The 40,545-nt window shown below is 71.0% G+C and carries 36 protein-coding genes and 1 tRNA gene; 25 read left to right on the forward strand and 12 right to left on the reverse strand.

What is annotated here, in order from left to right; translation table 11 throughout:
- Positions 1 to 160: 160 nt before the first annotated feature.
- From ACWGDE_RS08660 to ACWGDE_RS08705, 10 genes are all read left to right on the forward strand, one after another.
- Positions 161 to 1,465: an anaerobic C4-dicarboxylate transporter family protein gene (locus ACWGDE_RS08660; protein ID WP_453388260.1), complete on the forward strand. Its 1,305-nt coding sequence runs from the start codon at positions 161 to 163 to the stop codon at positions 1,463 to 1,465.
- A 228-nt stretch (positions 1,466 to 1,693) separates the two neighbouring features.
- The gene (pflB, locus tag ACWGDE_RS08665; protein ID WP_453388261.1) at positions 1,694 to 3,964 is read left to right on the forward strand and encodes a formate C-acetyltransferase; all 2,271 of its coding nucleotides are present in this window, start codon (positions 1,694 to 1,696) and stop codon (positions 3,962 to 3,964) included.
- Between the two features lie 109 nt (positions 3,965 to 4,073).
- Positions 4,074 to 4,901: a pyruvate formate-lyase-activating protein gene (pflA, locus tag ACWGDE_RS08670; protein ID WP_453388262.1), complete on the forward strand. Its 828-nt coding sequence runs from the start codon at positions 4,074 to 4,076 to the stop codon at positions 4,899 to 4,901.
- 81 nt (positions 4,902 to 4,982) lie between these two features.
- Positions 4,983 to 6,077: an MFS transporter gene (locus ACWGDE_RS08675; RefSeq protein WP_453388263.1), complete on the forward strand. Its 1,095-nt coding sequence runs from the start codon at positions 4,983 to 4,985 to the stop codon at positions 6,075 to 6,077.
- Entirely contained in the window at positions 6,074 to 8,392 is a 2,319-nt protein-coding gene (locus ACWGDE_RS08680) for a molybdopterin oxidoreductase family protein (RefSeq protein WP_453388264.1), read from the forward strand. The genes ACWGDE_RS08675 and ACWGDE_RS08680 overlap by 4 nt, the downstream gene beginning before the upstream one ends.
- A gap of 6 nt (positions 8,393 to 8,398) precedes the next feature.
- Positions 8,399 to 8,998 (forward strand): 4Fe-4S dicluster domain-containing protein, encoded by a 600-nt coding sequence (locus ACWGDE_RS08685; RefSeq protein ID WP_453388265.1) that lies wholly within the window; start codon positions 8,399 to 8,401, stop codon positions 8,996 to 8,998.
- Positions 8,995 to 9,678 (forward strand): QcrA and Rieske domain-containing protein, encoded by a 684-nt coding sequence (locus ACWGDE_RS08690; protein ID WP_453388266.1) that lies wholly within the window; start codon positions 8,995 to 8,997, stop codon positions 9,676 to 9,678. The genes ACWGDE_RS08685 and ACWGDE_RS08690 overlap by 4 nt, the downstream gene beginning before the upstream one ends.
- The gene (locus ACWGDE_RS08695; RefSeq protein WP_453388267.1) at positions 9,675 to 10,043 is read left to right on the forward strand and encodes a hypothetical protein; all 369 of its coding nucleotides are present in this window, start codon (positions 9,675 to 9,677) and stop codon (positions 10,041 to 10,043) included. Before ACWGDE_RS08690 ends, ACWGDE_RS08695 begins: the two co-directional genes overlap by 4 nt.
- A 2-nt stretch (positions 10,044 to 10,045) precedes the next feature.
- Positions 10,046 to 11,473 carry a NarK family nitrate/nitrite MFS transporter gene (locus tag ACWGDE_RS08700; protein ID WP_453388268.1) on the forward strand — a complete coding sequence of 476 codons (1,428 nt, stop codon included), beginning with the start codon at positions 10,046 to 10,048 and terminating at the stop codon, positions 11,471 to 11,473.
- A gap of 37 nt (positions 11,474 to 11,510) precedes the next feature.
- Positions 11,511 to 11,732 carry a hypothetical protein gene (locus ACWGDE_RS08705; RefSeq protein WP_453388269.1) on the forward strand — a complete coding sequence of 74 codons (222 nt, stop codon included), beginning with the start codon at positions 11,511 to 11,513 and terminating at the stop codon, positions 11,730 to 11,732.
- A gap of 13 nt (positions 11,733 to 11,745) precedes the next feature.
- On the opposite strand, the gene mscL is transcribed toward ACWGDE_RS08705, so the two are convergent.
- From mscL to ACWGDE_RS08740, 7 genes are all read right to left on the reverse strand, one after another.
- Positions 11,746 to 12,249, reverse strand: coding sequence for a large conductance mechanosensitive channel protein MscL (mscL, locus tag ACWGDE_RS08710; RefSeq protein WP_453388270.1), 504 nt, complete (start codon positions 12,247 to 12,249; stop codon positions 11,746 to 11,748).
- A gap of 120 nt (positions 12,250 to 12,369) precedes the next feature.
- Complete coding sequence (locus tag ACWGDE_RS08715) at positions 12,370 to 12,810, reverse strand: hypothetical protein (protein ID WP_453388271.1); 441 nt, start codon at positions 12,808 to 12,810, stop codon at positions 12,370 to 12,372.
- A 330-nt stretch (positions 12,811 to 13,140) separates the two neighbouring features.
- Entirely contained in the window at positions 13,141 to 13,854 is a 714-nt protein-coding gene (pyrF, locus tag ACWGDE_RS08720; RefSeq protein ID WP_453388272.1) for an orotidine-5'-phosphate decarboxylase, read from the reverse strand.
- 139 nt (positions 13,855 to 13,993) lie between these two features.
- A complete protein-coding gene (locus tag ACWGDE_RS08725) occupies positions 13,994 to 14,827 on the reverse strand; it encodes an S-methyl-5'-thioadenosine phosphorylase (protein WP_453388273.1) in 834 nt (277 codons plus the stop codon).
- A gap of 80 nt (positions 14,828 to 14,907) precedes the next feature.
- Complete coding sequence (locus ACWGDE_RS08730) at positions 14,908 to 15,213, reverse strand: FmdB family zinc ribbon protein (RefSeq protein ID WP_453388274.1); 306 nt, start codon at positions 15,211 to 15,213, stop codon at positions 14,908 to 14,910.
- A gap of 67 nt (positions 15,214 to 15,280) precedes the next feature.
- Positions 15,281 to 16,627 (reverse strand): MFS transporter, encoded by a 1,347-nt coding sequence (locus ACWGDE_RS08735; RefSeq protein WP_453388275.1) that lies wholly within the window; start codon positions 16,625 to 16,627, stop codon positions 15,281 to 15,283.
- A gap of 389 nt (positions 16,628 to 17,016) precedes the next feature.
- A complete protein-coding gene (locus tag ACWGDE_RS08740) occupies positions 17,017 to 18,564 on the reverse strand; it encodes a potassium/proton antiporter (RefSeq protein ID WP_453388276.1) in 1,548 nt (515 codons plus the stop codon).
- Between the two features lie 224 nt (positions 18,565 to 18,788).
- Between ACWGDE_RS08740 and ACWGDE_RS08745 the strand changes: the two genes are divergently transcribed.
- Positions 18,789 to 21,641 (forward strand): penicillin acylase family protein, encoded by a 2,853-nt coding sequence (locus ACWGDE_RS08745; RefSeq protein WP_453388277.1) that lies wholly within the window; start codon positions 18,789 to 18,791, stop codon positions 21,639 to 21,641.
- Between the two features lie 13 nt (positions 21,642 to 21,654).
- Here ACWGDE_RS08745 and ACWGDE_RS08750 read toward each other — a convergent pair whose 3' ends face one another.
- Complete coding sequence (locus tag ACWGDE_RS08750) at positions 21,655 to 22,260, reverse strand: 5-formyltetrahydrofolate cyclo-ligase (RefSeq protein WP_453388278.1); 606 nt, start codon at positions 22,258 to 22,260, stop codon at positions 21,655 to 21,657.
- A gap of 92 nt (positions 22,261 to 22,352) precedes the next feature.
- On the opposite strand from ACWGDE_RS08750, the gene galU reads away from it, so the two are divergent.
- The 7 genes from galU (at position 22,353) to ACWGDE_RS08785 (ending at position 27,791) form a co-directional block, all read left to right on the forward strand.
- Positions 22,353 to 23,255, forward strand: coding sequence for a UTP--glucose-1-phosphate uridylyltransferase GalU (gene galU / locus ACWGDE_RS08755; protein ID WP_453388279.1), 903 nt, complete (start codon positions 22,353 to 22,355; stop codon positions 23,253 to 23,255).
- Between the two features lie 4 nt (positions 23,256 to 23,259).
- Positions 23,260 to 24,615, forward strand: coding sequence for a molybdotransferase-like divisome protein Glp (glp, locus tag ACWGDE_RS08760; RefSeq protein WP_453388280.1), 1,356 nt, complete (start codon positions 23,260 to 23,262; stop codon positions 24,613 to 24,615).
- Between the two features lie 73 nt (positions 24,616 to 24,688).
- A complete protein-coding gene (gene moaC / locus ACWGDE_RS08765) occupies positions 24,689 to 25,225 on the forward strand; it encodes a cyclic pyranopterin monophosphate synthase MoaC (RefSeq protein ID WP_453388281.1) in 537 nt (178 codons plus the stop codon).
- Between the two features lie 86 nt (positions 25,226 to 25,311).
- The gene (locus tag ACWGDE_RS08770) at positions 25,312 to 25,836 is read left to right on the forward strand and encodes a MogA/MoaB family molybdenum cofactor biosynthesis protein (protein ID WP_453388293.1); all 525 of its coding nucleotides are present in this window, start codon (positions 25,312 to 25,314) and stop codon (positions 25,834 to 25,836) included.
- 17 nt (positions 25,837 to 25,853) lie between these two features.
- Positions 25,854 to 26,471, forward strand: coding sequence for a GNAT family N-acetyltransferase (locus ACWGDE_RS08775; protein ID WP_453388282.1), 618 nt, complete (start codon positions 25,854 to 25,856; stop codon positions 26,469 to 26,471).
- A 157-nt stretch (positions 26,472 to 26,628) separates the two neighbouring features.
- Positions 26,629 to 27,639 carry a divisome protein SepX/GlpR gene (sepX, locus tag ACWGDE_RS08780; protein WP_453388283.1) on the forward strand — a complete coding sequence of 337 codons (1,011 nt, stop codon included), beginning with the start codon at positions 26,629 to 26,631 and terminating at the stop codon, positions 27,637 to 27,639.
- Positions 27,640 to 27,717: 78 nt separating this feature from the next.
- Positions 27,718 to 27,791: transfer RNA gene (locus ACWGDE_RS08785), tRNA-Ala, on the forward strand.
- A 97-nt stretch (positions 27,792 to 27,888) separates the two neighbouring features.
- Here ACWGDE_RS08785 and ACWGDE_RS08790 read toward each other — a convergent pair.
- A complete protein-coding gene (locus ACWGDE_RS08790; RefSeq protein WP_453388284.1) occupies positions 27,889 to 28,479 on the reverse strand; it encodes a DUF4240 domain-containing protein in 591 nt (196 codons plus the stop codon).
- Positions 28,480 to 28,647: 168 nt separating this feature from the next.
- Positions 28,648 to 29,145, reverse strand: a complete 498-nt coding sequence (locus ACWGDE_RS08795; protein ID WP_453388285.1) for a GNAT family N-acetyltransferase — start codon at positions 29,143 to 29,145, stop codon at positions 28,648 to 28,650.
- Between the two features lie 38 nt (positions 29,146 to 29,183).
- On the opposite strand from ACWGDE_RS08795, the gene ACWGDE_RS08800 reads away from it, so the two are divergent.
- Positions 29,184 to 29,987, forward strand: a complete 804-nt coding sequence (locus ACWGDE_RS08800; RefSeq protein ID WP_453388286.1) for an exodeoxyribonuclease III — start codon at positions 29,184 to 29,186, stop codon at positions 29,985 to 29,987.
- On the opposite strand, the gene ACWGDE_RS08805 is transcribed toward ACWGDE_RS08800, so the two are convergent.
- The gene (locus ACWGDE_RS08805) at positions 29,969 to 30,709 is read right to left on the reverse strand and encodes a MerR family transcriptional regulator (RefSeq protein WP_453388294.1); all 741 of its coding nucleotides are present in this window, start codon (positions 30,707 to 30,709) and stop codon (positions 29,969 to 29,971) included. The genes ACWGDE_RS08800 and ACWGDE_RS08805 overlap by 19 nt on opposite strands.
- A 154-nt stretch (positions 30,710 to 30,863) precedes the next feature.
- Here ACWGDE_RS08805 and ACWGDE_RS08810 point away from each other — a divergent pair, with 154 nt between their 5' ends.
- The 4 genes from ACWGDE_RS08810 to ACWGDE_RS08825 all read left to right on the forward strand — a co-directional run bounded on the left by ACWGDE_RS08810 (position 30,864) and on the right by ACWGDE_RS08825 (position 34,524).
- Complete coding sequence (locus ACWGDE_RS08810) at positions 30,864 to 32,474, forward strand: flavin-containing monooxygenase (protein WP_453388295.1); 1,611 nt, start codon at positions 30,864 to 30,866, stop codon at positions 32,472 to 32,474.
- Positions 32,471 to 33,400: an alpha/beta fold hydrolase gene (locus ACWGDE_RS08815; RefSeq protein ID WP_453388287.1), complete on the forward strand. Its 930-nt coding sequence runs from the start codon at positions 32,471 to 32,473 to the stop codon at positions 33,398 to 33,400. Before ACWGDE_RS08810 ends, ACWGDE_RS08815 begins: the two co-directional genes overlap by 4 nt.
- Complete coding sequence (locus tag ACWGDE_RS08820; protein ID WP_453388288.1) at positions 33,397 to 34,281, forward strand: SDR family oxidoreductase; 885 nt, start codon at positions 33,397 to 33,399, stop codon at positions 34,279 to 34,281. The genes ACWGDE_RS08815 and ACWGDE_RS08820 overlap by 4 nt, the downstream gene beginning before the upstream one ends.
- Positions 34,282 to 34,359: 78 nt before the next feature.
- On the forward strand, positions 34,360 to 34,524 hold the full coding sequence (locus ACWGDE_RS08825) for a hypothetical protein (RefSeq protein ID WP_453388289.1): 165 nt from the start codon (positions 34,360 to 34,362) through the stop codon (positions 34,522 to 34,524).
- A gap of 76 nt (positions 34,525 to 34,600) precedes the next feature.
- On the opposite strand, the gene ACWGDE_RS08830 is transcribed toward ACWGDE_RS08825, so the two are convergent.
- The gene (locus ACWGDE_RS08830; protein WP_453388290.1) at positions 34,601 to 37,882 is read right to left on the reverse strand and encodes a S41 family peptidase; all 3,282 of its coding nucleotides are present in this window, start codon (positions 37,880 to 37,882) and stop codon (positions 34,601 to 34,603) included.
- Positions 37,883 to 38,091: 209 nt separating this feature from the next.
- Here ACWGDE_RS08830 and ACWGDE_RS08835 point away from each other — a divergent pair, with 209 nt between their 5' ends.
- Together ACWGDE_RS08835 and ACWGDE_RS08840 are read left to right on the forward strand one after the other, a co-directional pair.
- Complete coding sequence (locus tag ACWGDE_RS08835) at positions 38,092 to 38,682, forward strand: TetR/AcrR family transcriptional regulator (RefSeq protein ID WP_453388291.1); 591 nt, start codon at positions 38,092 to 38,094, stop codon at positions 38,680 to 38,682.
- 149 nt (positions 38,683 to 38,831) lie between these two features.
- On the forward strand, positions 38,832 to 40,545 hold a 1,714-nt coding region (locus tag ACWGDE_RS08840; RefSeq protein WP_453388292.1), incomplete at its 3' end, for an MMPL family transporter.

Genomic DNA, 40,545 nt, shown 5'->3' on the forward strand with positions numbered 1-40,545 from the left:
GCCCGGGTGGGGTGGGGGGCCGCTGCGCGCGCGGCACCCGGCTGCGCCCGGGCGTCCCGGGGCTCCGCCCCGGACCCCGCGCCTCGAACGCCGGCGGGGCTGGATTTTGCCCCGGTGCGGGGTCGCTCGTTCAGACTGAAAGGCCACGCCAGTGCTCGGCATGTTCCTGCAGTTGGCCGTCATGGTGGCGGCCATCGCTCTAGGGTCCCGCAAGGGCGGGGTCGCCATGGGGCTCTGGGGGGCCGTCGGGGTGTTCGTGCTCGCGACGTTCTTCGGGGTCGTCCCCGCCGACACCTCGGGCATCGTCGACGTCATGCTGATCATCCTCGCGGTGATCATGGCCGCCTCCGCGATGGAGGCCGCGGGCGGCATCGACTACCTCGTCGGGCTCGCCGAGAAGGCGATCCGCCGCAAGCCCAGCCGCGTGGTCTACGTGGCTCCCCTCGTGTCATGGGCCTTCACCCTGGGCGCCGGCACGGCGCACGTCTTCTACCCCCTGCTCCCCGTCATCCACGACGTGGCCCGCGAAGGCGGTGTCCGCCCGGAGCGGCCCATCGCCGTCTCCTCCATCGCGGCCACCTTCGGTATCACCGCCTCGCCCGTCTCCGCCGCCATGGCCGCCATGATCGTGATGTTCGACGGAGACGGCTGGAACCTGCCGAGGATCATGGCCGTCGCCGTGCCGTCCACGCTGCTCGGCGTGATCGTCGCGGCCACCGTGCAGTCCCGGATCGGCAAGGAGCTCGGGCAGGACGCCGAGTACCTGCGCCGCCTGGCCGCCGGCGAGATCGAGGCCCCCGCCCCGGCCGGAGCCGCCCCGGCGCTGCCGCCGCGGGCGCGCTGGTCGGCGTACCTCTTCCTGGGCGGGACCGTCGCCGTCGTGCTGAGCGGGCTCTTCCCGGGTCTGCGCCCGGACACGGGCAAGGGTCCGCTGTCGATGCCCGCCACCATCGAGATCCTGATGATGGCCGTGGCCGCGCTGATCCTGCTGCTGTGCAAGGTCGACGCCAAGCGGATACCGGGCACGGACGTGGCCAGGTCCGGGCTGGTCGCCGTCATCGGCGTCTTCGGGCTGTCGTGGCTGGGGCTGTCCTTCATCGGTGCGAACGAGGCCAGGATCACCGGCGCGCTCGGCGGGGTCGCGCAGGGCCACCCCTGGTTCTTCGCGGTCATGCTGCTGCTCCTCTCCGCGTTGCTGTTCAGTCAGGCCACGACCACCAAGGCGTTGATGCCCCTCGGGCTCGCCCTCGGTATCCCGGCCCCCCTCCTCATCGCGATGTGGCCCGCCGTGAACGGCTATTTCCTCCTCCCCACCTACGGCACCTTCATCGCGGCGATCAACTTCGACAGGACCGGCACCACCCGCGTCGGCCGCTTCGTCGTCAACCACTCCTTCATGCTGCCGGGTCTGATCACGACGTGCGTCGCGGTATCCACAGGCTTCGCTCTGGTTCGGATTGTCTGACCGGCTGACCTCTTCTCCCGACTTTCCGGAGATTCTTGTGAAAGTTTTCACAAGCGCACGAAGGACCTTCGCCCCACTCGAAATGCCAGGTCAGCCGGGATGGGCCACCCTTGGGTCTGGGGATCATGGGACTTTCGGGCCCCAGCTCAGGACCAACGCGGCGCCAAATGATCGATCAAAAGGCGTGCAATGGAAGCAAGCAATGAGGCGACTCGGAAGGTGCGGGCGATGACTGCCACCCCTGCGGAAACCACGAAGAACGGCGAGGCCTGGGAGGGCTTCAAGGGCGGTCTGTGGCGCGACGCCATCGACGTCCGCGACTTCATCCAGCAGAACTACACGCCGTACGAGGGTGACGACACCTTCCTCGCCGGCCCCACCGAGCGCACCACCGCCGTGTGGAAGGCGATCACGGACAAGTTCCCGGAGGAGCGCGAGAAGGGCGTCTACGACGTCGCGTACGACATCCCCTCGTCGATCACCGCACACGCCCCCGGCTGGATCGACCGCGACAAGGACCTGATCGTCGGCCTCCAGACGGACGCCCCGCTCAAGCGCGCGATCATGCCGTACGGCGGCTGGCGCATGGTCGCCGGCGCCCTGGAGACCTACGGTTACCCGGTCTCCGACGACCTGGAGAAGGTCTTCACCGAGTACCGCAAGACCCACAACGCCGGTGTCTTCGACGCGTACACCCCCGACATCCGCGCCGCCCGCAAGGCCGGCATCGTGACCGGCCTGCCGGACGCGTACGGCCGCGGCCGCATCATCGGCGACTACCGCCGCGTGTCGCTCTACGGTGTCGACCGCCTCATCGCCTTCAAGAAGGAGGAGAAGGAGGAGATCAACTCCCTCCCCGCGGGCAACCGTTCGCTGGAGGAGACGATCCGCCTGCGCGAGGAGCTCTCCGAGCAGATCCGCGCCCTCGCCGAACTCAAGGCGATGGCCGCCTCCTACGGGTACGACATCTCCGGCCCGGCCAAGACCGGCCGCGAGGCCATCCAGTGGCTGTACTTCGCGTACCTGGCCGCCGTGAAGGAGCAGAACGGCGCGGCCATGTCGCTGGGCCGCACCTCCACCTTCATCGACGTCTACCTCCAGCGCGACATCGAGGCCGGCATCCTCACCGAGGAGCAGGCCCAGGAGCTGGTCGACGACTTCATCATCAAGCTCCGCATCGTCCGCTTCCTGCGCACCCCGGAGTACGACGAGCTGTTCTCGGGCGACCCCACCTGGGTCACCGAGTCGATCGCCGGCATGGGCGAGGACGGCCGTCCGCTGGTCACCAAGACCTCCTTCCGCTACCTGCACACCCTCTACAACCTCGGCCCGGCCCCCGAGCCGAACATGACGGTCTTCTGGTCGCCGCAGCTGCCGCAGGGCTTCAAGGAGTTCTGCGCCCGGGTCTCGATCGACACCTCCTCGGTGCAGTACGAGTCCGACGAGCTGATGCGCCCGCGCTTCGGCGACGACACCGCCATCGCCTGCTGCGTCTCGGCCATGCCGGTCGGCAAGCAGATGCAGTTCTTCGGCGCCCGCGTGAACCTCGCCAAGACCCTGCTCTACGCGATCAACGGCGGCCGCGACGAGAAGTCCGGCGCCCAGGTCGGCCCGTCCACCGGTGCGATCACCTCGGACGTCCTGGACTACGACCAGGTCATGGTCAAGTTCGACGAGCAGATGGAGTGGCTCGCCGACACCTACGTCCACGCCCTGAACGTCATCCACTACATGCACGACAAGTACGCGTACGAGCGCATCGAGATGGCGCTCCACGACCGCGACGTGCGCCGCACCATGGCCTGCGGCATCGCCGGCCTCTCGGTCGCCGCCGACTCGCTGGCCGCCATCAAGTACGCCAAGGTCACCGCGCACCGCGACGAGACCGGCCTCGCCACCGACTACACCATCGAGGGCGACTACCCGGCCTACGGCAACAACGACGACCGCGTCGACTCGATCGCCGTCTGGCTCGTCGAGGAGTTCATGAAGAAGGTGCGCAAGCACCCGACCTACCGCAACTCCGAGCACACCCAGTCGGTGCTGACGATCACCTCCAACGTCGTCTACGGCAAGAAGACCGGCAACACGCCGGACGGACGCCGCGCCGGCGAGCCGTTCTCCCCGGGCGCCAACCCGATGAACGGCCGCGACACCCACGGCTACGTCACCTCGGCGCTGTCGGTCGCGAAGCTCCCGTACGAGGACGCCGAGGACGGCATCTCGCTGACCAACACCGTCACTCCCGACGGCCTGGGCCGCACCCCCGAGGAGCGGATCAAGAACCTGGCGGGCGTCCTCGACGGTTACATGGCGGTCGACGGCTTCCATATGAACGTGAACGTGCTCAACCGCGACACGCTCATGGACGCCATGGAGCACCCGGAGAACTACCCGCAGCTGACCATCCGCGTCAGCGGCTACGCGGTGAACTTCGTCCGCCTCACGCGCGCTCAGCAGCTCGACGTGCTGAACCGCACCTTCCACGGCTCTCTCTGACCCCGTCGAGAGACCCACGGACCGCGCGGCCCGGGGCCGGCCCTCACCCGGCCCCGGGACCGCGCGTCACCAGATCAGTCCACGGAATCTGGAAGCTGGAGCACCTGCCATGACCGTCCTGTTCGGTACGAGCCTTCCCGTCGGCCACGCCAACGCCGTCAGCGTGAGCGCGGGCCAGACGCCCGCCGCCGCCGCGACGAAGCGGCCGAGCGAGGGCACGGTGCACTCCTGGGACCTGTCCACCGGGGTCGACGGCCCCGGGACCCGGTTCGTCACCTTCCTGTCCGGCTGCCCGCTGACCTGCCTGTACTGCCACAACCCCGACACGTGGAAGATGCGCAACGGCAAGCGGACCTCGGCCGACGACGTCATCGCCGAAGCCGCCAAGTACACGAAGTTCATCTCCGCGTCCGGCGGCGGCGCCACCGTCTCGGGCGGCGAGCCGCTGCTCCAGCCCGTCTTCGCGGGCGAACTGCTGCACCGGATGAAGAACGACCTCGGGCTGCACACCGCCCTGGACACCTCCGGCTTCCTCGGGGTCCGCGCCACCGACGCGCTGCTGCGCGACGTGGACCTGGTCCTGCTCGACATCAAGTCCTGGGACCGGGAGACGTACAAGAAGGTGACCGGCCGCCCCCTGCAGCCGACCCTGGACTTCGCCCGCCGCCTCGCCGACCTCGGCAAGGAGGTGCACCTGCGCTTCGTGCTGGTGCCCGGGCTGACCGACGCCAGGGAGAACGTCGAGGGCGTCGCCGCCTTCGCGGGCACCCTCGGCAACGTCTCGCGGGTCGACGTACTGCCCTTCCACAAGCTGGGCGAGGGCAAGTGGCAGGCCCTGGACATGAACTTCACGCTCCACGACACCCCGGCGCCGACCGCCGGGCAGGTCGCCGAGGTGAAGGCGGTCTTCGCCGCGCACGGGCTGAACGCGGTCTGAGTCGCGGGCTGTCACCCGTACGGCGCACCGATGAACTCGGCATAACGGGCCGAATCGGTACAGACCACCTAGCGTGGTGCTGTGTCCGAGCCCTCAGATGTCATCGACGCCGCGCCGCCTCCACCGGCGCCCGAGACCCCGCCGCCGGCCGGGCGGTCCGTCGCCGCACGGGCCACCCTGGCCGGCACCGTCGTCTCGCTCCTCCTCATCCTCGCCATCGTGCTCGGCAGCCGGCTGCTGAGGGACTTCGACTCCGCCCTGCTGCCGTACGCCGTCGCCACCGTCTTCCTGGCCTTCGGCGTCGCCTACCGGTACACGGTGTGGGTCTCGGCCCCCGGCGCGCGCCGGCTCTTCAAGAAGGGCTTCGGCAGCTTCTTCTCGGCCGAGAACTTCCGCAAGGCACCCACCGCCCTGCCGAAGATGATCGCCACCTACCTCGGCTTCCAGAAGTTCCTGGGCGCCCGCTCCCGTTCCCGCTGGATCGCCCACCAGCTGATGTTCTGGGGCTGCCTCCTCGCCGCGGCGATCACCTTCCCGCTGACCTGGGGCTGGTTCACCTTCACCGGGGACAGCGCGACCGGCCCCGGGTACGAGATGCGGATCTGGGGCATCAAGGTCCTCGGCTTCGACTCCCTGAACATCCTGGGCTGGCTGATGTTCCACGGCCTGGACATCGCCGCGGTCCTCGTCATCCCCGGAGCCTCGTACTTCCTGTGGCGGCGGATGAAGGACCGCGGGGCCATGACCGGCCAGCGCTTCGCCTACGACATGCTCCCGCTGCTCTGCCTGATCGTGATCTCGGTGACCGGTCTGCTGCTGACCTTCTCCTCGATCTTCCTGCACGGCGGCGGATACGAGTTCCTCGCGATCCTGCACATGGTGTCGGTGGTGTTCACCCTCATCTACATCCCGTTCGGGAAGTTCTTCCACATCGTCCAGCGCCCGGCCGCCGTCGGCATGCAGCTCTTCAAGTACACGGCCCGCCAGGACGACCAGGTCTTCCTCTGCAAGCGCTGCGCGGAACCCATCGACACCACGCCGTACGTGGAGAACCTGCGCGGCACCATGCAGGACCTCGAGCTCGACTTCAACGCCTTCGTCGAATACTGCCCGCGGTGCAAGCGGGTGCTGCGCGGCAACGCCTACCTCTCGCACGTCAAGAAGGGCTTCAAGTGACCGCGACGGACCCCGCCAAGGCGGCCCCGCTGCCCCTCGACCCCTCCATCGCCCCGCCCGGCACCCGCAACTTCCGCGACGCCGGCGGCATCCCCGCCGACAAGTGGCACGCCGACCAGAACGGCGAGACCCTCGTCCCCACCCACTGCTGCTTCTGCGGCGTGCAGTGCGGGATGTACCTGCGCGTCGACAAGGGCGGCAAGGTCTTCGGCGTCGAGCCCCGCAACCACGACATCAACCGGATGCGGCTGTGCCCCAAGGGCATCAACGCCTACCAGCAGGTCAACCACCCCGACCGGCTGACCGCCCCGCTGATGCGGCGCTCGCGCGACGAGGAGTTCGAGGAGGTCTCCTGGGACGAGGCCCTGGACTTCACGGTCTCCGAGATCCGCCGCATCCAGGAGGCCCACGGCAACGACGCCTTCGGGCTGCTCGGCGGAGCCAGCCTGTTCTCCGAGAAGACCTACCTGGTCGGCAAGTTCGCCCGCGTCGCTCTCAAGACCAAGCACGTCGACTACAACGGCCGCCTGTGCATGGTCAGCGCCGCCGGCGCCAACAAGCTCGCCTTCGGCATCGACCGGGCCGGCAACCCCTTCTCCGACATCCTCCTCACCGACTGCCTGCTCATCGCCGGGTCGAACGTGGGGGAGTGCTTCCCCGTGATGACCCAGTACCTGTGGGGCGCGCGGGACCGCGGGGCCTCGCTGATCGTGATCGACCCGCGCGAGACGGCCATCGCCCGCACCGCCGACATCCACGTCGCGATCAAGCCCGGTACCGACTCCGCCTTCTTCAACGCCGTGCTGAACGTGGTCATCGCCGAAGGCCTCACCGACGAGGCCTACATCGCCGCGCACACCACCGGCTGGGACGAGGTCAAGAAGACCGTCGCCGAGTACCCGCCCGCCCGTTCCGCGGAGATCTGCGGGGTCCCTGCCGCCCAGATCGTCCAGGTGGCGCGCGTCTTCGCCGGTGCGGACAAGGCCATGGCCTGGCACGCCCGGGGCATCGAACACCACTCCCAGGGCGTCGAGAACTGCCTGTCCGTCATCAACCTGTGCGTGGCCACCGGCCACATCGGCAAGCCCGGCGCCGGTTACGGCACCATCACCGGCCAGGGCAACGGTCAGGGCGGCCGCGAACACGGACAGAAGTCCGACCTGCTGCCCGGCGGGCGCTCCATCACCAACCCGGAGCACCGCAAGCAGATCTGCCGGATCTGGGGCATCGAGGAGTCCGAACTCCCCGGCGCCGGCACCTCCATGATGGAGATGGTCTGGCAGATGCAGCGCAGGGAGATCCGGGGGCTCATCGGCATCTGCAACAACCCCTTCGTCTCCCTGCCCAACTACGCGGTGGTCAAGGACGGCTACGACACCGCCGAGTTCCACGCCCAGTTCGACTTCTTCCTCTCCGAGACGGCGGCCAACGCCCACGTCGTCTTCCCCGTCACCACCTGGGCCGAGGACGAGGGCGTGATGGCCAACGCCGAGGCCCGCGTGGTCAAGCACAACAAGGCCCAGGAACCCCCCGCGGGGGTGCGCACCGACACCTGGGTCATCTGCGAGCTCGCCAGGCGCCTGGGCGCCGGGAAGCACTTCGAGTTCCCCGGCTCCCGCGAGGTGTTCGAGGAACTGCGCGTGGCCTCCGCCGGCACCGTCAACGACTACTACGGGATCACCTACGACCGGCTCGACGAGACCGGCGGGATCGCCTGGCCCTGCCCCTCCACCGAGCACCCGGGAACCCCCCGGCTGTTCGAGGACGGCCGGACCTACCACCCCGACGGCAAGATCCACATGCAGGTCGTGGAATGGCATCCGCCCATGGACGCCTACACCGAGGAGTTCCCCCTCTCCCTCACCACCGGCCGCACCGTCGCGCACTTCCTCTCCGGCAACCAGACCCGCCGCCTGGGCGCCCTCGTCGAGCAGACCCCCCGCCCCTGGGTGGAGGTCCACCCCTCGCACGGCTTCGCCAACGGAGACCCGGTACGGGTGGTCACCCGCCGCGGCAGCGAGGTGTTCCCGGCCCTGGTCACCGAGGCCATCCGCCCCGACACCGTCTTCATCCCGTACCACTGGCCCGTCCCGACGGCCGCGAACGCCCTGACCATCGACGCCCTCGACCCCCGCTCGAAGATCCCCGAGTACAAGGTCTGCGCGGCCCGCATCGAGGCCGCCGAGCGGGTCGACGAGGTCCCCGCGCCGCCCACCGCACCGGGCCACGAGGCCTACCCGGAGACCCAGGTCTCCCGCACCGACCCCCTGCCCCCCACGTCCCCGCAGGGACGCGGCACGGCGGAGAGGAGCTGACCCGCCATGATGGGCCGCACGATCTTCATCGACCCGGGTCGCTGCATCGGCTGCCAGGCCTGCGTCTCGGCCTGCCGCGAATGCGATTCGCACCGCGGCAAATCGATGATCCACCTGGACTACACCGACCCCGGCATTTCCGTCGCCTCCCTTCCGAGCGTCTGCATGCACTGCGAGGACCCCGTCGCGCCCTGCGCCGAGGTCTGCCCCGCCGACGCGATCCTGGTGACCGCCGACGGAGTGGTCCAGCAGGCCGACACCACCCGCTGCATCGGCTGCTCGAACTGCGTCAACGCCTGCCCCTTCGGCATCCCGAAGATCGACCTCCAGGCGAAGCTGCAGATGAAGTGCAACCTCTGCTACGACCGCACCGCCTACGGCCTCGCCCCGATGTGCGCGACCGTCTGCCCGACCGGAGCCCTCTTCTACGGAACCCTCGAGGAGCTCCAGGCGGAGCGCCCCGGGGTCCAGGTCGCCGACTCCTTCGTCTTCGGAGACGTCGTCGTCCAGACCGGCGTGGCCATGGTCGTCCCCGCCGACAAGGTCCAGTGGCCGGTCCCCGGCGGCCTGCCCGTCGTCGAGATCAACGGAAGGGACGTCCGATGAGCGTCACCGAACAGCCCCCTCCGCACCCAGGCCCCCGGGGCGACGGCAACCCGGCCGACGGCGCGGCCGCCGACGCCGCGGTCGAGCAGCTGCGCGACCGGATCAGCGCCGACTCCCTCACCACCCGCCGCGACTACCTGCGGATCGTCGCCACCGTCTCCGGCGGCCTGGCCATCGGCGGTGTCGGCGTCGCCGCCGGCATCCTGCACCGGCACGGCGACAGCGAGGCCCTGCCCGCGCCCAAGAAGATCAGCGACGAGCTCGCCCCCGGCAAGTCCGTGGCCTTCCGCTTCCCCGGCGAGGACGACCGGGCGCTGGCCGTGCGGCTGGCCGACGGCTCGCTCGTGGGCTACTCCGCCGTCTGCACCCACCTGGCCTGCGGAGTGCTCTGGCGCGAGGACCGGGGCGCCGACGGCGAGCTGTACTGCCCCTGCCACGAGGGCGTCTTCGACGCCCGCACCGGCGAGGTGACGGCCGGTCCTCCGCCGCGCCCGCTGCCCAGGATCCTCCTGATCGAGCAGGGCGACGGCAGCGTCTGGGCCGTCGCCACCGCCCGGTCGGGAGAGCCGGCCAAGGAAGCGCTCTGCCGGCAGTTCGGCGACAAGCACCCCGAGGAAGCCGCCGGCTTGGGCTGCCCCGGGACGGCCCGCGCCGGAGCCCCCGAACGGAGGCCCACATGAGTGACACGCCCCTGCCTCCCCGCCCGGAGTACCACCCGGGCAGCGCCGAGCCCCGCCTCAACCGCCCGGTGCACGAGAGGTACCCCCAGATCCGCTCCACCAGCGGCTACGGGGACCCCCGGATCCGCCACACGGGTCCGGGCCCCGGAGCCGGCACCGAGCAGGAACCCGAGCGCTCCTCGAAGCTCAACGCGCGTCTGGCCCTGGCCCTCACGGTCGTGATCGGGCAGCTCTGGGCGCTGACCGTGACCGTCAACGAGTGGATGAAGGGCAACACCGGCACGGCCTGGTGGGGAGCGGGATTCCTGATCCTCTCCTTCCTCGTAGTGATCGGACTGTGGCTCCTCGACCCGAAGGACCGATGACCATGTCGATACCCACGCCCACCCCGCCCGCGGTGCGTTCGCACCGCATGGAGACCTACAAGCCGGGCGCCACCATCGGTGACTGGCGGCCCGAGGACGAGGGCTTCTGGCAGTCCACCGGGCGCCGGGTGGCCCAGCGCAACCTCTGGGTCTCGATCCCGGCGCTGATGCTCGGCTTCGTGGTCTGGCAGGTCTGGTCGGTGACCGTGGTCAAGCTGAACGACGTCGGCTTCGGCTTCTCGAAGTCGCAGCTGTTCTGGCTGACCGCCATCCCCGGGATCACCGGCGGCACCTTCCGGATCCTGTACACCTTCATCGGGCCGATCTTCGGCGAGCGGAAGTTCACCGCCTTCAGCACGATCATCCTGGTCGTGCCGATGCTGTGGCTGGGCTTCGCGCTCCAGGACACCGGGACCCCGTACTGGGAGCTGGCGCTGATCGCGGCCGTCTGCGGGATCGGCGGCGCGAACTTCGCCTCCTCGATGGCGAACATCGGCTTCTTCTTCCCCAAGCGGGAGAAGGGCAGCGCCAACGGCCTCAACGGCGGTCTCGGCAACCTCGGCGTCAGCGTGGTCCAGCTGATCGCCCCGCTGGTGGTCACGGCGGCCGTGCTGGGCGCCCCGGCGGGCGGACCGCAGCACGACGCCAAGAAGAACACCGACATCTGGCTCCAGAACGGCGCCTTCCTGTGGGTGCCGCTGCTGGTCATCATGGCCCTGCTCGCGTGGTTCCTGATGAACGACCTGAAGGTGGCCGCGGCCCCCTTCAGCCAGCAGAAGATCATCTTCAAGCGCAAGCACAACTGGCTGATGACCTGGCTCTACGTCGGCACCTTCGGGTCCTTCATCGGGTTCGCGGCCGGCCTGCCGCTGCTGATCAAGAACAACTTCGAGGCGCAGGGCTACCAGGCCACCACCTATGCGTGGATCGGCCCCTTCGTCGGCGCGATCATGCGCTGGGGAGGCGGCTGGCTCTCCGACAAGATCGGCGGCGCCAGGGTCACCATGCTCTCGTTCGTCGGCATGGCCGCCGCCCTGGTCGTGGTGATCTTCGCGCTGCCGTCCGGCGGCGACCAGGGCAGCTTCTGGGCCTTCTTCATCGGCTTCCTGGTGGCCTTCGCCTTCTCCGGCCTGGGCAACGGCTCCACCTTCCGGCAGATTCCGGTGATCTTCCGGGACCAGCACATGAAGCAGGTCGAGGGCCAGAGCCCCGAGGTGCGGGCCGCGGCGCTGAAGCAGTCGGAGATGGAGGCGGGTGCCGTCACCGGCTTCTCCTCGGCCATCGCCGCCTACGGCTTCTTCTTCATCCCCGCGATGTTCGCGGCCATGGCCGTCACCAACGCACTGTGGATCTTCATCGGCTTCTACGCCACCTGCCTGGTGGTGTGCTGGTGGTTCTACGCCCGCAAGGGCGCCGAGGCTCCCAGCTGAGCGGGGCCGGTGGCGGGGACGGCCGTACCCTGGAGGCATGAGCGACGCCCCCGCCACCGCACCGCAGGACCCGCAGGACGCACCGGCCCCGGAGGGGGCGCGGCCCGCGAAGCCGAAGCCGCGGCTGGTCTTCGACGACCCGCTGGACCAGCAGTCCTCGGACGACACCGACCGGGGCTGGGGCGAACGGCCGCCCGCCGGCGGAAGCGCGGCCGACCTGGCCCGCTTCCTCGACGAGAAGCCGCCGCACCACGTCTGAGCCCGCGGAGCGGTCAGTAGCCGCCGCGCGACCCCGGCGCCCCGGCGCCACCGCCGTTCGCGCCCCGCTGGGCGATCAGCTCGTCGCGGATCTCCTTGAGGACCACCAGCTCGGTGATCTCCATGGTCTCCTGGACGCCTTCCTTCGCCCTGCGGCGCTGCTCGACCTTGGCGAGGTACTTCGCCATCGGCAGGACCATCAGGAAGTAGACGACCGCCGCAGTGATCAGGAAGGTGAGTGCCGCGTTCAGCACCGAGCCCCAGAGGAGCTCCACGCCCGTCGTCTTGCCGTCCGCGCCGGTCGTGCAGGGATCCTTGATGCAGGTCTTGTAGGCGTCCAGGCTCTGCGTACCGACGAGGCCGATCACCGGGCTGATCAGGCCCTTCACCACGGAGTTCACGATGTTCGTGAACGCGGCACCGATGACCACGGCCACCGCCAGGTCGACCACGTTGCCGCGCATCAGGAAGGCCTTGAAGCCCGCCAGGACGCTCTCCTTCTTCTTCTCGCTCACCACTGAGCCTTTCTTCGCATCTACAGAACATGGAGCCAACGGTTCCGAAAGCTACGGCAGTCCGGGCCCGGCGTGTCCAATCGACGCCCACCTCGAGGTGACTTGACTGCGCGTCTGTGCGATTCAACACAGCGTCACCGCCAGTCGGGACACAGTGCCCGCCCCCACGAGATCCCGCGCGGTTTCCCGGGGCACGGACAGCACCACCAGGGCCCCACCGTCCCCAACACCCTTCTCGGAATCGGGTACTTCGGCAACTCGGGCCCCCGCCGCCACCACACGGGGCGGCCCGCCGCGCTCCGCCGCGACCACGTCCACCCGGTCGCCGGGTCGCAGCAGGCGCACCGTCGCCGCGTCCGCGATGCGCACCGGCGCGGAGACCATCCGCACCGCCGCCGGGGGAGCCGCCCGGGCGCTCCGTGCCGCGGGCGGAGCCGCGCCCCGTGAGGCCTGCGCCTCGGTTCCGCCCACCGCCAGCAGGGCCGCGGCGACGGCCAGTCCGGCCGCTCCACCGCGCCGCCGGCGCCGTACGGCCCTGCGCAGCCGGTCCCCGCCCCGCCCCACGCGAAGCGGGGGGAAGGGGGGAACGGGGCGCGCGGGGGGACACGTGGCGGAATGGGGACGAGGGACGGGGGAGGGGCGGGCGGGGGTGTGGGTGTGCGCGTGGAAGTCGGACGAAGGGCGGGAAGGGTGGGAAAGGCTGGAAGGGGTACGGGACTTCGCGGTCATGACGGCCACCACCAGACGGAGAGGGATCCGATGCCCGGACCCAGCGCCCGGACACCCCTCACGATCCACCGCCCCGCCGACTCCCGCCCGGGCCTGTGGATGATCCCCAGCCTGTGGATATCGCCGTCACCCCCAGGAGTTACCGCCCGCCGCGATCGGCGGTGATCAGCCGCGATCGGCCGCGATCCGCCGCAGCGCGTCCACCGGATCCGGGGCCCGGGTCACCGACCGGCCGACCACGATGTGCGAGGCACCGGCCCCGAACGCCGCCGCCGGGGTCCCGGCGCGGGCGTGACCGCCCGCCTCCCCGCCGGGCAGCCCGTCGTCCGGCAGCGTCACGCCCGGTGTGACGATCAGCGGGCCGGGCCCCAACAGGCCGCGCAGCGGCCCCGCTTCCCGGGGCGAGGCGATCACCCCGTCGCACCCGGCATCCGCCGCCAGCCGGGCCAGCCGCAGCACCTGCGCGTCGGGGTCCGCACCGATGCCGATGTCGGCCAAGTCGCTCCCGGTCATGCTCGTGACCACCGTCAGCGCGAGCACCCGCAGCCCCGGGAACTCCCGCGCGGCCTCTACCGCCGCCGCCATGATCCCCGTACCGCCCATGGAGTGGACGGTGACCATGGAGGCGCCCAGTGAGCCGGCGGCGCGGACGGCGCCCGCCACGGAGTTCGGGATCTCGAAGAGCTTCAGGTCGAGGAAGACGTCGTGGCCCTGGCCGACGAGCTCGCGCACGAGGTCCGGCCCGGCGGCGGTCAGGAGCTCCAGGCCGATCTTGTAGGAGCCGCAGGTGCCCCCGAGGCGCGCTACGAGGGCCCGGGCGTCGGCGGCGTTGTCGAAGTCGAGGGCGACGATGATCCGGTGACCGGCAGGGGTGTCCATCCCGCCAGTGTCCGGACCCGGCCGCCCGGGCGGACCGCCGGGGCCGGGATCGGACCCCGCGCAGGCCCGGACCCCGCGCAGGCCTGGACCCCGCGCAGGCCCGGACCCCGCGCAGGCCCAGGAAATCCGGGCCACCCGCCTACGGCAGCTCGATCCCCAGGTCCCAGCCGTCGTGCGCGTGGGTGCACAGGCAGGCGCGGGACTCCGTCGGGGGCAGGGCGGCCACCGCGTCGAAGAGGACCTCGCGGAGCCGGCCGACGTTCTCGCCGAAGACCTTCAGGACCTCGGTGTGGGAGACCCCCTCGCCCGCCTCGGCGCCCGCGTCCAGGTCCGTGACCAGCGCCATCGAGGTGTAGCAGAGGCCCAGCTCGCGGGCGAGGACGGCCTCGGGGTGTCCGGTCATGCCGACCACCGACCAGCCGGCCGCCGCGTGCCACCGGGACTCGGCGCGCGTCGAGAAGCGCGGCCCCTCGATGACGACCATGGTGCCGCCGTCCACCGGCTCCCACTCCCGCCCGCGCGCCGCCGCCAGCGCCACGGACCGGCCCACCGGGCAGTACGGGTCGGCGAAGGTGGTGTGCACGACGTTCGGGACCGAGCCGTCGGGCAGGGGCTCGCCGTCGAAGTAGGTCTGGGCGCGGGACTTCGTACGGTCGACCAGCTGGTCGGGGACGAGCAGCGTGCCCGGGCCGTACTCGGGGCGCAGGCCGCCGACCGCGCACGGGCCCAGGACCTGGCGGACGCCGACCGAGCGCAGGGCCCACAGGTTGGCCCGGTAGTTGATCTTGTGCGGGGGAACCGTGTGGCTCCGGCCGTGCCTCGGCAGGAACGCCACGGTCCGGCCGGCCAGCTCGCCGAGGTACAGGGAGTCGCTGGGAGGCCCGTAGGGCGTCTCCACCTGGATCTCGGACACGTCCTCCAGGAAGGAGTAGAAGCCCGATCCGCCGATGACACCGATCTCTGCATTCGCCATGCGGCCCAGCCTATCCGGGCGTGCCGAAGGCCCCGCCGTCGGCAAGGACGGCAGGGCCTTCGATGAAGCTGTCGGTCGGGTCAGGCGGCCGAGGTGCTCGACGACGACGAAGAAGAGGTCGTGGTCGAGGACGCCGAAGAGGACGACGACGCGGCCGGGGTGGCGGCAGGCGTCGACGGCTTCGAGGCAGGGGTGCTGCTCGACGAAGCGCCGCGGCTGTCGTTCCGGTAGAAACCGGAACCCTTGAACACGATGCCGACCGCGGAGAACACCTTCTTCAGGCGTCCGTCACAGTTCGGGCACACGGTCAGCGCGTCATCGGTGAACTTCTGCACGGCCTCAAGGCCCTCACCGCACTCGGTGCACTGGTACTGGTAGGTCGGCACGAATTTCCTCCTGGCACTCTGGCTCTATGAGTGCTAACGACGCTCCATGGTGGCGTATTCCGGCGGATCAGTCCACCGTCACCGGCACGCGGTGACCCAGACCACGCTCGTTCACACCCGCGGAGGGTGCCTTCGAGGCGGCAGGGGCGGCGGCCCGGACGGCAGCCGGCTTGGACGAGCTGACGATGCGGCTCGGGGCCTTCGGGGCCAGCTTCGCACGCAGCGCCAGCAGGATGGTCAGCGCGAGCGCGGTGGCCACCAGCGGCACGAGGAAGCCGTACGAGGACCCGTGGGCGTCCGTCAGACGGCCGGCCAGGGTCACGGCGCCGGCCTGCCCGAAGGCGACCGCTCCGGTGAGCCAGGTGAAGGCCTCGGTCCGCGAGGCGGCCGGGATCAGCTGCTCGATCATGGTGTAGCCGGTGATCAGCGCGGGGGCGATGCACAGGCCGACGACCAGGCCGAGCGCGCCCAGCAGGATCATCGAGTCGGCGGCCCACAGGACCGAGGCGGCCGCGGTGAGACCGACGTAGCCGAGGATCAGGCGACGGCGCGGGCCGATCTTCCAGGCGATGGCGCCGCAGGCGATGCCGGCGATCATGTTGCCCGCGGCGAAGACGCCGTAGAGCAGACCGTTGGCCCCGGGGTTGCCGATCTCCTCGGAGAACGCGGCGAGCGAGACCTGCATGCCGCCGAAGACGGCGCCGATGCCGATGAAGGCGACGATCAGGACGCGCAGGCCGTGGAACGACAGGGCCGAGGCGTGCTTCTCACCGTGCGCCGGGCGGGCGACGGGCTGGGGCTGCGTGGCGCGCTGTGCGGCGAAGAGCAGGCCGCCGATCAGGGTCAGCGCGGCCTCGGTGACCAGACCGGCCGCCGGGTTGACCCCGGTGCACAGCGCGGTGGCCAGCACGGGGCCGACGACGAAGGTGAACTCGTCGGTGACGGACTCGAACGCGGCGGCCGTGGGCAGCAGCGGGGAGCCCTCGAGCTTGACCGCCCAGCGGGACCGGACCATGGGTCCGACCTGCGGGACGGATGCACCGGCGGGGACGGCCGCCAGTGCGAGCGCCCAGACGGGCGCGCCCAGCAGCGCGAACGCCACCAGGGAGCTGACGGCGGTGGCGTGCGTGAGGGCCACCGGGACCAGTACGGCGCTCTGGCCGTGGCGGTCGATGAGCTTGCCCATGACCGGGGCGAACACGGCCATGGAGATGCCGGTGACGGCGGCGACGATGCCGGCGCTGCCGTAGGAACCGGTGGTGTGCTGGACGAGGAGCAGGATGCTGATCGTCAGCATGCCGAAGGGGAGCCGAGCGGCGAATCCCGGGAGAACGAAGCCGAGGGCGCCGGGCGTGCGCAGGAGCTGCCCGTAGCCGGGGCGGGCGGACTTGTCGGTCGTGACCGCGGATGTCACGGCCTGGCCTTTCCGCTGCCTGGTAGAACTCCCCGTCTGCGGACGATGCACCGCTTTGTGGGCGGTCGCACCCGTACATGTGGGAGCCCCGAGAGCTGTCCTCTTGCGCCGAACCGAGTGATACCTGGGCGCCCACTGCGGGAGGGTGCCACGGCCGCTTTGCGGTCGCGCCAGCTCTGCGTCAGGCAGAGTTGGTTCGATGTGTTGTGCCTTTATCGTACAGGTGGATCGGTATCCGCGCCCTGTGATTAGGGCTACAGGGCGTGTCTTCACCTGCGATTAACTGGAACTTCGCATTCAGGTCCCCTCTAAATGGGGGCGAAAGCGGGCATATGCCATCGAAAATGGTGAAAGTTAGAGCAGCGCTCTAACTTTCGGGCCGTCCTCCACTAGCGCGCCGGAGGCCCTTCGCCGGTCCCCAGCCACCCCGCCAGCTTGCCGCCCCGGGCCACCGCCCGCAGCCGCGCCTCGGCCGCGTCCCGCACCGGGTCCGTGGCCACCACCAGCAGCTCGTCCCCGCGCCGCAGCACGGTCGACGGCGCCGGTACGAAGCTCTTCGCGTCCCGGACGACCAGCGTCACGGAGGCCCCCGGCGGCAGCCGCAGCTCGCTCACCTCCACGCCGTGCATCCGCGAGGCCGGCGGGATCGCGAAGGACAGCAGGTGTCCGCGCAGCTTCTCCAGCGGCGCCGACTCGATCCCCAGGTCGGAAGCGGCCTCGTCGGTGTCGCCGAGCTTCAGCTTGCGCGCGAGCCACGGCAGCGTCGGGCCCTGCACCAGGGTGTAGACGACGACGAGGACGAAGACGATGTTGAAGACGCGCTCGCTGCCCTCGATCCCGGACACCATCGGGATGGTCGCCAGGATGATGGGCACGGCGCCGCGCAGGCCCGCCCACGACATCAGGGCCTGCTCCTGCCAGGGCAGCCGGAACGGCAGCAGCGAGACGAATACCTCCAGCGGCCGCGCCACCATCGTCAGCACCAGCCCGATGATCACCGCCGGCCAGAAGTCGTGGACCAGCTCGTGCGGGGTCACCAGCAGGCCGAGCAGGACGAACATGCCGATCTGGGCGATCCAGCCGAGCCCGTCCGCGAACCCGCGGGTGGCCGGCCAGTGCGGCAGCTTCGCGTTGCCGAGGATCATCGCCGCCAGGTACACCGCGAGGAAGCCGGAGCCGTGTGCCATCGCGCCGGCCGCGTACGCCGTGATGGCGATCGCCATGACCGCGATCGGGTAGAGACCGGAGGCGGGCAGGGCCACGTGCCGCAGCCCGTACGAGCCGAGGAAGCCCACCGCGAGGCCGATCGCGGCGCCGATCGTCAGCTCCAGGGCGATCTTGCCTATGAGGACGTACCACTCGTCGACCGGTCCGACGGTCGCGAAGGCCACGACCAGGATCACGACCGGGGCGTCGTTGAAGCCCGACTCGGCCTCCAGGACGCCCGTCACCCGGGAGGGGAGCGGGACCTTGCGCAGGACGGAGAAGACGGCCGCCGCGTCGGTCGAGGAGACGACCGCGCCGATCAGCAGGGCCTGGCGCCATTCCAGCCCGACCAGGTAGTGCGCTCCGGCGGCGGTCACGCTCACGCTGACGGCGACGCCGACCAGCGACAGCACGATCGCGGCCGGCAGGGCCGGCTTGATCTCTTTCCACTTGGTGCCCAGACCACCCTCGGCGAGGATCACGACGAGTGCGGCATAGCCGATGACCTGGGTCAGCTCGGCGTTGTCGAAGACGACGTTGCCGATCCCGTCCTGGCCTATCGCGATGCCTATGCCGAGGTAAATGAGCAGGCTGGGGAGTCCGCTGCGCGAGGAGACGCGTACCGCCGCAACCGCGACGAGCAGCACGAGCGAGCAGACCAGCAGAAGCTCATTGAGCGTGTGGACAGTCAGCGGGCGGCCCTTTCCTCGACGTGCCTGGCGATGGCGCAACGACGGCCGTCGGACTGACGGATCGTTCCGGCACGGGCACGGACGGCAAGTACTTCGTTACCTTACCTAATCTTTGACGCGCCCTTTACTCGATAGCCACATTGTGAAACGCCCGCGGGGCTCTGTCCTCATGACCTCGACCCCTGGCGGATCAACGAAGCCGGTCCTGCGCCTATGGTTGCTCCCAGCACTCCCAGGACCACCCTGCCCCTCTAAGGACAGCGATGCCCGCCAACGAAACCGCCCCTTCCGTCAAGAAGAAGGGACGACGCGCCCGTCTGATCGTGCTCGTTCTGGTCCTGGCGCTCGTCGCGGGCCTCGGGTACGGGGCGTACTGGAGCGTGGACAGCGTGCGCGCCTCGTTCCCGCAGACCACCGGCTCCCTCAAGGTGCCCGGCCTGACCGGGACCGTGGACGTCAAGCGCGATGCCAACGGAATCCCCCAGCTGTACGCCGACAACGACGACGACCTCTTCCGGGCGCAGGGCTTCGTGCACGCGCAGGACCGGTTCTGGGAGATGGACGTCCGCCGGCACATGACCTCCGGGCGGCTCTCGGAGATGTTCGGCGCCGGCCAGGTGGAGACCGACGCCTTCCTGCGCACCCTCGGCTGGCGCCAGGTCGCGCAGGAGGAGTACGACAAGAAGCTCTCGCCGGAGACCAAGAAGTACCTCCAGGCCTACGCCGACGGGGTCAACGCGTACCTGAAGGGGAAGTCCGGCAAGGACCTCTCCGTCGAGCACGCCGCCCTCGAGCTCAGCGACGACTACCAGCCCGAGCAGTGGACCCCGGTCGACTCCGTGGCCTGGCTCAAGGCGATGGCCTGGGACCTGCGCGGCAACATGCAGGACGAGATCGACCGTGCTCTGATGACGGGCAAGCTCTCGCAGCAGGAGATCGGCGACCTCTACCCGCAGTACCCCTTCGACCGGAACAAGCCGATCGTCGAGGGCGGCTCGGTGGCGGGCGGCAAGTACGCCCCGCAGTCCCCGGGCTCCGGCTCCGCGCCGGCCGGCGGACCGGGCGGCCAGGGCGCCGCCACGGGCTCCCAGACCTCCGCGGCCACCGGCCAGAACGGCCCGGGCGGCCAGACCGGCCTGGCCGGCAACGCCACCGCCCAGGGCGCGACCGTGGGCCTGCGCACGCAGCTGAGCGCGCTGGCCGACACCCTGGACCAGATCCCCGCGATCCTCGGCCCCGCCGGCAGCGGCATCGGCTCGAACTCCTGGGTCGTCTCGGGCAAGTACACGACCACCGGCAAGCCGCTGCTCGCGAACGACCCGCACCTCTCCCCGCAGCTGCCCTCGGTCTGGTACCAGATGGGCCTGCACTGCCGCACCGTCTCGGCCCAGTGCCAGTACGACGTGGCCGGCTACACCTTCTCCGGCATGCCCGGCGTGGTCATCGGCCACAACGCCGACATCGCCTGGGGCATGACCAACCTCGGTGCCGACGTCACCGACCTCTACCTGGAGCAGGTCCGGCCCGAGGGCTACGTCTACGACAACAAGGTGCTCCCCTTCACCACCCGCGAAGAGGTCATCAAGATCGCCGGCGGCGGTGAGAAGAAGATCACGGTCCGCAGCACCAACAACGGCCCGCTGATCTCCGACCGCAGCACCGAGATCACCACGGTCGGCGCCCGCGCCCCCGTCGCCAGCTCCGCGCCCGACCGGGGCAACGGATACGGCGTCGCCCTGCGCTGGACCGCCCTGGACCCCGGCAAGTCGATGGACGCCGTCTTCAAGATCGACCGGGCCAGGGACTTCAACAGCTTCCGCGCGGCGGCCCGCGATTTCGAGGTCCCCTCCCAGAACCTGATCTACGCCGACAACAAGGGCGCGAACGGCAACATCGGCTACCAGGCCCCGGGCCGCATCCCGATCCGCGGCGGCGGCGCCGACGGCTCCATGCCGGCCCCCGGCTGGGACTCGAAGTACGCGTGGAAGGGCACCAAGGACTCGGCCGCGGGCTGGATCCCGCAGGACGAGATGCCCTACGACCTCAACCCGGCCCGCGGCTACATCGTCACCGCCAACCAGGCGGTCGTGGAGAGCGGCACCGGCGCCGGCAAGTACCCGTACCTGCTGACGACGGACTGGGGCTACGGCGCCCGCAGCCAGCGGATCAACGACCTCATCGAGGCGAAGATCAAGGACAACGGCAAGATCTCCACCGACGACATGCGCACCATGCAGATGGACAACAGCAGCGAGATCGCGGCGCTGCTGACCCCGATGCTGGCCAAGATCGACGTCTCGGACCCGGACGTGCGCGCCGCGCAGAAGCTGCTGGAGGGCTGGAACTACACCCAGGAGCCCGACTCGGCGGCCGCCGCGTACTTCAACGCCGTCTGGCGCAACATCCTCAAGCTGGCCTTCGGCGACAAGATGCCCAAGGAGCTGCGCGTCGAGGGCAGCTGCATGAACGTTCCCGAGCAGACGACCGGCCCGGCCGACGACCTCGCCAAGATGGTCCGCGAATGCGGTACGCGCGATTCCGACTCGGCGCAGCCGGACGGCGGCGACCGCTGGTTCGAGGTGGTCCGCCGCCTGGTCAAGGACGAGAAGTCCAAGTGGTGGCAGGCGCCGGCCGCCGGCCGCAACACCCCGGCCACCACCACCCGCGACCAGCTCTTCGCGCGGGCCATGAAGGACGCGCGCTGGGAGCTGACCGCCAAGCTCGGCAAGGACCAGTCGACCTGGAGCTGGGGCCGGCTGCACCAGCTGATGCTGAAGAACCAGACGATCGGCACCGAAGGCCCGGGCTACCTCCAGTGGCTCCTCAACCGCGGCCCGTGGAACCTGGGCGGCGGCGAGGCCACCGTCAACGCGACCGGCTGGAACGCCTCCAGCGGGTACGGGGTCACCTGGGTGCCGTCGATGCGGATGGTCGTGAACCTCAACGACCTCGACAAGTCCCGCTGGATCAACCTGACGGGCGCCTCGGGGCACGCGTACCACGACAACTACACGGACCAGACGACCCTGTGGGCCAAGGGCGAGCTGCTGGACTGGGCCTTCGGCAAGGAGGCCGTGGACAGGGCCACGGTCGACACCCTGAAGCTGACGCCCTGACGGCGCCGAGTCTTCAGAAGCGCACCACCCCCGACGGGGTGGCCACCGCCTGAACGGGGTGGTCGTGCGGCTCCTCCGGGACCCGCGCGACCACCTCGTCGTCGTAGAGGAGCACCACGAGCGCGGGATGCGCCCCGGCGCGCTCCAGCCGCTCCAGCACCCGGTCGTACGAGCCTCCGCCCCGTCCCAGCCGCATCCCGCGCCGGTCCACGGCGAGTCCGGGCAGCAGTACGGCGTCGGCGCCGGTCACCGCGTCCGGGCCCAGGCGCGGGCCGGCGGGCTCCAGGAGCTTCATCTTCCCGGGGTGCGCGGCCTCGGCCAGGCTTTCCGGGCCCTCGTACGCCGCCCAGTCGAGGTCGTTGTCGGGCAGCAGGACGGGCAGCAGCACGCGCTTGCCGGAGGCCCGCAGCGCGTCGAGGAGTTCGCGGGTTCCGGGCTCGGCGCCGACCGAGACGTACGCCGCGACGGTCCGCGCGCCGGCCAGTTCGGGCAGTCCGGTCGCGGAGCGGGAAAGGGCGCCGGCCGCCGCGCGCAGGGCTTCGGCGGACAAGGCGCGGCGGGCCGCGAGGAGTTCGCGGCGCAGGTCCGTCTTGGCCTGCGGAGGCTGGTTCGCTACCACGAGTGGCTGGTCTCCTTCTCTGGTAGTGCAAATTTGAACATATTCACCTGAACCTGGCTTTGGGCCATCCGGGAGCGACTATTGTTCGGCCCATGACTCAGTTGCACCCCGTGATCAAGAAGGCCGTCATCCCGGCCGCGGGTCTTGGCACTCGCTTCCTTCCCGCAACCAAGGCGACGCCGAAGGAAATGCTCCCGGTTGTGGACAAGCCGGCCATTCAGTACGTCGTCGAAGAGGCCGTCTCGGCCGGACTCGACGACGTTCTCATGATCACGGGTCGCAACAAGCGCGCTCTCGAAGACCACTTCGACCGCAACTACGAGCTGGAGTCCGCCCTCATCGCCAAGGGCGACGACGACCGGCTGAAGAAGGTCCAGGAATCCAGCGACCTGGCCACCATGCACTACGTCCGCCAGGGCGACCCGCGCGGCCTCGGCCACGCCGTGCTGTGCGCCGAGCCGCACGTCGGCGACGAGCCCTTCGCCGTCCTCCTCGGTGACGACCTCATCGACCCGCGCGACCCGCTGCTGCGCCAGATGTGCGAGATCCAGCAGCGCACCGGCGGCAGCGTCGTCGCGCTGATGGAGGTGGACCCGGCCCAGGTGCACCTCTACGGCTGCGCCGCCATCGAGACCACGGACGAGGACGACGTGGTCCGCATCACCGGCCTCGTCGAGAAGCCGGACGCCGCGGACGCGCCCAGCAATTTCGCGGTGATCGGCCGCTATGTCCTCAACCCCGCGGTCTTCGGCATACTGCGTGAGACCGAGCCGGGCCGCGGCGGAGAGATCCAGCTCACCGACGCCCTGCAGAAGCTTGCCGCCGACGAGACCCTCGGCGGCCCGGTGCACGGCGTGGTCTTCCGGGGCCGCCGCTACGACACCGGGGACCGCGGGGACTACCTGCGGGCCATCGTCCGTCTCGCGTGCGAGCGTGAGGACCTGGGCCCGGAGTTCCGCACCTGGCTTCACCGTTACGTCACGGAGGAGATGTAGCACCTTGAGCAAGCCCGACGCACCGCAGGATCCTCGACCGGCCGGCGACCACCAGCGCCTCTGGTCGGTGGACGAGCACCTCGCGGACGTCCTCGCCACCGTCCGGCCGCTGGAGCCCATCGAGCTCCAGCTGCTGGAAGCCCAGGGCTGTGTCCTGGTCGAGGACGTCACCGTGCCCGTCGCCCTCCCGCCCTTCGACAACAGCTCGATGGACGGGTACGCCGTCCGGACCGCCGACGTCCAGGGCGCGAGCGAGGAGTTCCCCGCGGTGCTGACGGTCATCGGGGACGTGGCGGCCGGCAGCGGTGAGCTGCCGACCGTCGGCCCCGGCCAGGCCGCCCGCATCATGACCGGCGCACCGCTGCCGCCCGGCGCCGAAGCCGTCGTACCGGTCGAGTGGACCGACGGCGGTACGGGAGGCGGCGCGGCCTCCGGGATGACCCCCGCCAGCGAGGCCCCCGAGGGCGCGGCCGGCGAGGTGCGGGTCCACCGCGCCGCCGAGGCGCGGGCACACGTCCGCTCGCGCGGCAGCGACGTACAGGCCGGGGACCTCGCGCTCGCCGCGGGCACCGTCCTGGGCCCGCCGCAGATCGCGCTGCTCGCGGCCATCGGGCGGGGCACCGTACGGGTGCGGCCGCGTCCGCGCGTCGTCGTCATGTCCACCGGCAGCGAACTGGTCCAGCCCGGCGAGGCGCTGACGGCCGGCACGATCTACGACTCCAACAGCTTCGCGCTGGCCGCCGCCGCGCGGGACGCGGGAGCCATCGCCTACCGGGTCGGAGCCGTCTCCGACGACGCCGACACCCTGCGCGCCACCATCGAGGACCAGCTCATCCGGGCGGACCTGCTGGTGACCACGGGCGGGGTCAGCGTCGGCGCGTACGACGTGGTCAAGGAAGCCCTCACGGCCGTCTCCACCGGGGACGAGGATGTCGACGGCGCGGGCATCGACTTCCGCAAGCTCGCCATGCAGCCCGGCAAGCCCCAGGGATTCGGCACCATCGGCCCCGACCACACCCCGCTGCTCGCCCTGCCCGGCAACCCGGTGTCCTCCTACGTCTCCTTCGAGCTGTTCGTGCGCCCCGCGATCCGCGCCCTCATGGGCCTGCCCGCCTCCGAGGTGAGCCGGCCGAGCGTGCGCGCGGTGCTCAAGGCCGACAAGGCCCTCGGCTCCCCGGCGGGCCGCCGCCAGTTCCTGCGCGGCAAGTACGACGCCGTCGGCGGCACGGTCAGCCCGGTCGGCGGAGCGGGCTCGCACCTGATCGCCGCGCTGGCGCACGCCGACTCCCTGATGGTCGTACCGGAGGACGTCACCTCGGTGGAGCCCGGGGCCGAGCTGGAAGTGGTCCTGCTCGGCTGAGGTCCCGCGGATGCGGGTAGCGTGTTGCACCACACAGGCCCTTGCGGGGCCCGGACGGGAGCGGCACGCACATATGGCAGCGACTTCCCGGGGGGAAACCCCCGGACCCCTTCAGCAGAGCAGCGCCGGCGGCGCCGCCGGCACCAAGCTGACGCACATCGACGAGGCCGGCGCGGCCCGGATGGTCGACGTCTCGGAGAAGGACGTCACCACCCGGACGGCGCGGGCCAGCGGGCGCGTGCTCGTCTCCCCGCGCGTGATCGAACTGCTGCGGGGCGAGGGCGTACCCAAGGGGGACGCCCTGGCCACCGCGCGGATCGCGGGGATCATGGGGGCGAAGAAGACCCCCGACCTGATCCCGCTGTGCCACCCGCTGGCCGTCTCCGGCGTGAAGGTCGACCTCTCGGTCACCGACGACGCCGTCGAGATCCTCGCCACCGTCAAGACCGCCGACCGCACGGGCGTCGAGATGGAGGCGCTGACCGCCGTCGCGGTCGCCGGGCTCACCGTCATCGACATGGTCAAGGCCGTCGACAAGGGCGCGGTCATCACCGACGTGCGCGTCGAGGAGAAGACGGGCGGCAAGTCCGGCGACTGGGCGCGCTCGTGAACGCCCCGCGCGGCGGCGAGGTCCACAGCCACGGTGGCGAGGCACGTGACGGGGCGGCCGGGACGGACGCGGCGGACGTGACGGACGTGACGGCGAAGGCCCCCTCCGCGGAGCCTTCCCTCCGGGCACTGGTCGTCACCGCCTCCAACCGTGCCTCCCAGGGCGTCTACGCCGACAAGGGCGGCCCGGTGCTCGCCGAGGGACTGCGCGCCCTCGGCTTCGCCGTGGACGGCCCGCGCGTGGTCCCCGACGGGGATCCCGTCGAGGCGGCCCTGCGCGAGGGCGTGGCGGCGGGGTACGACGTCATCCTCACGACCGGCGGCACCGGCATCTCGCCGACCGACCGGACCCCGGACGCCACCGCCAAGGTGCTGGACTACGAGGTCCCCGGCATCCCGCAGGCCATCCGCGCCGAGTCCCTGGCGAAGGTGCCGACCGCGGCCCTGTCGCGGGGGCTGGCGGGCGTCGCCGGGCACACCCTGATCGTGAACCTGCCGGGATCCACCGGCGGGGTGCGCGACGGGATCGCGGTCCTGTCCCGCGTACTGCTCCACGCCGTGGACCAGATCCGGGGCGGCGACCACCCGAGACCGACCGGGAGCCCGAGCTGAACGGCCCCTCCTGGCCGGTGGTGCTGACGGACGGCGATGTCACGCTCCGGCCGATAAAGCTGCGGGACCAGACCGCCTGGCGCGAGGTCAACCGGCGCAACCGCGACTGGCTCCGCCCGTGGGAGGCGACGATCCCGCCGCCCGCGCCGTGGGGGCCGGTCGTCCAGCGGCCGACGTACCGCCAGATGGTGCGCCACCTGCGGGCGGAGGCGAACGGGGGGCGGATGCTGCCCTTCGTCATCGAGTACCAGGGGCGCCTGGTGGGCCAGCTGACGGTCGCCGGGATCACCTGGGGCTCGATGTGCGCGGGCCACGTGGGCTACTGGGTGGACCGCGAGGTGGCGGGCCGCGGGGTGATGCCGACGGCGGTCGCGCTGGCGGTGGACCACTGCTTCACGAAGGTCGGACTGCACCGCATCGAGGTCTGCATCCGGCCGGAGAACGGTCCGAGCCGGCGGGTGGTCGAGAAGCTCGGCTTCCGCGAGGAGGGGCTGCGGCCGCGCTATCTGCACATCGACGGCGCGTGGCGCGACCACCTCGTGTACGCGCTGACGGTGGAGGAGGTGCGGGAGGGGCTGCTGCACCGCTGGCACCGGGAGCGCCACACGCAAGGTCCCGCGTCGCCCGGGCAATAGTAATCCGATATCTGTTCGAATTCTTTCGACCGGTGACCGATTCGCCCATAACCTGATCCGAAGAATCACAAAAAAAGTCCGTGATATCAGCGAGATCGTGCGACACGCCGTCCCAATTGGCGGATTCCCCCGGCCGCGCCCCTCTACGGTGTGGGGTGTGAGCAGCAGCGGCCTCATCTACGCAGTCATTGTCGGGGCCTGGGCCGCCTACTTGGTGCCCATGTGGCTCCGGAGGCAGGACGAGCTGAACGAAGCTCGTCCGACGGAACGCTTCTCCACCGCCATCCGGCTGCTTTCCGGCCGGGCGGGAATGGAGCGCCGTTACGCCAAGGGGCTGCGTGAGCGCGGTGACGAGGAGGCGCGGCCCCAGCACCCCGCGGACCCGGACGCCGCGACGGAAACGGTGAATTCCGCGGACGTCGACGACGCCCGGGCCGTCGTCGTGCCCCCATCCACCCGGGCGGAGCCTCGATCGGCCGCCTCGGAGCGGGCCGACCGCGCGGAGCGTGCCCGCCGCGAGCAGCGCCTGGTCGTCCTGGCCCGCCGCCGGCGCACCACCGCACTGCTCTTCCTGATCTTCACCCTCGGCGCGGTCGTCGCCGCCGTCGGCGGACTGCACTACCTGTGGGCCCCGGCCGTTCCCGCCCTGCTGCTGAGCACGTACATCGTGCACCTGCGGGTCCAGGAGCGGCGGCGCTACGAGTTCACGATGGACCGGCGGCGCGCCGAAGCGGCCGCCCGCCGGCTCCGCGAGAACCACCAGCGCCGGCGGCACTCCGAAGGCGCCGAGGCCCCCGGCTCCGACCCGGACCCCGCGCCACCCGTCTCCCCGCAGGAGGCCGGCCGGCGCGCCCTGGTCGAGCAGACCGACCACGCGGAGTGGGTGGACCAGCAGCGCGAACGCGAGCGCGGCCCCGCCCGAGGTGACAGCTGGGAGCCCGTCCCGGTCCCGCTGCCCACGTACGTGACGGCCCCCGTCGCCCCGCGCGCCACCGGCCCGGCCACCCCGGACCCCTGGAGCGCGACCCGCTCCAGCACCGCGGAGCCGACGGAGCCGCGCCTGCGCGCCCAGCCGGCCCCCCGCGCGCAGCGCGCCCGAGACGCGGCCCGTACGCCCCTGTTCGACCAGTACGAGGGCGACGAGCGGCCGCGCGCCGCGAACGAGTGATCGATGACCTGCGCGGACGCTCCCCGATACCGGTTTTGGAGCACCCGCGAGGGGATGCTAATGTTTCACACGTCGCAAGGGCCTGTGGCGCAGTCTGGTAGCGCACCTCGTTCGCATCGAGGGGGTCTGGGGTTCAAATCCCCACAGGTCCACAAACGACAGTTCCTGAGTAGCTCTCAGGAACGTCATGAGATCCCGTCCGGTCGCAAGACCGGGCGGGATCTTTTGCGTTTCCGGAGCGTCCGGTGCTCAGTCGTCGAGGTCGGGCCAACCGTCCTCGTTCGAGCAGGTCTCGTAGTCGTAGCGCGTGAGGTGGTCCCACTCCTCCCCGGTCGCCTCCTCGAACGCCTCCTCGTGGACGTAGAGCAGCTGCTCGGAGTGGCGATCGGTGAACGGGGCGAAGAGCTCCGGGTGGCCGAAGACGCTCTCGTACGTCTGGCGGCCGGCGGCCACGACGGCGGCCCGCGCGTAGAGGAAGCCGTCGTCCGACTGCGGGAACGGCGAGCCGTCGGGCTTCTCCATTCCGAGGACGGGCAGCGTGCCGAAGTCCGCCAGGTCCAGCCGGTAGAGGGCTTCCGCGAGGCGCTCGCCGAAGCCGATGATCTGGTCGACGGGTTCGCGCGCGAGGGTCTCGGTCAGGCTCGCACAGGCCTCTTCGAGGCCCTGACAGGTATTGATGTCGGCCTCACGGCCGAGACCGTCGACGAGCTGCCAGAACCGCTCCCAGGTCATCACCGGGACCTCGGGGTCGACGCCGTCGTCCGGAGGTGTCGTCGAATCGTTCACGATGTGATCACCACGGTCCTGCTCCTCGTCGTAGCTCCTGTCGGCGGGAAGCATCACATGCCCCTCTGACATCGCGAGACACCGCGGTCAGAAGTCGCTTCCGGCGCCGAAGCATCCGAAGCCCCCGAGGTCCTGACCGCGATGGCGGACGGGCCCTCGAGGGCGCTCTCGGCTCAGAGCAGGATCTGAGGTACGCAGCCGGCACCGGCACCGGCCGGACGGTCAGGAGGGGTTCAGCGGCTTGGCCATGCAGCGGCTGGAGTCGTAGGTGCGGTAGTAGCCGAACTTCTCCGACGGGGAGTAGCCCGCGGACAGGTAGAGGGCTATCGCCTCCGGCTGCTGGTCACCCGTCTCCAGGACCATGCGCAGGCGGCCCGCCGCGCGGGCGTCGGCCTCCAGCTCGGCCAGGATGCGGCGGGCGAGGCCGAGGCCGCGGGCCTCGGGGATCACGTACATCCGCTTGAGCTCGGCGTCGCCGTCGGAGTAGCCCTCCTCGTTCTCCTCCTGCGCGCGCCAGCCGCCGCTGGCCACCGGGGCGCCCGAGGCGTCGTAGGCGAGGAGGTAGAGGCCCCTCGGCGGGACGAACATCGCGGGGTCGAGGAATGTGACATCCCCCTCGCCGTCGTAGCGCTCCTGGTACTCGATCTGCACCTGGTCGTTGAGCTTGACCGCGTCCGGGTGGTCGTACGACACGACGCGCAGCTGGATCTCCTGAGACATCCGAACAGCCTACGGAACGCTCCGGCTATCGTGCAGGGATGCTCACTGTGACCTCCGTGAATGTGAATGGGATCCGTGCCGCCGCCAAGAAGGGGTTCTCCCCGTGGCTGGCCGGATCGGATGCCGACGTCGTCTGCCTGCAGGAAGTGCGGGCCGAGGAGGGGCAGATTCCGCAGGAGGTGCGGGAGCCCGAGGGGTGGCACACCGTGTTCGCGCCGGCCGCCGCCAAGGGGCGGGCCGGGGTCGCGCTCTACACGCGCCGGGAGCCCGAGCGGGTGCAGGTCGGATTCGGCAGCGAGGAGTTCGACGACTCCGGGCGGTACCTGGAGATCGACCTGCCCGGCGTGACCGTCGCCAGCCTCTACCTGCCCTCCGGTGAGGCCGGGACCGAGAAGCAGGACGAGAAGTACCGGTTCATGGCGGAGTTCCTGCCCTACCTGACGGACCTCAAGGCGCGGGCCGCCGCCGACGGGCGGGAGGTCGTCGTCTGCGGCGACTGGAACATCTGCCACCGGGAAGCCGACCTGAAGAACTGGAAGACCAACCGGAAGAACGCCGGCTTCCTGCCCGAGGAGCGCGAGTGGCTCGGTGAGGTGTACGACACCGCCGGGTACGTGGACGTCGTGCGGAGCCTGAACCCCGACACCGAGGGTCCGTACTCCTGGTGGTCCTACCGCGGGCGGGCCTTCGACAACGACGCCGGCTGGCGCATCGACCTCCAGGTCGCCACGCCCGGGCTGGCCGCCAAGGCCGTCAAGGCCTTCGTGGAGCGGGCCGAGACGCACCCCGAGCGGTGGTCCGACCACGCCCCCGTGACCGTGGTCTACGCACTCGGTTCCTGACCGGGGGCGGGCGCGGGGGCGGCGACCCGGGCCGGCTCCGGCGGGCGCAGGCGGTCCATCGCCATCGTGAGCTCGGCCTCGACCACGCTCTTGGCCAGCGGGCGCAGCCGCGTCACCGAGTCGTCGGTGATGTGCGCGGAGATCAGCTCCGTGAACAGGGCGGCCATCGCGTCCGCGTGCTCGCGCACCCGGCGGCCCGCCTCCAGGACGGCCGCGAGGGGCACGCCCTCGCGGACCAGCGCCGAGGAGGCGTCCAGCAGCCGGCGGCTGACGTGGACGATCTCCTCGCCGTCGGCGGCGATGTAGCCGAGGTCGAGCGAGGCCGCCAGGTTCTCCGGAGTGGCCTCGCCCTCGAAGTAGTCGGCGAGGACCTCGGGCGACAGGCGGACCGGGGTCTCCTCCGACCAGCCGATGCCCAGCAGCTCGCCGAGCTGGCCGACGTCGCGGCCCTTCTCGAAGGCGACCGTCAGCTCCGCGATCCCGCCGAGGGTGTGGCCGCGCTCCAGCAGGGCGGCGATGGTGCGCAGCCGGGCCAGGTGCTGGTCGTCGTACCAGGCGATGCGGCCCTCGCGGCGGGGCGGCGGCAGGAGCTTGCGCTCCCGGTAGAAGCGCAGGGTGCGTACGGGTATGCCGGCGGCCTCGGCCAGCTCCTCCGTGCGGTATTCGCGCACTGTGGTCCTTGCTCCCGTTGGGCGGGCCGCGTCCTGCGCCGCGTCCCGTATCGCATTGTCCGGCACATGCGCAGCCTAGGGCGTACCCGCAGTAACTTTCCTGGCGCGACCCCTACCCATGAGTACGGGGCTGCTCTACTCTCCCGATTGTGCCAGTGATTGCTGGCAACGTGGGCATCCGAAGGCGGCGGGCATGGGCGGTGGCATGGACGGGCGCGAGCACGTACGAGTGGCGGTGATCGGCTCGGGATTCGGCGGGCTGGGCGCCGCGGTGCGGCTGAGGCGCGAGGGGATCACGGACTTCGTCGTCCTGGAGCGCGCCGACTCCGTCGGAGGCACCTGGCGCGACAACAACTACCCCGGGTGCGCCTGCGATGTGCCCTCCCATCTGTACTCGTTCTCCTTCGCGCCCAACCCCGACTGGCCGCGGACCTTCTCCGGGCAGCCCGCCATCCGGGAGTACCTGGAGCACGTCGCCGACACCTTCGGGCTGCGTCGGCACATCCGCCTGAACCACGAGGTCCGGATGATGCGCTGGGACGCGGACGAGCTGCGCTGGGAGATCGAGACCTCGGGCGGGGACTTCACCGCCGACGTGGTCGTCTCCGCCACCGGGCCGCTGTCCGACCCCAAGATGCCGGAGATCCCCGGGCTCGCCGGCTTCCCCGGCAAGGTGTTCCACTCCGCGCGCTGGGACCACGAGTACGAGATGCGCGGCAAGCGCGTCGCCATGATCGGCACCGGTGCCTCCGCCATCCAGATCGTGCCCGCCATCGCGCCCGAGGTGGAGCGGCTCACGCTGTTCCAGCGGACCCCGCCGTGGGTCATGCCGCGCACCGACCGGGCCATCACCGCGGTGGAGCGCTGGCTGCACCGCCAGCTGCCCTTCACCCGGGCCGCGCGCCGCGGTCTGCTCTGGGGGATCAGGGAACTGCAGGTCAGCGCCTTCACCAAGCGGCCGAACCAGCTCGGGCTGATCGAATCGCTGGCCAAGGCGAACATGGGGCGCTCGATCAAGGACCCGGCGCTGCGGGCCAAGCTGACGCCCTCGTACCGCATCGGCTGCAAGCGGATCCTGCTGTCGAGCGAGTACTACCCGGCGCTCGCCCGGCCCAATGTGGACCTGGTCGCCTCCGGGCTGAAGGAGATCCGCGGATCCGTGCTGGTCGCCGCCGACGGCACCGAGACCGAGGTCGACGCGATCGTCTTCGGCACCGGCTTCCACGTCACCGACATGCCCATCGCCGACCGGGTGGTGGGCGCGGAGGGCAAGACCCTCGCGGACGTGTGGAAGGACGGGATGCAGTCGCTGCGCGGGGCTACGGCGGCGGGCTTCCCGAACTGGATGACGATCATCGGGCCGAACACCGGGCTCGGGAACAGCTCGATGATCCTGATGATCGAGTCGCAGCTGAACTACATGGCGGATTACCTGCGGCAGCTGGGCGTGTTGGGGGGCAGGGTCGCGCTGGCGGCCAGGCCGTCGGCGGTCAACGCGTGGAACCGGCAGGTTCAGGCGCGGATGGAGCGGACGGTGTGGAACACCGGGGGCTGCACCAGCTGGTACCTGGACGCGGCGGGTCGCAACACGACCGTCTGGCCGGGGACGACGGGGGAGTTCCGCAAGGAGACGCGGAGCGTCGACCTGAGCGAGTACGAGGTCGTACGCCATCGGGAGCGCGAGCGGGTGGCCGCCGTCGGCAGGGCTGGAATTGCCTCCGGCGGCGCCTCAAACGCCGGCGAGGCTGAATTGGCCTCCGGCGGGGCTGGATCGGCTGCCGGTGGGGCCGAGGCGGCGCAGGAGGGTGCCGCGTGAGTCGGTTGATGCATGTCACCGCCGGGCCGTACGCGCCGCCCGCCGCTCGCCGCGAGCTGGTCGCCACCTCCGCCGACGGCTCCCGGCTGCACGTCGAGGTGCACGGTGAGGACGGGGCGCCCGCGGTCGTGCTCGCGCACGGGTGGACCTGTTCCACCGCCTTCTGGGCCGCGCAGATACGGGCCCTGGCCGACACCGGTCACCGGGTCGTCGCCTACGATCAGCGCGGCCACGGGCGCAGCCCCGCCGCGGCCGGTTACGGCACCACCGCCCTCGCCGACGACCTCGTCGCCGTCCTCGGGGCCACCCTGGAACCCGGGGAGAAGGCCGTGATCGCGGGCCACTCCATGGGCGGGATGACCATCATGGCCGCCGCGGGCCGGCCGGAGTTCGCCGAGCACGCCGCCGCCGCGCTGCTGTGCAGCACCGGCAGCGGCCGGCTGGTCGAGGAGGCGCTGGTCCTGCCGATGCGCCCCGGACGCGCGAGGACCCGTATCACCGGGGCGGTGCTGGGTGCCCGGGCGCCGCTCGGGCCCGTCACCCCCGTCGCCAGGGCGGTCCTGAAGTACGCCACGATGGGCCCCGGCTCGGCGCCCGACAAGGTCGAGGCCTGCGCCCGGATCGTCCACGCCTGCCCGGCCAAGGTGCGCCACGCCTGGTCCGGAGTGCTCGCCGGGTTGGACCTCGACGCGAACCTGGCGGCGCTCACCGCGCCCACCGCCGTCATCGGCGGCAAGAACGACCGGCTGACGCCGATCGTCCACGCCCGGGGGCTGGCGGCCGCGCTGCCGAACTGCGTGGGACTCACCGAGCTGACCGGGATGGGGCACATGACCCCGATCGAGGCCCCGGAGGCCGTCACCGAAACCGTGCGCGAGCTCGCCTCGGTCTACGTCCGCAACACCGCGAAGGAGAAGACGCCGTGAGTGCTCGCAGGAGTCTGGAAGGCCAGGTCGCCGTCGTCACGGGCGCCGCCCGCGGGGTCGGTGAGCTGCTCGCCCGCAAGCTGTCCGCGCGCGGCGCGAAGGTGGCCCTCGTCGGCCTGGAGCCCGAGGCCCTCAAGGAGGTCTCCGAGCGGCTGCACACCGACAGCGACCACTGGTTCGCCGACGTCACCGACCACGAGGCCATGGCCCGGGTCGCGCAGGAGGTCAAGCAGCGCTTCGGCAAGGTGGACATCGTCGTCGCCAACGCGGGAGTCGCCGCCGGCGGCCCGTTCGGGGACTCCGACCCCGTGGCCTGGCGCCGGGTCATCGAGGTCAACCTCATCGGCGGGGCCGTCACCGCCCGCGCCTTCCTGCCCGTGCTGATGGAGAGCCGCGGCTACTTCCTGCAGATCGCCTCGCTCGCCGCGATCACCCCCGCGCCGATGATGACCGCGTACTGCGCCTCCAAGTCCGGGGTCGAGGCCTTCGCCCACTGCCTGCGCGCCGAGGTCGGCTACAAAGGTGTCAAGGTAGGAGTCGGCTACTTGTCCTGGACCGACACCGACATGGTGCGCGGCGCCGACCAGGACGAGGTCATGCGCGAGCTGCGCCAGCGGCTGCCCTGGCCGTCGAACCGGACGTACCCGCTGGGGCCGGCCGTCGACCGGATCGTGGCGGGCATCGAGCGGCGCTCCCCGCACGTGTACGCGCAGTGGTGGCTGCGCGGGATGCAGGGGGTGCGCGGCTACCTCCCGGGGATCATCTCGACAGTCGGACAGCGCGAGATGAAGCGGTTCGAACCGCGACTGGCCAGTGTCTCCAAGGGACTTGTGGGGGCCGGCGGAGCGGCCGACGAACAGGAACGCACCCAGAGTCACTGACCGAAATGCGAGGCATGTGCCCCTGTGCAAGCCTGGTCGGGTTCCCCTTACCGAACACCGTTCCAGGAGTGAGGACACATGGGTATCAAGGACCAGTTCCAGGACAAGGCGAAGAACCTCGCGGAGAAGGCGAAGGCCGCGGCCGCCGGCAAGCAGGACGAGGCGTCCGAGCGCGCGTCGCAGGCCGTCGACCAGGCCAGGGACAAGGCGAAGGACACCTTCGACGAGAACTTCGACAAGTAGGTCCTTGTAGCGCGTGGATCACAGCGCGCTGAGGGGTGCGACCCGCCGTCCCAGGGTCGCACCCCTTTCGCATGCCCTATGCGCGCGGCGGCAGCTTCGGCCGCCGCCGGTCCGGTACGTCCGTGTAGCCGGGGGGCACGGCAGCCGGGTCCTGTTCCAGCAGCTCCAGCGCCAGGTTCACGGCGTCGTCCAGCTGCGCGTGGCGGCCCTCCGCCCAGTCGAGGGGGGTCCGCAGGATGGGCAGGTCGGGCTCCACGCCCTGGTTCTCCACGGACCAGCCGTACTCGGGGAACCAGGCGGCGTTCATCGGCACCGTGATCACCGTGCCGTCGCCGAGGGTGTGCCGGCCGGTCATGCCGACCACCCCGCCCCACGTGCGCTGGCCGACGACCGGGCCGAGCCCCAGCAGCTTGAAGGCCGCGGTGATCATGTCCCCGTCGGAGGAGGTCGCCTCGTCGGCGAGCGCCACGATCGGGCCCCGGGGCGCGTTGGAGGCGTACGAGACCGGCTGCGCGTTGCGGGTCAGGTCCCAGCCGAGGATGGAGCGGGTCAGCTTCTCCACCACCAGCTCGCTGATGTGCCCGCCCGCGTTTCCGCGTACGTCCACGATCAGTGCCGGCTTCGCCATCTCCGCGCGCAGGTCGCGGTTGAACTGCGCCCAGCCGGAGCCGCCCATGTCGGGGATGTGCAGGTAGCCGCACTTGCCGCCGCTGACCTCGCGGACCACCTCGCGGCGTTTGGCCACCCAGTCCTGGTAGCGCAGCGGCCGGTCGTCGATCAGCGGGACGACGGCGACGCGGCGCGCGCGGCCCTGGCCCTCGGCGGGCTCGAAGGTGAGCTCGACGGTGGTGCCGCCGGCCGCCGACAGCAGCGGGTACGGACCGGTGACCGGGTCCACGGGCCGGCCGTCGACGTGGGTGAGGACCGCGCCCTCGCGGATGCCGGTGCCCGCGAGCGGGGAGCGGGCCTTGGAGTCGGAGGACTCGCCGGGCAGGATGCGGCCGACGACCCAGGCGCCGTCGCGGGGGAAGAGGTTGGCGCCGAGCAGGCCGATGGGCCGCTGGTAGTGCGGGGGGCCTTCGTTGCGGCGGGCGGGGGAGACGTAGGCGTGCGAGGTGCCGAGTTCTCCGAGGACCTCGCGCATCAGGTCGGCGAACTCGTCGGGGGAGGCGACCCGTTCGACCAGGGAGCGGTACTGGCGCAGCACTCCGTCCCAGTCGATGCCGCACATCTCCGGCTCCCAGAAGTACGCGCGGATCAGCCGCCCGGCCTCCTCGAAGGCCTGGCGCCACTCGGCCGCCGGGTCCACCTCGTGCAGGATGCGCCGCAGGTCCAGGTAGACGGTGGAGTCGGTGTCCCCGGACTCGGTGGCCGGGACGGCCCGCAGGTCCCCGTCGTCGTTGACGACGAGGCGGGTGCCGTCGCCGCTGACCGCGAACCAGTCCAGCCCGGAGGCCAGTTCGGTCTTGCGGGCCTTGGTCAGGTCGAAGTACTCCAGCGTCGGTTTGCCGCTGGTGTCGGCCGGGTTGGCGAAGGTCTCGCCGAGGGCGCCCGAGATCGGCCAGCGCAGCCACACCAGTCCGCCGCCGCTCACGGGGTAGAGGGCCGAGTACTTGGAGGCCGACACCGGGAAGGGGGTCACCCGGCTCTCCAGCCCCTCGACCTCGACGGTGACCGCGCCGTCGCCCGATTCGGAGTCCCCCTCGACCGGGTCGAGTCCGCCCGCGGCCGGGCGGCCGTCGGGGGAGAAGGCGAAGGGCGAGGGGGTCGCCGAGGAGAGCGGCACCAGGTACGGGCGGCAGCCCAGCGGGAAGGACAGGTCGCCGGTGTGCACGTCGTAGACCGGGTCGAAACCGCGCCACGACAGGAAGGCCAGGTAGCGCCCGTCCCGCGTGAAGACCGGATTCTCGTCCTCGAAGCGGCCGTTGGTGACGTCGACGACCGTGTGCGCGCCCGGTCCGGAGATCCGGGCCATCTTGATCTGGCGCAGCGAACGCCCGATGCCCGGGTGCGACCAGGTCAGCCAGCAGCCGTCGGGGGAGAACGCGAGGTCGGTGACGGGCCCGTTGTCGGACCGGATCAGCTCGCTCGCCTCCCCGTTGGACTCCTCGGTCGCGTCGATGAGCAGCAGCCGCCCGTCGTTCGAGGCGATCGCGAGCCGTTCCCCGTCCGGATCGGAGAGCAGTTCCAGGACGCGGCCCAGCCCGCCCGAGGCGAGGCGGCGCGGCGCGCGGTCCCCCGAGGCGCGGGGCAGGTAGGCGATCTCGATGGCGTCCTCGCCCTCGGCGTCCGTCACGTACGCCACCTGCCCGCCGCTGCCGAGCATCTCGGGCAGGCGCACCCGTACGCCGGGGGTGTCGGCGATGGTGCGGGCGGGCCCGTCGCGGTGCGTGAGCCAGTACAGGCTGCCGCGCACGACGACGGCGCTGGCCCGACCGGTGGCGTCGACGGAGAGCGAGTCGACGTGGCTGGCGGCCGGCACCTGGTAGGTACGGCGTCCCGCGCGGGGGCCGCCGAGGCGGACCTCCAGCTTGCGCGGGGAGGAGCCCGGGGCCAGCGAGTCGACGAGCCAGATGTCCCCGGCGCACTGGTAGACGACGCGGCGGCCGTCGCTGGAGGCGTGCCGGGCGTAGAACTCCTCGTGGTCGGTGTGGCGGCGCAGGTCCGTGCCGTCGGGCAGGCAGGAGTAGAGGTTGCCGATGCCCTCGTGGTCGGAGAGGAAGGCGATCCGGCCGCCCACGAACATCGGGGAGTCCAGGTGACCCTCGATGCCCTCCAGCAGCCGTTCGCCGTGCAGCCACAGCCGGCCGGTGGCGCCGCCGCGGTAGCGCTTCCAGGCGGCGGGCTCGTGCGGGGGCTTGCCGGTCAGCAGCAGGCTGCGGCGCTCGCCCCCGTCCTCGGCGTGCATCTGGATGTCGGACACCGGGCCCCAGGGCAGCCGCCCGCCGGGGCTGCCGTCGGTCGGGAGGCTGTAGGCCCAGGCGAAGTAGGAGAAGGGCTGGCCGTGCGAGGAGACGGCCAGGATGTCGCTGCGGCCCTCCTCGTCGGGCGGGGTCCAGCCGCAGACCCGGGTGTCGGTGGAGCCCCAGTAGGTGAGGCGGCGGGCCGGGCCGCCGGACACCGGCGCCAGGTGGATCTCGGGGTCGAGGCTGCGCCAGGTGGTGAAGGCGATGTGCTTGCCGTCGGGGGAGAAGCGGGGGTGGCCGACCCGGGTGCGGTCGACGGTGATCCGCCAGGCACGGCCGACCGGATCTCCAGGGGGAACCAAGGGCGCCACCCAAAGATCGTCCTCGGTGGCGAAGCACAGCAGATCGTCGTGAAGATGGGGGAACCGGAGGTACGCCGCGTCGTGACTCACCCCCCAATGCTTTCCGCGCGAAGGGGGGCTGGCAACTCGTACAGGTGATCCATGTGCGTGTCGCGGGGGGCTCTCGGGGGCGCTCGCCGAGTGACCGACACCACTCCGCCATCGAAACGGAACGGTTTCGTTTCGCTTGACAGGGGGGTATGGTCTATCCGTACGAAACAGTTTCGTTCGGATGGGTCGGATCGGGAGGAGACGCCGAGATGGTCGAAGAGGTCATGTCGCGCCGCAGCCGGATCACCCCCGAACGGGAAGCCGAACTCCACGGGGCGGTCCTCGACCTCCTCCGCGAGGTCGGTTACGAGGCGCTGACCATGGACGCGGTCGCCGCCCGTACGAAGTCCAGCAAGGCCACCCTCTACCGCCAGTGGGGGAGCAAGCCCGAGCTGGTCGCCAAGGCCCTGCGGTGCACCCAGCCGGTCTCCCTGCGGGAGATCGACACGGGCAGCCTGCGCGGGGACTTCGCGGTCATGATCGAGAACTCCGACGACGCCCAGATGGCGAAGGACACCGCGCTGATGCGGGGCCTGACCCATGCGGTCCACGAGAGCCCGGAGCTCCACAAGGCGCTGCGGGACCTGCTGGTCGACCCGGAGATCACCGGTCTGCAGCTCATGCTGCAGCGGGCCGTGGACCGGGGCGAGATCGCCCCGGACTGTCCGGCCCTGGACTTCGTGCCGCACGTCCTCATCGGGGCGTTCATCGCGCTGCCGCTGATCGAGGACCGGTCCGTCGACCGGCGTTTCCTCGGTGACTTCATCGATGCCGTGGTACTCCCCGCCCTCGGCATCTGACTTCCCCACTCCCCAGTACTTCCCGCTGTCCGTCACGGCGTCCCCGCGCCGGAGCTCGATTCCTGCTGCCTCTGACACGCCGCTCTCGTCGTCGGACCGGCATTCCATGCCCTGATCCATCCCACGACCCGAACGGGAGAACCACCGACGTGGCCACCTTCCTTTACCGACTCGGCAGGGGTGCCTTCCGGCGCCGCCGTTTCGTCGCCCTCGTCTGGGTGGCGCTGCTGTTCGTCGCCGGCTTCGGCGCGGCTTCGGCGTCCGCACCCACCTCAGGCTCGTTCTCCATACCCGGCACGGAGGCCCAGAAGGCCTTCGACCTGCTGGACCAGCGCTTCCCGGGGATGGCCGCCGACGGCGCCACCGCCCGCATCGTGATCAAGGCCCCGGCGGGCGAGAAGGTCGACTCGGCCGCGGTCAAGCCGCAGGTCGAGAAGATCGTCTCCGAGCTGAAGGACGGCGCCGGCAAGGACCAGATCTCCTCGGTCGCCAACCCCTTCGAGGCGCAGGCCGTGAGCCAGGACGGCTCCACCGCCTACATCAGCGTCAAGTACAAGGTCAGCACCATGGAGCTGACCGACCCGACCCGTGAGGCCCTCAAGGAGGCCGGGACGGATGCCAAGGCCTCCGGCCTGAACGTCCAGATCGGCGGCGACGCCCTGATGGCGACCCCCGAGACCGGCTCCGGCGAGGTCATCGGCATCGTCATCGCCGCGATCGTGCTCGTCATCACCTTCGGCTCGCTCATCGCGGCCGGACTGCCGCTGCTGACCGCGCTGATCGGCGTCGGCATCGGCATCTCCTCGATCACCGCGCTCGCCAACGTGCTGGACCTCGGCTCCACCACCTCCACCCTCGCGATGATGATCGGCCTCGCGGTCGGCATCGACTACGCGCTCTTCATCGTCTCCCGCTACCGCTCGGAGCTCGCCGACGGACGCGAGCGCGAGGAGGCCGCGGGCCGGGCCGTCGGAACCGCCGGCTCCGCCGTGGTCTTCGCCGGACTGACCGTGGTCATCGCCCTCGTGGGCCTGGCCGTCGTCAACATCCCGATGCTCACCAAGATGGGCGCCGCCGCCGCGGGCACCGTGGTCATCGCGGTCCTCGTCGCCCTGACGCTGGTCCCCGCCATCCTGGGGTTCGCCGGCAAGAAGGTGCTGCCCGCCGGTACGAAGTCCAAGCTGTTCGGCAAGGGCAAGCCGGCCGCCGAGGGCGCGGAGGCCAAGCCCAACGGCGGCACCCGCTGGGCCCGCTTCATCCTGCGCCGCCCCGTCGTGGTGCTGCTGGTCGCGGTCGTCGGCCTCGGCGCCGTCGCCATCCCGGCGAGCAAGCTGGAGATGGGCCTGCCGGACGACGGCTCCCAGCCGGTCTCCACCACCCAGCGCCAGGCGTACGACCTGCTCTCCGCGGGCTTCGGCCCCGGCTTCAACGGCCCGCTGATGGTCGTCGTGGACGGGGACAAGGCGCTCGCCGACTCGACGGTCGACCGGATCAAGGGACTGGAGGGCGTGGCCGCGGTCACCCCGCCGACCCTGAACAAGGAGGGCGACGCCGCCGTCATCACGGTCATCCCGAAGGACCGCCCGTCCTCCGAGCAGACCGAGACGCTGGTCCACGAGATCCGCGAGGGCAGCGGGGACGACGTCCTCGTCACCGGCGCCACCGCGATGAACATCGACTTCTCGCAGAAGATGAACGACGCGCTGCTGCCCTACCTGGCGCTCGTCGTCGGCCTCGCCTTCCTGCTCCTGATGCTCGTCTTCCGCTCGATCCTGGTCCCGCTCAAGGCGGCCCTCGGCTTCCTGCTCAGCGTGCTCGCCGCGCTCGGCGCCGTCGTCGCGGTCTTCCAGTGGGGCTGGCTCG

The sequence above is a fragment of the Streptomyces sp. NPDC054956 genome (assembly GCF_053609185.1).

Coding starts and splice junctions, on each gene's coding strand:
- ACWGDE_RS08690 (WP_453388266.1), top strand. CDS start 8,995: ATGAGCGTCACCGAACAGCCCCCTCCGCACCCAGGCCCCCGGGGCGAC.
- pflA (WP_453388262.1), top strand. CDS start 4,074: ATGACCGTCCTGTTCGGTACGAGCCTTCCCGTCGGCCACGCCAACGCC.
- galU (WP_453388279.1), top strand. CDS start 22,353: ATGACTCAGTTGCACCCCGTGATCAAGAAGGCCGTCATCCCGGCCGCG.
- ACWGDE_RS08660 (WP_453388260.1), top strand. CDS start 161: ATGTTCCTGCAGTTGGCCGTCATGGTGGCGGCCATCGCTCTAGGGTCC.
- ACWGDE_RS08695 (WP_453388267.1), top strand. CDS start 9,675: ATGAGTGACACGCCCCTGCCTCCCCGCCCGGAGTACCACCCGGGCAGC.
- ACWGDE_RS08745 (WP_453388277.1), top strand. CDS start 18,789: ATGCCCGCCAACGAAACCGCCCCTTCCGTCAAGAAGAAGGGACGACGC.
- ACWGDE_RS08705 (WP_453388269.1), top strand. CDS start 11,511: ATGAGCGACGCCCCCGCCACCGCACCGCAGGACCCGCAGGACGCACCG.
- ACWGDE_RS08810 (WP_453388295.1), top strand. CDS start 30,864: ATGGACGGGCGCGAGCACGTACGAGTGGCGGTGATCGGCTCGGGATTC.
- pflB (WP_453388261.1), top strand. CDS start 1,694: ATGACTGCCACCCCTGCGGAAACCACGAAGAACGGCGAGGCCTGGGAG.
- moaC (WP_453388281.1), top strand. CDS start 24,689: ATGGCAGCGACTTCCCGGGGGGAAACCCCCGGACCCCTTCAGCAGAGC.
- ACWGDE_RS08800 (WP_453388286.1), top strand. CDS start 29,184: ATGCTCACTGTGACCTCCGTGAATGTGAATGGGATCCGTGCCGCCGCC.
- ACWGDE_RS08825 (WP_453388289.1), top strand. CDS start 34,360: ATGGGTATCAAGGACCAGTTCCAGGACAAGGCGAAGAACCTCGCGGAG.
- pyrF (WP_453388272.1), bottom strand. CDS start 13,854: ATGGACACCCCTGCCGGTCACCGGATCATCGTCGCCCTCGACTTCGAC.
- ACWGDE_RS08835 (WP_453388291.1), top strand. CDS start 38,092: ATGGTCGAAGAGGTCATGTCGCGCCGCAGCCGGATCACCCCCGAACGG.
- ACWGDE_RS08685 (WP_453388265.1), top strand. CDS start 8,399: ATGATGGGCCGCACGATCTTCATCGACCCGGGTCGCTGCATCGGCTGC.
- ACWGDE_RS08725 (WP_453388273.1), bottom strand. CDS start 14,827: ATGGCGAATGCAGAGATCGGTGTCATCGGCGGATCGGGCTTCTACTCC.
- ACWGDE_RS08790 (WP_453388284.1), bottom strand. CDS start 28,479: ATGCTTCCCGCCGACAGGAGCTACGACGAGGAGCAGGACCGTGGTGAT.
- ACWGDE_RS08795 (WP_453388285.1), bottom strand. CDS start 29,145: ATGTCTCAGGAGATCCAGCTGCGCGTCGTGTCGTACGACCACCCGGAC.
- ACWGDE_RS08700 (WP_453388268.1), top strand. CDS start 10,046: ATGTCGATACCCACGCCCACCCCGCCCGCGGTGCGTTCGCACCGCATG.